At 60.7% G+C, this 56,305-nt stretch carries 53 protein-coding genes (2 of these 53 running past the window's edge); 30 read left to right on the top strand and 23 right to left on the bottom strand.

The features are described from left to right. From JBO08_RS14090 to JBO08_RS14030, 13 genes are all read left to right on the top strand, one after another. On the top strand, positions 1-292 hold the 3' portion of the coding sequence (locus JBO08_RS14090; protein ID WP_003177069.1) for a F0F1 ATP synthase subunit I. The gene continues 116 nt to the left of window position 1, outside the view; only the last 292 of its 408 coding nucleotides appear in the window; its start codon lies off the left edge, out of view; its stop codon occupies positions 290-292. 16 nt (positions 293-308) lie between these two features. Next, positions 309-1,178 carry a F0F1 ATP synthase subunit A gene (gene atpB / locus JBO08_RS14085; RefSeq protein ID WP_049710820.1) on the top strand — a complete coding sequence of 290 codons (870 nt, stop codon included), beginning with the start codon at positions 309-311 and terminating at the stop codon, positions 1,176-1,178. A 133-nt stretch (positions 1,179-1,311) separates the two neighbouring features. Further along, positions 1,312-1,569, top strand: a complete 258-nt coding sequence (atpE, locus tag JBO08_RS14080) for a F0F1 ATP synthase subunit C (RefSeq protein ID WP_002555987.1) — start codon at positions 1,312-1,314, stop codon at positions 1,567-1,569. Positions 1,570-1,624: 55 nt separating this feature from the next. Beyond that, entirely contained in the window at positions 1,625-2,095 is a 471-nt protein-coding gene (locus tag JBO08_RS14075) for a F0F1 ATP synthase subunit B (RefSeq protein ID WP_008439543.1), read from the top strand. A 12-nt stretch (positions 2,096-2,107) separates the two neighbouring features. Next, positions 2,108-2,644 (top strand): F0F1 ATP synthase subunit delta, encoded by a 537-nt coding sequence (locus JBO08_RS14070; protein ID WP_049710821.1) that lies wholly within the window; start codon positions 2,108-2,110, stop codon positions 2,642-2,644. A gap of 21 nt (positions 2,645-2,665) precedes the next feature. Continuing rightward, a complete protein-coding gene (gene atpA / locus JBO08_RS14065; RefSeq protein ID WP_053127456.1) occupies positions 2,666-4,210 on the top strand; it encodes a F0F1 ATP synthase subunit alpha in 1,545 nt (514 codons plus the stop codon). A gap of 50 nt (positions 4,211-4,260) precedes the next feature. Next, on the top strand, positions 4,261-5,121 hold the full coding sequence (atpG, locus tag JBO08_RS14060; protein ID WP_028618578.1) for a F0F1 ATP synthase subunit gamma: 861 nt from the start codon (positions 4,261-4,263) through the stop codon (positions 5,119-5,121). Positions 5,122-5,148: 27 nt separating this feature from the next. Further along, entirely contained in the window at positions 5,149-6,525 is a 1,377-nt protein-coding gene (atpD, locus tag JBO08_RS14055) for a F0F1 ATP synthase subunit beta (protein ID WP_003177062.1), read from the top strand. 44 nt (positions 6,526-6,569) lie between these two features. Then, on the top strand, positions 6,570-6,986 hold the full coding sequence (locus JBO08_RS14050) for a F0F1 ATP synthase subunit epsilon (RefSeq protein ID WP_003195825.1): 417 nt from the start codon (positions 6,570-6,572) through the stop codon (positions 6,984-6,986). Between the two features lie 123 nt (positions 6,987-7,109). Beyond that, a complete protein-coding gene (glmU, locus tag JBO08_RS14045; protein ID WP_220074647.1) occupies positions 7,110-8,477 on the top strand; it encodes a bifunctional UDP-N-acetylglucosamine diphosphorylase/glucosamine-1-phosphate N-acetyltransferase GlmU in 1,368 nt (455 codons plus the stop codon). 233 nt (positions 8,478-8,710) lie between these two features. Further along, positions 8,711-9,478 (top strand): DeoR/GlpR family DNA-binding transcription regulator, encoded by a 768-nt coding sequence (locus JBO08_RS14040; protein WP_065891283.1) that lies wholly within the window; start codon positions 8,711-8,713, stop codon positions 9,476-9,478. Positions 9,479-9,488: 10 nt separating this feature from the next. Further along, the gene (gene glmS, locus JBO08_RS14035) at positions 9,489-11,321 is read left to right on the top strand and encodes a glutamine--fructose-6-phosphate transaminase (isomerizing) (protein ID WP_065891284.1); all 1,833 of its coding nucleotides are present in this window, start codon (positions 9,489-9,491) and stop codon (positions 11,319-11,321) included. Positions 11,322-11,381: 60 nt separating this feature from the next. Further along, complete coding sequence (locus tag JBO08_RS14030; RefSeq protein ID WP_065875569.1) at positions 11,382-11,759, top strand: hypothetical protein; 378 nt, start codon at positions 11,382-11,384, stop codon at positions 11,757-11,759. Here the strand turns inward: JBO08_RS14030 and pbpC are convergent. The 3 genes from pbpC to JBO08_RS14015 all read right to left on the bottom strand — a co-directional run bounded on the left by pbpC (position 11,756) and on the right by JBO08_RS14015 (position 20,545). Continuing rightward, entirely contained in the window at positions 11,756-14,053 is a 2,298-nt protein-coding gene (pbpC, locus tag JBO08_RS14025) for a penicillin-binding protein 1C (protein WP_065875568.1), read from the bottom strand. The two genes, JBO08_RS14030 and pbpC, sit on opposite strands and share 4 nt — an antisense overlap. Next, the gene (locus JBO08_RS14020; protein ID WP_220074648.1) at positions 14,034-19,838 is read right to left on the bottom strand and encodes an MG2 domain-containing protein; all 5,805 of its coding nucleotides are present in this window, start codon (positions 19,836-19,838) and stop codon (positions 14,034-14,036) included. The genes pbpC and JBO08_RS14020 overlap by 20 nt, the downstream gene beginning before the upstream one ends. Positions 19,839-19,915: 77 nt before the next feature. After that, positions 19,916-20,545 (bottom strand): LysE family translocator, encoded by a 630-nt coding sequence (locus tag JBO08_RS14015; RefSeq protein WP_065875567.1) that lies wholly within the window; start codon positions 20,543-20,545, stop codon positions 19,916-19,918. A gap of 136 nt (positions 20,546-20,681) precedes the next feature. Between JBO08_RS14015 and JBO08_RS14010 the strand changes: the two genes are divergently transcribed. Next, positions 20,682-21,155: an Lrp/AsnC family transcriptional regulator gene (locus JBO08_RS14010; RefSeq protein ID WP_065875668.1), complete on the top strand. Its 474-nt coding sequence runs from the start codon at positions 20,682-20,684 to the stop codon at positions 21,153-21,155. A gap of 149 nt (positions 21,156-21,304) precedes the next feature. Here JBO08_RS14010 and JBO08_RS14005 read toward each other — a convergent pair whose 3' ends face one another. From JBO08_RS14005 to JBO08_RS13980, 6 genes are read right to left on the bottom strand one after another with little or no spacing between them, the layout of a single operon-like run. Then, on the bottom strand, positions 21,305-22,237 hold the full coding sequence (locus JBO08_RS14005; RefSeq protein ID WP_049710831.1) for a phosphatidate cytidylyltransferase: 933 nt from the start codon (positions 22,235-22,237) through the stop codon (positions 21,305-21,307). A gap of 1 nt (position 22,238) precedes the next feature. Next, the gene (locus JBO08_RS14000; RefSeq protein ID WP_065875565.1) at positions 22,239-22,859 is read right to left on the bottom strand and encodes a 1-acyl-sn-glycerol-3-phosphate acyltransferase; all 621 of its coding nucleotides are present in this window, start codon (positions 22,857-22,859) and stop codon (positions 22,239-22,241) included. A 9-nt stretch (positions 22,860-22,868) separates the two neighbouring features. Beyond that, positions 22,869-23,312, bottom strand: coding sequence for a hypothetical protein (locus tag JBO08_RS13995; protein WP_220074649.1), 444 nt, complete (start codon positions 23,310-23,312; stop codon positions 22,869-22,871). Continuing rightward, positions 23,302-24,600, bottom strand: a complete 1,299-nt coding sequence (locus JBO08_RS13990) for a phosphatase PAP2/dual specificity phosphatase family protein (protein WP_220074650.1) — start codon at positions 24,598-24,600, stop codon at positions 23,302-23,304. The genes JBO08_RS13995 and JBO08_RS13990 overlap by 11 nt, the downstream gene beginning before the upstream one ends. 2 nt (positions 24,601-24,602) lie before the next feature. Further along, positions 24,603-26,357 (bottom strand): bifunctional alpha/beta hydrolase/class I SAM-dependent methyltransferase, encoded by a 1,755-nt coding sequence (locus tag JBO08_RS13985; protein WP_220074651.1) that lies wholly within the window; start codon positions 26,355-26,357, stop codon positions 24,603-24,605. A 10-nt stretch (positions 26,358-26,367) separates the two neighbouring features. Next, on the bottom strand, positions 26,368-26,985 hold the full coding sequence (locus JBO08_RS13980) for a CDP-alcohol phosphatidyltransferase family protein (RefSeq protein ID WP_065875561.1): 618 nt from the start codon (positions 26,983-26,985) through the stop codon (positions 26,368-26,370). Between the two features lie 246 nt (positions 26,986-27,231). Here JBO08_RS13980 and hflK (JBO08_RS13975) point away from each other — a divergent pair, with 246 nt between their 5' ends. The 8 genes from hflK (JBO08_RS13975) to cfaB all read left to right on the top strand — a co-directional run bounded on the left by hflK (JBO08_RS13975) (position 27,232) and on the right by cfaB (position 36,369). Beyond that, entirely contained in the window at positions 27,232-29,136 is a 1,905-nt protein-coding gene (gene hflK / locus JBO08_RS13975) for a protease modulator HflK (protein WP_220074652.1), read from the top strand. A gap of 12 nt (positions 29,137-29,148) precedes the next feature. Then, a complete protein-coding gene (gene hflC / locus JBO08_RS13970; protein WP_220074653.1) occupies positions 29,149-30,129 on the top strand; it encodes a protease modulator HflC in 981 nt (326 codons plus the stop codon). After that, complete coding sequence (hflK, locus tag JBO08_RS13965) at positions 30,126-31,160, top strand: protease modulator HflK (protein WP_065880324.1); 1,035 nt, start codon at positions 30,126-30,128, stop codon at positions 31,158-31,160. The genes hflC and hflK (JBO08_RS13965) overlap by 4 nt, the downstream gene beginning before the upstream one ends. Next, positions 31,157-33,043, top strand: coding sequence for a cation-translocating P-type ATPase (locus tag JBO08_RS13960; protein WP_220074654.1), 1,887 nt, complete (start codon positions 31,157-31,159; stop codon positions 33,041-33,043). Before hflK (JBO08_RS13965) ends, JBO08_RS13960 begins: the two co-directional genes overlap by 4 nt. 117 nt (positions 33,044-33,160) lie before the next feature. Further along, a complete protein-coding gene (locus tag JBO08_RS13955; protein WP_065875556.1) occupies positions 33,161-33,412 on the top strand; it encodes a hypothetical protein in 252 nt (83 codons plus the stop codon). A gap of 63 nt (positions 33,413-33,475) precedes the next feature. After that, positions 33,476-34,321, top strand: coding sequence for a DUF692 domain-containing protein (locus JBO08_RS13950; RefSeq protein WP_065875555.1), 846 nt, complete (start codon positions 33,476-33,478; stop codon positions 34,319-34,321). After that, the gene (locus JBO08_RS13945) at positions 34,312-35,100 is read left to right on the top strand and encodes a DNA-binding domain-containing protein (RefSeq protein WP_065891294.1); all 789 of its coding nucleotides are present in this window, start codon (positions 34,312-34,314) and stop codon (positions 35,098-35,100) included. The genes JBO08_RS13950 and JBO08_RS13945 overlap by 10 nt, the downstream gene beginning before the upstream one ends. 87 nt (positions 35,101-35,187) lie before the next feature. Next, on the top strand, positions 35,188-36,369 hold the full coding sequence (gene cfaB / locus JBO08_RS13940; RefSeq protein ID WP_065891295.1) for a C17 cyclopropane fatty acid synthase CfaB: 1,182 nt from the start codon (positions 35,188-35,190) through the stop codon (positions 36,367-36,369). On the opposite strand, the gene JBO08_RS13935 is transcribed toward cfaB, so the two are convergent. Next, the gene (locus JBO08_RS13935) at positions 36,360-36,827 is read right to left on the bottom strand and encodes a hypothetical protein (protein ID WP_225930662.1); all 468 of its coding nucleotides are present in this window, start codon (positions 36,825-36,827) and stop codon (positions 36,360-36,362) included. The two genes, cfaB and JBO08_RS13935, sit on opposite strands and share 10 nt — an antisense overlap. Before the next feature lie 111 nt (positions 36,828-36,938). Continuing rightward, positions 36,939-38,378 (bottom strand): cardiolipin synthase, encoded by a 1,440-nt coding sequence (cls, locus tag JBO08_RS13930; protein WP_065891296.1) that lies wholly within the window; start codon positions 38,376-38,378, stop codon positions 36,939-36,941. Positions 38,379-38,508: 130 nt separating this feature from the next. Between cls and JBO08_RS13925 the strand changes: the two genes are divergently transcribed. Next, positions 38,509-39,030, top strand: coding sequence for a DUF3617 domain-containing protein (locus JBO08_RS13925; RefSeq protein WP_065875551.1), 522 nt, complete (start codon positions 38,509-38,511; stop codon positions 39,028-39,030). On the opposite strand, the gene JBO08_RS13920 is transcribed toward JBO08_RS13925, so the two are convergent. From JBO08_RS13920 to folE2, 6 genes are read right to left on the bottom strand one after another with little or no spacing between them, the layout of a single operon-like run. Continuing rightward, entirely contained in the window at positions 39,027-40,364 is a 1,338-nt protein-coding gene (locus tag JBO08_RS13920; protein ID WP_065875550.1) for a dihydroorotase, read from the bottom strand. The genes JBO08_RS13925 and JBO08_RS13920 overlap by 4 nt on opposite strands. 3 nt (positions 40,365-40,367) lie before the next feature. Next, complete coding sequence (locus tag JBO08_RS13915) at positions 40,368-40,928, bottom strand: DapH/DapD/GlmU-related protein (protein ID WP_049710848.1); 561 nt, start codon at positions 40,926-40,928, stop codon at positions 40,368-40,370. After that, the gene (locus JBO08_RS13910; protein WP_065875549.1) at positions 40,925-41,803 is read right to left on the bottom strand and encodes a metal ABC transporter substrate-binding protein; all 879 of its coding nucleotides are present in this window, start codon (positions 41,801-41,803) and stop codon (positions 40,925-40,927) included. The genes JBO08_RS13915 and JBO08_RS13910 overlap by 4 nt, the downstream gene beginning before the upstream one ends. Positions 41,804-41,814: 11 nt before the next feature. Beyond that, the gene (locus JBO08_RS13905) at positions 41,815-42,681 is read right to left on the bottom strand and encodes a metal ABC transporter permease (RefSeq protein ID WP_065875548.1); all 867 of its coding nucleotides are present in this window, start codon (positions 42,679-42,681) and stop codon (positions 41,815-41,817) included. Further along, positions 42,681-43,349, bottom strand: a complete 669-nt coding sequence (locus tag JBO08_RS13900) for a metal ABC transporter ATP-binding protein (protein WP_065875547.1) — start codon at positions 43,347-43,349, stop codon at positions 42,681-42,683. The genes JBO08_RS13905 and JBO08_RS13900 overlap by 1 nt, the downstream gene beginning before the upstream one ends. Then, positions 43,346-44,236, bottom strand: coding sequence for a GTP cyclohydrolase FolE2 (gene folE2 / locus JBO08_RS13895; protein ID WP_065910140.1), 891 nt, complete (start codon positions 44,234-44,236; stop codon positions 43,346-43,348). Before folE2 ends, JBO08_RS13900 begins: the two co-directional genes overlap by 4 nt. Before the next feature lie 127 nt (positions 44,237-44,363). On the opposite strand from folE2, the gene JBO08_RS13890 reads away from it, so the two are divergent. Then, the gene (locus JBO08_RS13890; RefSeq protein WP_065910138.1) at positions 44,364-45,566 is read left to right on the top strand and encodes an N-acetylmuramoyl-L-alanine amidase; all 1,203 of its coding nucleotides are present in this window, start codon (positions 44,364-44,366) and stop codon (positions 45,564-45,566) included. On the opposite strand, the gene JBO08_RS13885 is transcribed toward JBO08_RS13890, so the two are convergent. Next, on the bottom strand, positions 45,563-45,931 hold the full coding sequence (locus JBO08_RS13885; RefSeq protein WP_065880320.1) for a glutamine synthetase: 369 nt from the start codon (positions 45,929-45,931) through the stop codon (positions 45,563-45,565). The genes JBO08_RS13890 and JBO08_RS13885 overlap by 4 nt on opposite strands. Positions 45,932-46,073: 142 nt before the next feature. On the opposite strand from JBO08_RS13885, the gene zigA reads away from it, so the two are divergent. Genes zigA through JBO08_RS13870 form a run of 3 tightly spaced genes read left to right on the top strand, consistent with a single transcriptional unit; the run spans position 46,074 to position 48,932 of the window. Further along, positions 46,074-47,282 (top strand): zinc metallochaperone GTPase ZigA, encoded by a 1,209-nt coding sequence (zigA, locus tag JBO08_RS13880; RefSeq protein ID WP_065875543.1) that lies wholly within the window; start codon positions 46,074-46,076, stop codon positions 47,280-47,282. Further along, complete coding sequence (locus JBO08_RS13875) at positions 47,282-47,926, top strand: DUF1826 domain-containing protein (protein ID WP_220074655.1); 645 nt, start codon at positions 47,282-47,284, stop codon at positions 47,924-47,926. Before zigA ends, JBO08_RS13875 begins: the two co-directional genes overlap by 1 nt. 43 nt (positions 47,927-47,969) lie before the next feature. Continuing rightward, positions 47,970-48,932: a GTP-binding protein gene (locus tag JBO08_RS13870; RefSeq protein ID WP_065910134.1), complete on the top strand. Its 963-nt coding sequence runs from the start codon at positions 47,970-47,972 to the stop codon at positions 48,930-48,932. Here JBO08_RS13870 and JBO08_RS13865 read toward each other — a convergent pair. After that, positions 48,926-49,321: a DUF3301 domain-containing protein gene (locus JBO08_RS13865; RefSeq protein ID WP_015886608.1), complete on the bottom strand. Its 396-nt coding sequence runs from the start codon at positions 49,319-49,321 to the stop codon at positions 48,926-48,928. The two genes, JBO08_RS13870 and JBO08_RS13865, sit on opposite strands and share 7 nt — an antisense overlap. Positions 49,322-49,437: 116 nt before the next feature. Between JBO08_RS13865 and pdxY the strand changes: the two genes are divergently transcribed. Together pdxY and JBO08_RS13855 are read left to right on the top strand one after the other, a co-directional pair. Next, positions 49,438-50,310, top strand: coding sequence for a pyridoxal kinase PdxY (pdxY, locus tag JBO08_RS13860; RefSeq protein ID WP_049710858.1), 873 nt, complete (start codon positions 49,438-49,440; stop codon positions 50,308-50,310). Positions 50,311-50,392: 82 nt separating this feature from the next. Then, positions 50,393-51,424, top strand: coding sequence for a hypothetical protein (locus JBO08_RS13855; RefSeq protein WP_065880318.1), 1,032 nt, complete (start codon positions 50,393-50,395; stop codon positions 51,422-51,424). Positions 51,425-51,427: 3 nt separating this feature from the next. Here the strand turns inward: JBO08_RS13855 and JBO08_RS13850 are convergent, their stop codons facing one another. Then, a complete protein-coding gene (locus tag JBO08_RS13850; protein ID WP_003177014.1) occupies positions 51,428-51,913 on the bottom strand; it encodes an acyl-CoA thioesterase in 486 nt (161 codons plus the stop codon). 289 nt (positions 51,914-52,202) lie between these two features. Here JBO08_RS13850 and JBO08_RS13845 point away from each other — a divergent pair, with 289 nt between their 5' ends. Continuing rightward, entirely contained in the window at positions 52,203-53,966 is a 1,764-nt protein-coding gene (locus JBO08_RS13845; protein WP_065875539.1) for a cation:proton antiporter, read from the top strand. Between the two features lie 18 nt (positions 53,967-53,984). Here the strand turns inward: JBO08_RS13845 and JBO08_RS13840 are convergent, their stop codons facing one another. The 3 genes from JBO08_RS13840 to uvrD form a co-directional block, all read right to left on the bottom strand. After that, on the bottom strand, positions 53,985-54,392 hold the full coding sequence (locus JBO08_RS13840) for an SMI1/KNR4 family protein (protein WP_017739032.1): 408 nt from the start codon (positions 54,390-54,392) through the stop codon (positions 53,985-53,987). Between the two features lie 136 nt (positions 54,393-54,528). Then, complete coding sequence (locus JBO08_RS13835) at positions 54,529-55,398, bottom strand: Tim44 domain-containing protein (RefSeq protein ID WP_049710861.1); 870 nt, start codon at positions 55,396-55,398, stop codon at positions 54,529-54,531. 189 nt (positions 55,399-55,587) lie between these two features. Beyond that, a protein-coding gene (uvrD, locus tag JBO08_RS13830) for a DNA helicase II (protein ID WP_220074656.1) crosses the window boundary here: on the bottom strand, positions 55,588-56,305 show its end. Its footprint extends 1,466 nt past the window's final position; 718 of the gene's 2,184 nt are visible here — the last part of the coding sequence; its start codon lies beyond the right edge, outside the window; the stop codon is at positions 55,588-55,590.

The raw sequence follows: 56,305 nt of genomic DNA, 5'->3' as shown, positions 1-56,305 counted from the left end.
AGTCGTAGCCGGATATTCAGGACTCTGCGGAGGCCTGATAGCCTTGCTGCCCAATATGTATTTTGCTCACAGGGCCTTTCGGTTTTCCGGCGCCCGAGCAGCCCAGGCTATCGTCCGGTCTTTTTATGCCGGCGAGGCGGGGAAACTGATTTTGACGGCAGTGCTGTTTGCACTGACCTTTGCAGGTGTGAAGCCATTGGCGCCGCTGGCTGTATTCGGCGTCTTCGTGTTGACCCAACTGGTCAGCTGGTTCGCTCCCCTGCTAATGAAAACAAGACTTTCGAAACCTTAGGGCGTTTGAGGCAACCATGGCAGAAACAACCGCTTCGGGCTATATCCAGCACCACTTGCAGAACCTGACCTTCGGTCAGCTTCCTAATGGCGGCTGGGGCTTTGCCCACTCCGCAGCAGAAGCCAAAGAAATGGGTTTCTGGGCTTTCCACCTGGATACTCTGGGCTGGTCGGTCGCATTGGGTCTGATCTTCGTTCTGATTTTCCGCATGGCGGCCAAGAAGGCAACTTCCGGTCAGCCAGGTGCTTTGCAGAACTTCGTTGAAGTATTGGTCGAATTCGTCGATGGCAGCGTGAAAGACAGCTTCCATGGCCGTAGCCCGGTGATTGCACCGCTGGCACTGACCATCTTCGTCTGGGTGTTCCTGATGAACGCCGTCGACCTGATCCCGGTTGACTGGATTCCTCAGCTGGCCATCCTGATCTCCGGCGACCCGCACATTCCATTCCGCGCGGTATCGACCACTGACCCGAACGCTACCCTGGGCATGGCCTTGTCGGTGTTCGCGCTGATCATTTTCTACAGCATCAAGATCAAGGGCATCGGCGGCTTCATCGGCGAACTGACCCTGCACCCGTTCGGCAGCAAGAACATCTTTGTTCAAGCCCTGCTGATCCCGGTGAACTTCCTGCTGGAATTCGTAACCCTGATCGCCAAGCCGATTTCCCTGGCTCTGCGACTGTTCGGCAACATGTATGCCGGCGAGTTGGTGTTCATTCTGATCGCTGTGATGTTCGGCAGCGGCCTGCTCTGGCTTAGCGGCCTGGGCATCGTTCTGCAGTGGGCGTGGGCTGTGTTCCACATCCTGATCATCACCCTGCAGGCCTTCATCTTCATGATGCTGACCATCGTCTACCTGTCGATGGCGCACGAAGAGAACCATTAAGGCCAGTCTCGACTAGTCTGATGTCCTTCCCGGTGAAACGGGAAGGTGGCCCACCAGGGCTATGAAACGATTTGTTTTACCGCTTTAAAATCTAAAAAACCTAAACCATACGACGTAAAAGTCGGGAGGAAAGATGGAAACTGTAGTTGGTCTAACCGCTATCGCTGTTGCACTGTTGATCGGCCTGGGCGCCCTGGGTACTGCCATTGGTTTCGGCCTGCTGGGCGGCAAATTCCTGGAAGGCGCCGCGCGTCAGCCAGAAATGGTTCCAATGCTGCAAGTTAAAATGTTCATCGTCGCCGGCCTGCTCGACGCCGTGACCATGATCGGTGTTGGTATCGCTCTGTTCTTCACCTTCGCGAACCCTTTCGTTGGTCAACTCGCCGGTTAATCACTCGTTTTTCGAGTGATTGGTGTGTTGTGCAACGAATGAGCGAGGTATTGGCGTGAACATTAATGCAACCATTATTGGTCAGTCCTTAGCGTTCTTGATTTTTGTCGTTTTCTGCATGAAGTTCGTATGGCCTCCGGTCATCGCAGCTCTGCACGAGCGTCAGAAGAAGATCGCGGATGGACTGGACGCTGCAGCCCGAGCAGCTCGCGACCTGGAGTTGGCCCAAGATAAAGCGGGTCAGCAACTGCGCGAAGCGAAAGCCCAAGCAGCCGAGATCATTGAGCAAGCCAAGAAACGCGGTAACCAGATTGTTGAAGAGGCTGTTGAAAAAGCCCGTATCGACGCTGACCGTGTGAAGGTTCAGGCTCAGGCCGAGATCGAGCAGGAACTGAACGGTGTCAAAGATGCCCTGCGTGCCCAACTGGGTGCTCTGGCCGTCGGCGGTGCTGAGAAGATCCTGGGCGCCACAATCGATCAAAACGCGCACGCGGAGCTGGTTAACAAACTGGCTGCTGAAATTTAAGCGAGGGCGATCATGGCAGAATTGACCACGTTGGCCCGACCTTACGCTAAGGCAGCCTTCGAGCACGCCCAGGCCCACCAGCAGCTGGCCTCTTGGTCAGCCATGCTCGGCCTGGCTGCAGCAGTGTCGCAAGACGACACCATGCAGCGCGTGCTCAAGGCCCCGCGACTGACGAGCGCAGACAAGGCCGCCACGTTTATTGACGTGTGCGGCGACAAGTTTGATGTGAAAGTGCAGAACTTCTTGCACGTCGTTGCCGAAAACGACCGTCTCCTGCTTTTGCCGGAGATTGCCGCTCTGTTTGACCTGTACAAGGCCGAGCAAGAGAAGTCGGTAGACGTTGAAGTCACCAGTGCTTTCGCATTGAACCAAGAACAGCAAGACAAACTCGCCAAGGTTCTCAGTGCACGACTCGACCGGGAAGTGCGCCTGCAAGTTGCGGAGGATGCCACCCTGATTGGTGGTGTCATCATTCGCGCCGGCGACCTGGTTATCGATGGTTCGATTCGCGGCAAACTCGCGAATCTTGCCGAAGCATTGAAATCTTGAGTTTGAAGGGGCAGCAGAGCAATGCAGCAACTCAATCCTTCCGAAATAAGTGAAATTATCAAGGGCCGCATCGACAAGCTCGATGTGACCTCCCAAGCCCGTAACGAAGGCACTGTCGTCAGCGTATCTGACGGTATCGTGCGGATTCACGGTCTGGCCGACGTAATGTACGGCGAGATGATCGAGTTTCCGGGCGGCGTCTTCGGTATGGCCCTCAACCTGGAGCAAGACTCCGTAGGTGCCGTTGTATTGGGCGCTTACACCAGTCTGGCTGAAGGCATGAGCGCCAAGTGCACTGGCCGCATCCTGGAGGTTCCGGTTGGTAAGGAACTGCTGGGTCGCGTAGTCGACGCACTGGGTAACCCTGTTGACGGTAAAGGTCCACTGGGCAACACCGAGACCGACGCGGTCGAGAAAGTTGCTCCAGGCGTGATCTGGCGTAAGTCGGTAGACCAGCCTGTACAGACTGGCTACAAGGCTGTCGATGCCATGATCCCAGTCGGCCGTGGCCAGCGTGAGCTGATCATCGGTGACCGTCAGATCGGTAAAACCGCTCTGGCCATCGACGCGATCATCAACCAGAAGAACAGCGGCATTTTCTGCGTCTACGTAGCGATCGGTCAGAAGCAATCGACCATCGCCAACGTGGTTCGCAAGCTGGAAGAAAACGGCGCCCTGGCCAATACGATCATCGTGGCTGCCAGTGCTTCGGAATCTCCTGCGCTGCAATTCCTGGCACCGTACTCCGGTTGCACCATGGGTGAATTCTTCCGCGACCGCGGTGAAGACGCGCTGATCGTTTATGACGATCTGTCCAAGCAAGCAGTGGCTTACCGCCAGATTTCCCTGCTGCTGCGCCGTCCACCAGGCCGTGAAGCTTACCCAGGCGACGTGTTCTATCTCCACTCCCGTCTGCTGGAGCGCGCATCCCGCGTTTCGGAAGAATACGTAGAGAAGTTCACCAACGGCGCAGTGACCGGCAAAACCGGTTCCCTGACCGCACTGCCGATCATCGAAACCCAGGCTGGCGACGTTTCTGCGTTCGTTCCGACCAACGTGATTTCCATCACTGACGGTCAGATCTTCCTGGAATCGGCCATGTTCAACTCGGGCATCCGCCCAGCAGTGAACGCCGGTGTTTCGGTATCCCGTGTGGGTGGTGCCGCTCAGACCAAGATCATCAAGAAGCTCTCCGGTGGTATCCGTACCGCTCTGGCTCAGTACCGTGAACTGGCGGCATTCGCCCAGTTTGCTTCTGACCTGGACGAAGCGACCCGTAAGCAACTTGAGCATGGTCAGCGCGTTACCGAGCTGATGAAGCAGAAGCAATACGCCCCAATGTCGATCGCTGACATGGCGTTGTCGCTGTATGCCGCTGAGCGTGGGTTCCTGACCGACGTTGAAATCGCCAAGGTTGGCAGCTTTGAACAAGCGCTGATTGCTTACTTCAACCGCGATCACGCCGAATTGATGGCGAAGATCAACGTGAAGGGTGACTTCAATGACGATATCGACGCTGGCATGAAAGCCGGTATCGAGAAGTTCAAGGCCACCCAAACCTGGTAAGCCGCAGCGGGAGCCGCAAGGCTCCCGCTTGCTAACCTGATAGGTGTTACATGGCAGGCGCAAAAGAGATTCGCAGTAAGATTGCGAGCATCAAAAGCACGCAAAAGATTACCAGCGCCATGGAAAAAGTGGCGGTCAGCAAAATGCGCAAGGCACAAATGCGCATGGCTGCTAGCCGTCCTTATGCGGAGCGTATCCGCCAGGTAATTGGGCATTTGGCCAACGCCAACCCGGAATACCGCCACCCATTCATGATCGAGCGTGAAGTCAAGCGCGTCGGTTATGTGGTTGTGAGCAGTGACCGTGGTTTGTGCGGTGGTCTGAATACCAACCTGTTCAAGGCCCTGGTCAAGGACATGGCGGTAAACCGCGAAAACGGCGTCGAGATCGATCTGTGTGTTGTTGGTAGCAAGGGTGCGGCCTTTTTCCGCAACTTCGGCGGTAACGTCGTTGCAGCTATCAGCCACCTGGGTGAAGAGCCGTCGATCAATGATTTGATCGGCAGTGTGAAGGTGATGCTGGATGCATACCTGGAAGGCCGGATTGACCGCCTCTCCGTGGTATCCAACAAGTTCATCAACACCATGACCCAGCAGCCAACCGTGGAGCAATTGATTCCACTGGTGGCGACTCCGGATCAGGAACTCAAGCACCACTGGGACTACCTCTACGAACCAGACGCCAAAGAGCTGCTTGACGGCTTGATGGTGCGCTACGTGGAGTCGCAGGTGTACCAGGCGGTGGTCGAGAACAACGCAGCTGAACAAGCAGCGCGGATGATCGCGATGAAAAACGCTACCGATAACGCCGGTGATCTGATCAGCGATTTGCAGCTGATCTACAACAAGGCGCGTCAGGCTGCGATCACCCAAGAGATCTCGGAAATCGTCGGCGGCGCTGCCGCGGTTTAACGGTTCAAATATTCAGAGGATCCAGCTATGAGTAGCGGACGTATCGTTCAAATCATCGGCGCCGTTATCGACGTGGAATTTCCACGCGACAGCGTACCGAGCATCTACAACGCGCTGAAAGTACAAGGCGCGGAAACTACTCTGGAAGTTCAGCAGCAGCTGGGCGACGGCGTAGTTCGTACCATTGCGATGGGTTCTACCGAAGGCTTGAAGCGCGGTCTGGACGTAATCGACTCTGGCGCAGCCATCTCCGTACCGGTCGGTAAAGCGACCCTGGGCCGGATCATGGACGTACTGGGTAACCCAATCGACGAAGCTGGCCCGATCGACACCGAAGAGCGTTGGGGCATTCACCGTCCAGCACCTTCGTTCGCCGAACAAGCTGGCGGCAACGACCTGCTGGAAACCGGCATCAAGGTTATCGACCTGGTTTGCCCGTTCGCCAAAGGCGGTAAAGTCGGTCTGTTCGGTGGTGCCGGTGTAGGCAAGACCGTAAACATGATGGAACTGATCCGTAACATCGCCATCGAGCACAGCGGTTATTCCGTGTTCGCCGGTGTGGGTGAGCGTACCCGTGAGGGTAACGACTTCTACCACGAGATGAAGGACTCCAACGTTCTGGACAAAGTGGCACTGGTTTACGGTCAGATGAACGAGCCGCCGGGTAACCGTCTGCGCGTAGCACTGACCGGCCTGACCATGGCCGAGAAGTTCCGTGACGAAGGTAACGACGTTCTGCTGTTCGTCGACAACATCTACCGTTACACCTTGGCCGGTACTGAAGTATCCGCACTGCTGGGCCGTATGCCTTCCGCAGTAGGCTACCAGCCGACCCTGGCTGAAGAGATGGGCGTTCTGCAAGAACGTATCACTTCGACCAAGGAAGGTTCGATCACTTCGATCCAAGCGGTATACGTACCTGCGGATGACTTGACCGACCCGTCGCCTGCGACCACCTTCGCCCACTTGGACGCCACCGTCGTTCTGTCCCGTGACATCGCTTCCCTGGGTATCTACCCAGCGGTCGATCCACTCGACTCGACTTCGCGCCAGCTGGACCCGAACGTGATCGGCCAGGAGCACTACGACACCGCTCGCGGCGTTCAGTACGTGCTGCAGCGTTACAAAGAACTGAAGGACATCATTGCGATCCTGGGTATGGACGAGCTGTCGGAAGCCGACAAGCAGTTGGTAAACCGTGCTCGTAAGATCCAGCGCTTCTTGTCGCAGCCGTTCTTCGTGGCTGAAGTCTTCACCGGTGCTTCGGGTAAATACGTTTCCCTGAAAGACACCATTGCTGGCTTCAAAGGCATCCTCAACGGTGACTACGACCACCTGCCAGAACAAGCGTTCTACATGGTCGGCGGCATCGAAGAAGCGATCGAGAAAGCCAAGAAACTGTAATCCAGGCGCCCGGAAACGGGCGCTCATCAGGTTGAGGCAATCAGATGGCTATGACAGTCCATTGCGATATCGTCAGCGCGGAAGGGGAAATTTTCTCCGGTCTGGTCGAGTTTGTTACAGCGCACGGCGACCTGGGTGATCTTGGTATCGCCATGGGTCATGCCCCGCTGATCACAAGCTTGAAGCCAGGTCCGATCACGCTGACCAAGCAAGGCGGGGAACGTGAGGTGTTTTACATCTCCGGTGGTTTCCTCGAGGTTCAGCCGAACATGGTCAAGGTACTTGCCGACACCGTGCAACGTGCTGGCGACCTGGATGAAGCCTCCGCTCAGGAAGCCGTCAAGGCTGCTGAGAAGGCCCTGAATGAAAAGGGTGCGGACTTCGACTACAGCGCTGCTGCTGTACGTCTGGCCGAGGCTGCAGCTCAGCTGCGCACGCTCCAGCAGATCCGCAAGAAGTAAGCGGCCATGCCGTCATGCTTCATGCGCGATTGATTAAAAAGGGTAGCCTCGGCTACCCTTTTTCTTTTTTTGCAAAACACTTCTCTGGTCTGAAGTCGGACCGCCCAGGATTGGTAGCCACTCATGTCTCTTGAAATCGTCATTCTCGCCGCAGGCCAGGGCACCCGTATGCGTTCGGCCCTACCCAAGGTGCTGCACCCGGTGGCCGGCAACTCCATGCTTGGTCATGTTATCCACAGCGCCCGGCAACTCGACCCGCAGCGCATCCACGTGGTGATTGGCCACGGTGCCGATGTGGTCCGTGAGCGCCTGGCCGCGGATGACGTGAATTTCGTTTTGCAGGACAAACAACTCGGCACCGGCCATGCCACCGCACAAGCCGTGCCCTTCATCACTGCCGACACCGTGCTGATCCTGTACGGCGACGTACCGCTGATTGAAGTGGAAACCCTGCAACGCCTGCTCAAGCATGTCGTGTCTGGCCAGATGGGCCTGCTGACCGTTGAACTGGATGACCCTACCGGTTACGGGCGCATTGTGCGCAATGCCGACGGCAAGGTCGCGGCCATCGTTGAGCACAAGGATGCCAGCGAAACTCAGCGCGCCATTACCGAAGGCAACACCGGGATTCTGGCGGTCCCTGCCAATAAGCTCGCCGACTGGATGAGCCGTCTGTCTAACAACAACGCCCAGGGCGAGTACTACCTCACCGACGTCATCGAGATGGCCGTGAGCGATGGCCTGCTGGTCGCGACCGAACAGCCACACGACCCGATGGAAGTGCAGGGCGCCAACGACCGCAAGCAGCTTGCAGAGCTTGAACGTCACTACCAGCTGCGCGAAGGCCGCCGCTTGATGGCCCAGGGCGTGACCCTGCGCGACCCGGCGCGCTTCGATGTGCGTGGCGAAGTCACTGTCGGCCGCGACGTGCTGATCGACATCAACGTGATCCTCGAAGGCCGCGTGATCATCGAAGACGACGTGGTGATTGGCCCGAACTGCGTGATCAAGGACAGCACCCTGCGCAAAGGCGCGGTGGTCAAGGCCAACAGCCATATCGACGGCGCCGTGATGGGCGAGGGCAGCGATGCTGGGCCGTTTGCGCGGTTACGTCCAGGAAGCGTATTGGGCGCTAAAGCCCATGTGGGTAACTTTGTTGAATTGAAAAACGCCACATTGGACGACGAAGCCAAAGTCGGACACCTGACCTACTTGGGTGATGCCACTGTAGGTGCGCGAACTAACATCGGGGCGGGCACCATCACCTGCAACTACGATGGCGCCAATAAGCACCAGACCACCATTGGTGCGGATGTATTTATCGGTTCCAATAATTCGTTGGTCGCCCCGGTTACCCTCGACGATGGCGCCAGCACAGCCGCGGGCTCAACCATCAACCAGGATGTGGATAAGTCCCAACTGGCAGTCGCCCGTGCCCGCCAACGCAACATTGATGGCTGGAAACGCCCGGTCAAAATCAAAAAGACCTGAGTTATCCACAATCTGTCTGGCTGAACGCTGCCTCCTGTGGGAGCTGGCTTGCCTGCGATAGCGGTCTGGCATTCAACATTTATGTTGCCTGACACTCCGCTATCGCAGGCAAGCCAGCTCCCACATTTATTTTGGGGTGTGCACCTAAAAATTTCGCACGCCCCACTTGACGATGTTTCGCCAATAGGTTTTGATTGCCTTCGTTATCTTTCGAAACGAAACTTACCATCACCATGTCGAAACGAAATACCCCCCAACGACGCCACAACATCCTGACCTTGCTCAATGAACAGGGCGAAGTCAGCGTGGACGAATTGGCCAAGCGTTTCGAAACGTCGGAAGTGACCATCCGCAAGGACTTGGCTGCCCTCGAAAGCAACGGCCTGCTGTTACGCCGTTACGGTGGCGCAATTACCATGCCCCAGGAACTGGTCGGCGACGCCGCCCAACCCATCTCGATCTACAAGCGCGCCATCGCCCGTGCCGCCGTGACGCGCCTGCGCGAACACGCGCGCATCATCATCGACAGCGGCAGCACCACCGCCGCGATGATCCCCGAACTGGGCCACCAGCCCGGCCTGGTGGTGATGACCAACTCCCTGCACGTGGCCCGCGCCTTGAGCGAGCTGGAGCACGAGCCGGTGCTGTTGATGACCGGCGGCACCTGGGACCCGCATTCGGACTCGTTCCAGGGCCAGGTCGCCGAGCAAGTGCTGCGTTCCTATGACTTTGATCAACTGTTTATCGGCGCCGACGGCATCGATCTGCAGCGCGGTACCACCACCTTCAACGAACTGCTGGGCCTGAGCCGCGTCATGGCAGAGGTCGCCCGTGAAGTGGTGGTGATGGTCGAATCCGACAAGATCGGCCGCAAGATTCCCAACCTGGAACTGCCCTGGAGCAGCGTCCATACCCTTATCACCGATGATCGCCTGCCGCTTGAGGCCCGCGACCAGATTCAAGCCCGCGGCATTACGCTGATATGTGCGGCAATCATCTAGGAGAAACACCATGTGTGGCATCGTAGGCGCAGTCGCTGAACGCAACATCACTCCCATCCTGCTCGAAGGCCTCAAGCGCCTGGAATACCGTGGCTACGACAGCGCCGGTGTGGCCGTCTTCTCCAACGCCGGCAAGCTTGAGCGCATGCGTCGCCCGGGCAAAGTCAGTGAACTGGAGCAAGCCCTGGCCGGTGAGCCGTTGGTTGGCCGTCTGGGCATCGCCCACACCCGTTGGGCTACCCACGGTGCGCCGTGCGAACGCAACGCCCACCCACACTTTTCCGGCGACCTGGCGGTGGTGCACAACGGCATCATCGAAAACCACGAAGTGCTGCGTGAGCAACTCAAGGGGCTGGGCTACGTATTCACTTCGGACACCGACACCGAAGTCATCGCCCACCTGCTGAATCACAAGCTCAAAGACCTGGGCGACCTGACTGTCGCCCTCAAAGCCACCGTAAAAGAACTGCACGGCGCCTACGGCCTGGCCGTGGTCAGCGCCAGCCAGCCTGACCGCGTGGTTGCTGCCCGCAGTGGCAGCCCGTTGGTGATCGGCCTGGGCCTGGGTGAGAACTTCCTGGCTTCCGACCAACTGGCCCTGCGCCAGGTCACTGACCGCTTCATGTACCTGGAAGAAGGCGATATCGCTGACATCCGCCGTGAAAGCGTGCAGATCTGGGACGTTAACGGTCAGTCTGTCGAGCGTGAAGCTGTGCAATACCGCGACGGCGCCGAAGCCGCCGACAAAGGCGAATACCGCCACTTCATGCTCAAGGAAATCCACGAGCAACCGGCCGTGGTGCAACGCACGCTGGAGGGTCGCCTGGGCGACAAGCAAGTGCTGGTCAACGCCTTTGGCCCACAAGCCGCCGAGTTGTTCGCCAAAGTGCGCAATGTGCAGATCGTGGCTTGCGGCACCAGCTACCACGCCGGCATGGTTGCCCGTTATTGGCTGGAAGAACTGGCCGGCATCCCATGCCAGGTCGAAGTGGCCAGCGAGTTCCGCTACCGCAAAGTGGTGGTCCAGCCTGACACCCTGTTCGTGACCATCTCGCAGTCCGGCGAAACCGCCGACACCTTGGCCGCCTTGCGTAACGCCAAGGAGCTGGGCTTCCTCGCCAGCCTGGCGATCTGCAACGTCAGCATCAGCTCCCTGGTGCGCGAATCCGACCTGACCCTGCTGACCCAGGCCGGTCGCGAAATCGGCGTGGCCTCCACCAAAGCCTTCACCACCCAGCTGGTCGGCCTGTTGCTGCTCACCCTGTCCCTGGGCCAAGTACGTGGCACCCTCGCCGCAGGTGTTGAAGCCACCCTGGTCGAAGAACTGCGCCGCCTGCCAACCCGCCTGGGTGAGGCCCTGGCCATGGACAGCATCGTGGAAAAAGTCGCCGAGCTGTTCGCCGACAAAAACCACACTCTGTTCCTCGGCCGTGGCGCGCAATACCCGGTGGCAATGGAAGGCTCGCTCAAACTCAAGGAAATCTCGTACATCCACGCCGAAGCCTACCCGGCCGGCGAGCTCAAGCACGGTCCATTGGCCCTGGTGGATGACGACATGCCAGTCGTCACGGTCGCGCCAAACAACGAACTGCTGGAAAAGCTCAAGTCCAACCTGCAGGAAGTCCGCGCCCGTGGCGGCCAACTGGTGGTGTTCGCCGACGAGAAAGCCGGCATGACCAATGGTGAAGGCACCCACGTCATCAACATGCCGCACATCAACGACACCCTGTCGCCGATTCTCTACACCATCCCGCTGCAACTGCTGTCTTACTACGTCGCCGTGCTCAAGGGCACTGACGTTGACCAGCCGCGCAACCTGGCGAAGTCGGTGACGGTGGAGTAATACGGCACGCGCCTGGAGGCCCTTGGGGTCTCCAGGTTCCAGCGAAAGGATGCGACCTCGATGCAACCCTCTTCCCAGATTCACGCACGTTTGAACAATCGCCGGTTTGCGGTCGCAAACAATACCCAAGGTCTCTCAGGTACGGGCACGGTGTTTCATTACCTTGTCGATGGCGATGCCATCTCGAGCACTTACCAAGGCGCAAGGATTCGTCTGGGCCAGCAGGTCGGGCGTGTAACCGGCCCTGATACCATCGAATTGCTTTATCAGTGCGTGACGACAGAAGGCGCACTACTGGCCGGTTGGTCTCGTGGCACGGTCGACGTCGACCAGGCCGGGCGTACCACGCTGAGCTTCGTCTGGGGGTGGTTATCGGGTGCGACGGGAGGCGGGGAGTCAAGCTACGTTGAACTTGCTGAGTGCGACAACCACTCCTAAGGCACAAACTCCACCCGCAACCCCCGGCTCGCACTGCGCCCCTGATCATCACTGACTCGCAACCGATACTCCCCCGACTTGCCCGGCCGCCAATTCAGCGTGGTTTGCGGCGGCCCTTGGCCGATCAAGGTTTGATCAGCGAACCAGTACAACGTCGCCGCATCGCTGGCCGCATTGGCATTCAGCGGGATGCTTTCCTGTGGCTGGGACAGGCGCAGCTGATAGCTCACCTGGGTCAGCGGCGAACGGATCTGCGGCGCTTCGCTCTGGTCGCTGATGCGGTTGGGTTGGCAGTTTTTCATCACGTTGGGCGGCGTGCGCCGCGGCAGGCCGGCGGCGCGGTACAGGCGTTGCACGTCGCTGGGCCAGAACTCGAAGACTTCTTCGCGGGTGTATTGCGCCTCGAACGGCGGGCAGGCGGCTTTACCGGTGCGGGTGTCGATCAGCACCGGGCGGTGCAGGTTGGACACGCGAATCGGCGAGACGCCGGGGATATACCAAGTCTTGCGGGTTTGCGGGCACCAGCGGTTGGGCAACTCGCCGGAGGCGGCGCAGATGTCGATGCGCACCAGTCCGGCGGGTGGCTTGTCGGGTTTGATCACCACATTCGGCAGGGCCAGGGGCAGGGCGTCGGCGATGCGGAAAAACAGCGGCGCAGCCGTCTTGGCGCCGATAAACGCCGGGTTTGGCCGGCCATCAAAGTTGCCCACCCACACCACCAGCACGTACGGCCCGACCAGGCCTGCGCTCCATGCATCATGGAACCCCCAAGAGGTGCCGGTTTTCCAGGCGGTGCGCCAGTGGCGGCCAGGCAAGCCATCCGGGCGTGGGTTGCGACGCAGCATGTCGCGCACCATGAAGGCGGCTTGGGGCGTTAGCAGTTGGGCGCCGGTGGTCTGGGGCTGTTCCTGCAAATAGCGCAAGGGCCGCAAGTGCCCGTCACCGGCCACCATCACATACAGCCGCGCCAGTTCTTCCGGGGTCATCTCACCGCCGCCGAGGGCCAACGCCAGACCGTAGTGGCTTTCGTCGCGCAGGCCTTTGATACCGGCGCGCTGCAGCAATCCATATAAGGACGGCGACTTAACCTGGCTGGCCAGCCACACCGCCGGGATATTTCGACTACGGATCAACGCATCCCGGGCTGTCAGCGGCCCGACAAAACTGCCGTCGAAATTTTCCGGCTGGAAGTAGCCGAAATTACTTGGCAGATCCTTGAGGATACTCATTGGGTGGATCACCCCCTGGTCCAGCGCCAGGCCGTACAAAAACGGCTTAAGCGTCGACCCCGGCGAGCGTCGCGACAGCACTCCATTCACTTGACCGTGGAGGCTTGTGGATAAGTAATCCGCCGACCCTACCAGCGCCTTGACGCTCTGGTCGCGGCTGTCGATCAGGATGGCCGTAGCGTTTTCCACACCGGTGCTGCGCCGCTCGGCGATAAACCCGGTGATCAGGCGTTCGAGTAACTGTTGCAAGGGCAAGTTGAGGGTGCTGTTCAACTCGTTGCCGGGCTGGGATGCCAGCAATTGCTCGCTCAGGTGCGGCGCCAGGAAAGGAATCTGCTGGCGGTTGCGCGCCTCCAGAGGCAGGTCCAACAAACTGTCGTTACGCGGGTCCTGTGGATAAGTCTCGCGCCAGTCAGCCATCAGGCGCAGCCGCGCGTTTTGCAATGACGGCCCGAAGCGCGCACGTCGCCCCGGTTGCTGCGGGATCACCGCCAACGCCAGCGCTTCGGACAACGACAACTGCGCTGCCGACTTACCAAAGTAGATACGGCTGGCCGCTTCGGCGCCCTCGATATTGCCGCCCATGGGCGCCAGGTTCAGGTAGGCCTCAAGAATATCGTGCTTGCTGTAGCGTGCTTCCAGCCATAGCGCCAACGCCATCTGCTGCAACTTGCCTGGCACTTGGCGGGTGTTCAGATCCCACAAACGCCGCGCCAGTTGCATGCTCAAGGTCGACCCGCCCTGGCGCTGGCCACCGCTGTAGGTGGCCAGGGCTGCGCGCAGCAACGCCGGGGGATTGATCCCCGGGTGCCAGTAGAAATTACGGTCTTCCTTGAGCAGCAAGGCCTCGACCAATGACGGCGACATGCGCTCCAGCGGCAGCCACAGACGGTATTGCCCGTCATCCGCCAACGTCATGCGCAGCAGCGAGCCGTCGTCGGCCAATACCACCCGTGACGAGGTCACGGCCTGTTCCAGCGGGGCATGGGGCCACAGCCGCAACCCCGCCAGTAGAACCGCCGCTGCCAGCAGCGGCGTCAGGCGCTTAAGGCTTGGTAATTTCAAGCTGGCCTACTTTGCCTCGCCCTTGCAGGGTGGTTTCGTACATGCCTTCGGCGTAGGCCGGTGGCGTATTGAAGGTGCCGGCGTTGGTGGCGCGCACACGGTAGACGAAAGTGCCTACATCGCGCAGCGCAGTGCCGTACAACACCACTCGATCATCACGCACGTCCACATAGTCCGGCTGCCAGGTGCTCAGCTCGGTTTCGCCGATGGGCGCTTGCCATGCGTCCGCTTCCTGGCTGTCTTCTTCCACGTATTCGGACGCTTCGCCTTCACCTTCCTCACTGCTGGCGGCTTCCGGCTCCGGCGGCAAGTTATACACAGGCTCTACGCCACCCGGCAGCAAGTCGACCACGGCCACTTGCTGCACCTGATCACGGTCTGTAGCACGCAGACGCAGGCGCACCAGGAACTCATCACCTACCGCCACCTTGCTCACCGGCTCGCCCTTGAGGTCGAGGTATTCGTGGATGATTTCCAGGCCATTGTTGATCGGCTTGAGCTTGGCGCCCTTGTCGAAACCGGCTTCGCTGAGCATGTAGAACGCGGCCGGGCCATCGGATTTTTCCATCACCAGCTTTTGCGTGGTGCCTGGCACGGCGGCGCGCGGTGGCTGACCGGCCATCTCCAGCAATTGCTGCTGCTTGTCACCCAGCCAGGCGGTGGCCTTGAGGGTCATGTCGCTTTGCGCGCGCTGGCCATAGTTGTCCAGGGCGCGCAGCAACAGCGCCGCCGACAGCGAGTTGTAACGCTGCTCATTGAGGCGCTTGCCGAGTTTATCCAGCAAGGCCGTGGGCACATCGTCCATCAGCTCGGGGAAGTGGCGCGCCAGCAGGTGCAGGTGTTCGGCATCATGCACCAGCGGGTCGTAATACAAACCGTCGCTGTCCCACTTATCCACAAGCGAACGCCATGGGATTTTGCGGAACAGTGCATCGGCCTGGCGATCCTGCTTGAGCAATTTGTAGCTGGCAGCCAGGTAAGCGGCGCCCAGGTCGTTCTGCCAGGTGTCCTTGAAGTAGCTCTCGTAGCGCTCGCGGATATCGCTCAATGCACCACTTACCAGAATCCCCTGACGGCTCAGCAGGTAACTGGCGTAGGCGCGGTTGCGCAATTCCGACAGGCCTTCGCTAGGACCGTTGGCCAGGTCTGTCAGATACGCGTTCGAGCGCACCAGCAGATCTTCCGGTACCGGCAACCCGCGCTCCTTGGCTTCGATCAGGAAGTCGGTGGCGTACAGGCTGGCGTACGGCGCCACGTCCGGGTTGGCTGCCCACAAACCGAAGCCACCGGCCTGGTTCTGGCGTTGGCGCAGCATGCGCACGGCACTGCTGAAGGCTTGTTCGGCTTCCGGTGCGTTACCGCCCCAGATCAACGCCGGCATGGCCTTGGACACCCATTGCTCGGTGCAGGCATAGCCGTAGTCATCCAGGTAATGCTTGAGGCCATTGGCCCATACCAGCGGCGAGGCAGCCACGCCCAGTTGCACGTCACGCAGCTGGCTGAACAGTTCGCGAGTAGGTTTGAGTTCTTTGCTGGCGCTGTCGAAACGGCCCAGGCTCAGTGCCACGCGATGTTCGCTCAGCGGGCGGATCGAGGTAGTTTCCGCCACCTGGATACGCTTGCCGTTGGGCAATACGGCGACAAAGCGCAGGTCAGCCGAACCGAGGATTTCACCCACCTTGATCTTGAACTCGGCCGTGCCTTCCTTGCGCGGTTGCAGTGACAACGTGCTGCCCTTGTCGCCCTGTACCTTCAGGCCATCGCTGGTCTGAAGTTCAAACTTCACGTCCGCCGCTGCATCGAGGTTGCTGAACACCCCGGCGCTGACGTTGAACACATCCCCCGGCGCCACAAAGGCCGGTACGTTTGGCGTGATCACGATCGGCCCGCGCACCTCGGTATTGGCTTCGCTGACACCGACGCTGTCGCTGTCCACTGCCACCGCAAACAGGTGCAGCTTGCCGTTGAAGCTGTCCGGCACCTGGTAATGCAGCAGGGTTTCGCCGGCTGGCAGGTCTACCAACCCAGACCACCACGCCACGGGCGGCTGATGTTTACGCTTGAATGGGTTGAGGTGATTGGCCAGGGCGCCTTCCGTATCGCCACCGGGCGCCGCCCCACTCAGCAGGCGGCTGAATTCCGGCAGGATCAGGTCAAGGATCTGACTGGTGCCTACCTCCAGCGCACGCTTCTGGAAGAAGAAGCCCAGCGGGTCCGGCGTCTGGTAGCGCGCCACTTGCAGGATGCCTTCATCTACCGCGTACACCACTGCGCGGCCCGGGCGGTCGGCGGTGACCTTGATATCCAGCATCTGCCCCGGCTCGATTTTCGCCGGGCCTTCAACCTTCAGCGCCATGCGTCGCGCATCCAGGTTGATGCTGAACGGCACCACACCATAGGACAGCGGGCTCATGTACACCTCGGCCGAACCCATATCGCGCACAAACTGCACGTTGACGTAGGCATTGCCCTCAAGCCCTGACGGAACGCGGATATGTTGCACGCTGTTGGTGCTGTCGGCCTTGAACCACTGCTGGGTGTAGACCTTGTCGCGTTCGATGGTGATCAAGCCGGCGCCGGTGTAGGGCGCACGGATGCTGATGGCGATCTCATCACCGGTGGCGTAGCTGCGTTTATCCAGGCGCAGTTGCAGCTCGGCGTTGCGTTCCAGTGAGCGCGAAGTGTTGCCACGCCCGGCCACGCTGTAGTCGATCTGGTTGAGCAGGTTGCCGTTGGCGTCTTTGAGTTGCAGAGTGAAATCGCCCGGGGTTGCGGTGTTCAGGGTCTGCTTAGCGCCTTGCGCGGTCATCACCAGTGGCTGCGCCGGCTGGCTGATGTTCTTGATGCGCGACTCGTACTTGTAGGTGCCGTTGGACTGTTTCACCAGCACCGACACATAACGGTGTTCGACCACTTCGCTGGTCAGGCCGTCCACCGCCAGCGGCGTAAGGTCTGGCGCGACAGCCAGCCATTGCACCTGGCGCGGCGCGTCTTTGGCGACGTACGACAGCGAATCCTGACTTTTCACACCGACCAGGTAGGGCGCGGATGACACCAGCAAGGCACTCTGCGCCGCCACATTGCGTCCGCCTTCGGCTTCGAACACCTGGGTCATCACCTGCAGGCGATAGGTGCTGTTGGCGAAGCGTTGCAGGTTGAGGTCGAGCACGGCCTGGCCGTTGTCGTCGACGGTGGTTTCGGCCAGGTCTTCGGTGCTGGCGTCTTCCAGGGAGTCGTTGAGGCGGAAACGGTAATCGGGGTAACGATCAAACGCCGCGAGCGTCGGGCTCAGGGACATTTTCGCGGTCACGCGACGGCCGGACGCCGGTGCGCCGAACAAGTGCATGGCGGTGACCTTGGCTACCACTTGGTCCGGTGGAATCCAGCCCTGCACAGGCGTGTCATGCAAACTCAGGCTGACCTTCATGCGGTCCGGCTCGAAGTCGCGGACCTTGAAGCTCACGCTGCCCAAGTCGGTGCGGGTCTGCTTCTGGCCAATCAACTGCAAGGTCGCGGTGTACTCTCCGGCCGGCGCCACTTCGCTGCTGGGGAAATCAAAGGTTTCAAAGCCGCTGGCAGACAGCTTCAACGGCTGGCGGATGACTTCCAGGCCACGCGGGTCGGTGATTTGCAGCTCCACCGGCAGGCCTTGCAGCGCGCCTTTCCAGTTGCCGCTGCGCACGATCATGCCCAGGTGCGCAGTTTCACCTGGCCGGTACAAGCCACGGTCGGTAAACAGGTAGGCGCTGAGGCGATCAATCGCACCATCTTCTTCCAAACCGCCTACGTCGAAGCGCGACAAATCCAGTTGCTGGGACTGGCGGGCAATGGGCAGGAACGACTGGTCATTACCGCGCGTGACCACATACATCAGTGGCGTTTTCTCACGACGCAGTTCATCCAGCTTGGCGAAATGCGCGTGGCCTTCGCCGTCGGTATGGCCGCTGGCGACCGGCAACCCGTTGCGACCGATGATATCGACTTGGGCGTCGGACACCGGCGAGCCGTTGCCGATGGACTGCACATACACATCGTGGCTGCCATCGCTGGAGCGCTTGGCGATGATGCCGAGGTCGGTCACTACGATAAAACGCAGGTCGCTGGTGCTGTTGTGCTCGTACTCGAACGTACGCTCGGCGGGGTCATCCTGCGGGCTGAGCTTGAGGACAAAAATACCGCGACGTCCGCCATTGGCGGTGAGGTAGTGGCTGAGGTCCACATTGTCGTAGACGGTTTTTGCCGGGTCATTGGATGACAGAGGAATATCCAAAGACTGACGCTCGACCATGCGATCGAAGTACTCATTGCCAAAGTTCGGCCGCGCAAAGCTGCCGCTGCTCTGGTCCACCAGGTGTTGCAGTTGGTTGGGCAATAGGCGGGCGATTTCCACATGGGCGCCGGGCACGCCACGGGCCATGAAACCCAGGCGTTTTTCGCCATTGAGGCTGAGCAAGGCGCCGTCAGACAAGAACTGCAAGGTACGTGGGTACGCCGGCATGCTGATCAGCGACGCCGTAGGATTTTTTGCCAGGTAGCCACCGATGGCTTCCAGGTTGGCGGGCACTCGTACATACATCGCGCGACCAGCCGGGGCCTTGAATTTGAAGGCGTGCAGGGTGTTCAACGGCTCGACGCTGGGCACGTGGGTCAGGTTGACCTTGGTGCTGCGGGCGAGCAGGGCGTCGTCAATCTCGTTGCTGTTGTAGGGGCGCGTGTCGTCCTGGGCTTTTTCCGGCAACAGCCAGGCCTGAACCTTACCGGCGATGGTGTCGTCGGCGACGGCGCTGGAGCTGCTGAACATCAGCACGGGTTCCGGTTCGCCACGTTCGTTGTCGACAAAACTCACTTCGGCCCCGGTAAAGGTCAGGCGATAACGACCGGGTACGGTGACTTCCGCCACCAGCGGTGCGCTGCTGGCGTTGCCGCCGTCGCGGGCCTTGATGCCTTCGTCGAGCTTAGCGCTGACCGGTGTGCTTTCCAGCGGCGTAGCCAGGGCGGCGGAGCGTACGTAGGCGTTGAGCTTTTTCTCGTCGAAGGTGATTTCCGGGCGGTTGGGCAACTGGGCGTCGCGGTAGGCCAGGCCTTTGCCGAGGGTCACCGTTACGCGTTTGCGTAGGTTGTCTTCATCCACAGGGTGGGAAAAATGGAAGGTGGCCACCAGCTGTTTCAGCGTCGGGTTGGACGGGTCTTGGTACAGCTCGTTTTGCGCCAGGGTCGCGCGGAACGGTTGGGTGGAAAACTGCGTGCTGTACTGGTCCAGTAACACGCCGTCGGCCAGCAGGTTTTTCTTGGCCAGGTCCAGGGTGTAATGGGCGTCGATGGGCCAGTCTTTCTCAGGCACGAACTGCAGCGTGCGGTCGTCGGACCAACGCCAGGTGCCCGCAACCGCAGGGTTGAGGGTAATGCCGTCGGTGACCGGTTTGCCGATGGCCGTCAACGGGGCCACGGATTCGCCGAAACGCACCTGCAAGTTATCCACAACCGGCGGCTGCTGGGTGTAGTCGGTGAGGTTCGGTTTGTGCAGCGAATAGCTCGCGGTGTGCGGCTGCGGCAGGTTGGAATACCAATGCCAGCCGTAGAACCCGGCGGCGGCCAGCAGGACCAGGCCTAACACGCCGGCACCGGTCTGGCGCGGATAAGCACGGGCTTTGCTGCCCAGGTTTGCCAACCCACGGCCGGTAGCGCGCAGCCAAAGCGGCGGATGCCATTGGCCAAAGACGGCCCCCACCACAGTCAATAACGCACCGACAACACGGCGGCTGATCGCTTTGAACGAATCGAACATGGTGAGCATCCCTGGCTAAGTGCGGCGTATCTTACACGCGTCTTTGATACAAAAGATGACGCGATACGCCGACGTGCTCAGGCGTGTTGCACAAAGGTGAGACGCACCGCAAAACCGATCAAAAGACTGCCGAATAACCATTGCTGCATCCGCTGCGCCGAGCGGCTGCGTGCCAGCCATTGGCCGAGGCGCGCACCGGCCAGGGCGTAGCAGCAGTCGAAGGCGAAACCGACTGCCACCAGAATGACCCCCAGCCACGCAAATTGCCCAGCCACCGGGCCGGCATGCGGATTGATGAACTGCGGCAGCAGTACCGAGCAGAACAGCAGGGCCTTTGGGTTCAACAGATTGGTCAGCAAACCGCGCTGAAACGCTGCGCGCCAGGCATGCACCGTTGACGGAGTATTAGCAGTGTCGAGGGCCGGCAGCATGTTCGCCCGCAGGCACTGCACACCCAGCCACAACAGATAGGCCGCGCCACCCAGGCGCACCACGTCGAAGGTCCACGGCGCGACCTTGAACAACGTCGCCAGCCCCATGCCCGCCAACGCCACATGGCACGCGCGGGCCAGCCCCAGGCCAATCGCCGTGGTCAGCGCCAAGGCCTTGCCCTGGCGCGCGCCGGTTTGCAGCAACAGGATCATGTCCGGCCCGGGCAACAGATACGCCACCGACAGGGCTACCAGAAATAACCAGAGTTCCGCCATGTTCCACTCCCCTTATGTGCCGGCCAATTCTAGGGCCGAAGGGTGACGCAGGTGCTTGCGTAGTCAGCCGGAAAAGCGTCTAGTCTTGGCACTATCTGCCACTGATAACAATGCCGGCCATTCACTTATGCCAAATCTGAAATTCGATGCGTTCGACCGCAAGATTCTAGAGGCCCTGCAACGCGATGGCCGCTTGAGCAATGTGCAACTGGCCGACGAGATCGGCCTGTCCGCCTCACCTTGCCTGCGACGCGTGCGGTTGCTGGAAGAAGCCGGGGTGATTCGCGGCTATCAGGCCACCCTCGACCGCGATGAGGTGGGGTTGGGGATGATGGTGTTCGTGGGCGTGAAAGTTGAGCGGCATAACGACACCGAAGCCAATGCCTTCCGCGAGGCGGTGATGGCATTGCCGGAAGTGATCTCAGCGTTTCTGGTCTCGGGGGAATCGGACTTTTTGCTGCAGGTGGTGGTGCCGGATTTGCGCGGGTATGAGCGGTTTGTCACTGGCAGCCTGCTGAAGCTGCCGGGCGTGAGAGATATCCGCAGCAACTTCGCGATCCAGACCGTGAAAACCCCAGGGGCTTTGCCGCTGGGGCATTTGCCGGGTTAATAAGTTCTGAAACCAACACAAAACACATGTGGGAGCGGGCTTGCTCGCGAATGCGGTGGATCAGTCAACCTATCCAGAGACTGACACACCGTATTCGCGAGCAAGCCCGCTCCCACATTTTGATCTTCATAGGGCTTGAGGTCGGTGGGTCAGGTCCACCAGTAGCGCACAAGATGAAAGAAAATCGGCGCCGCAAAACACACCGAATCCAGCCGATCCAGCATCCCGCCGTGCCCTTCGATCATATGCCCCCAGTCCTTCACGCCCCGGTCGCGCTTGATCGCCGACATGACAATGCCGCCGGCAAACCCCAGCAAGTTGATCAACAGTGCAATCAGGAACGACTGCCACGGGTTGAATGGTGTGGTCCACCACAGTGCCGCGCCAATCAGGGATGACAAGAGGATGCCGCCGACAAACCCCTCAACCGTTTTGGACGGTGACAAGTTAGGCGCGATCTTGTGTTTACCGAACAGCTTGCCGCACACGTACTGCAGCACGTCGGACAGTTGCACCACGATCACCAGGTAGGCGATCAACAACAGGTTGCGGCCTTCGTAGCCGGGGATATCGAGGGTGAGCAAGGCGGGCACGAAGGACACGCAGAACACCGCGATCATCAGGCCCCATTGCACCTTCGACGCGCGCTCAAGGAAGTGCGTGCTGTCGCCGCCCAGCGAGGCGAGGATCGGCAGCAGCAGGAACACGTACACCGGGATGAAGATCGAGAACAGCCCGTACCAGTCCGAGTAGATCAGCAGGTATTGCAGGGGCAACGCCAGGTAGAACGCGGCGACCAGGGCCGGGTAGTCGCTGCGGCGGGTGGGCGTGAGCGTGAGGAATTCGCGCAGGGCGTAGAACGACACGGCGTAGAACAGCAGGATCACCGCGCCGGTGCCGAGCCAGAAGGCGACACCGATGACCACCACCATCACCCACCAGGCGTTGATGCGCGCGTTGAGGTTGTCGATGACCGCATTCGGGCTGCCACGGGTACGCAGTTTGAGGATCAGGCCGATCAGCGAGGCGAGCACCAGGATCGCGCCGATGCCGCCGAACAACATCAGGGTTTGGCTATCCATCTCAGGAATGCTCCGGGGCAAGGGCGAGCAGAGCATCGCGAGTACGGGCGAGGAAGGCGACTTTGTCTTCGCCTTCTTCCAGTTGCAGCGGCGCGCCGAAGCTGGTGGTGCACAACAATGGCAGCGGCAATACGCGACCTTTGGGCATGACTCGGTTCAGGTTGGCGATCCACACAGGAACCAGTTCGGCCTGTGGGTAACTTTTCGCCAGGTGGTACAGGCCGCTTTTGAACGGCAACAGGCCGTCTTCGAGATTGCGCGTGCCTTCGGGGAAAATGATCAGCGAATCGCCGCCTTCCAGGGCATTGAGCATGGGCTGTAATGGGTTATCCACAGGGTCCTTGCGTTCGCGGTCGATCAGCACGCCGTTGAACACGCGGTTGATGATGTAGCGGCGCAGTGCGCTTTTATTCCAGTAATCGCTGCCGGCTACCGGGCGCGTGAATTTGCGCAGGTTCTGAGGCAACGAGGCCCACAGCAACACAAAGTCGCCGTGGCTGCTGTGGTTGGCGAAGTAGATGCGCTGCACCGGCACCGGTGCGCAACCGAGCCACAGGCTGCGGGCGCCAGTGACGGTGCGGGCCATGGAGGTAATCAGCGTGGCGACCACGGGTTCGAACATGGGGATTCCTTATCCGGCGAAAGGCAGCCAAGGGCTGGCGAGGATCACGCCCAGGGTCAGCAGCGCTTGCGCGCCGAGTAGCCAGGCTTGTTTACGCAGCAGTTTGAGCGCGCCGCGACGGCGCTCGGTCCAGGGCCGGCCAGCGCGTTTGGGCGATTGCAGGCCGAGGGTTTGCAGGGCCTGGTCGAGGTCTGCGGTTCGTTCGATGTCGCGCGCCAGCAGCGCGAAGAGGTCAGCGTCAAACGCCACGCGCAGCGCCCAGTACTTTTGCAGCAGCCCGAGGATAATCATCCACAGGCTGAGCAGCAGGCAAATTGGCGAAACGCTGGCCATCAACAGTTGAGCCAAGCCGAATAACACGCCGACCAGCGTCAGGCCTGTGGATAACTGATCCAGCGAACGGCCGCGACGCAGCAGGCTGGCGACGACCTGGAGTTCCATATCAGCGGGCATGGGAAAAACCCTCCAACGCTTCTCGGTGAGCAGGGTGCAGGACCACTTCGGCCCGCGCTGTACGAATGATAGTCAGCGCATCCTCTACCGTCGCGGCACGTCGGGTATGCAACAGCCAGGCGGCGACGGCGGTGGCGCTGCGCGAATAGCCAAGGGCGCAGCACACCAGCAATGGGCCGCTGGCGCGCAAGCGTTCGATGGCGTGTGCGGCTTGTCGGCATTCGTCGGGTGTCGGTGCGATAAGGTCCAGCACGGGAATGGACTGATAGGCGCGCCCCTGTGGATTAATCGGCAATTCTGCGCAGAGATCGACGATGGCCTTGAAGGGCGCCTGCTCACTTGTCGTAGGAATACGACCAAGCCAAACGTTATCCACAATCAGGTCGGGTTGTAGATGTTTGCGTGTCCACAGGCGTGAGTTGATCCAGGCAGCTGCCAGGTAGGGCGCGTATAGCCAGCGCGCGGCGGGGGTTAATTGGCCATCTGCGCGTTTCTGAAAGCCGGAAGCACCGAGTACTAAATAATTGGTTTTGATCAACGCGAGAGAAACCGCTGGCCAGAGTATCCACAGCCAGCCACCGCCGAGTACAAAGGCAAGCACTGCCAATAGCAGAGCGCCCACGCCGTAACGCACGCCCAACCGCCAGCGTTTGGGGTCGCGCGTCAGTTGGGCACTCAACAATGGGCTCGGGTGTTCAACCGGCCACAACCACACGCAAATCCACCCCGCGAGGGCGCCTGTGGGTAAGTCAATAAAGTGATGTTGATAAGTGGTCAGTACCGAAATACCGATCAACGCGAACCAACCATGCACCACCCACCGCCAGAACCCTTGGGTGTGGCGCTGGAACATGACCCACAGGATTACCAGCAGCGCGATATGCAGCGAAGGTGCCTGGTTGAACGGTTTGTCGAACCCGGCCAGCACCGCAAATAGCCAGCCGAATACGCCATCCAGTTCCGGCCGCTCGAAGGTAAAGCGCAGCGGCCAGATCAGAAAGCAGCTCACGGCAATCACCTGCGCACTCAGCAGCCGCAACGCATGTTGTTTCAACTCGTGGCGGGTATTGGGCAGCAGGAGTGAGAACCCATACAGCAGGTCAATGGACCAGTAGGGCACGATGGTCCAAGCCCAAAACGGCATATGGGTTTCCCAGCCGAACACCAGCGTGCCGACGTCGCTGCGCTGGCTAGTGACCCAGGTGGCAAAGCCATAGGTGCTGAAAAACAGCGGCGCCAACAGCAGCAGCCACAACACCGCGGGTTTCAATAAACCGGGTTCGCGCATGCTTAGATCTTCTGTGCCAGGGACACGGTAAAGATGCCCCACTCATCCACACGCTGGGTGATCTTGCGAAAGCCCGCAGCCTCGACCAACTGATCCATTTCCGCCTGGCTGCGGCGGCGCATCACCCAGGCCTGGCCCTGGCGGTGGCTGGTCAGCGCACGCGCGATCAGTTCCAGCTGCGGGTGCCACGGTTGGCCGGTGTACACCAGGTAACCGCCGGGCTCCACCGCTTCTGCCAGGCCGGCCAGCGAACCGCCGACCATGCCGTTATCGGCAAACAACTCATACAGCCCAGACACCACTGCCAGCGTCGGCTTGGGGTCCAGCGCGGCCAGGTCGAGGCGATCAAATGCATCGCCTTTGACGAACTGCGCGATATCCCCCAGGCCCTTCTCGCGAATCAAGGCGCCACCGTCGCGCACGTTGATGTCGCTGTAGTCGCGCAGCAGGATCGATTCCGGCAGCGGCGAAACGCCCTGCAGGGCTTCCAGGATGTAGCGACCATGACCGGCGGCGATATCCACGATGCGCACTTCGCGATCATCCGCGCGTAACTTGGCCATGGCCAGGCGCAGCAGTTCCTCGACGTTCAGCTTGCGCTGGCGAATGCCACGCCAGCCGATGGAGTTGAGGTAGTTGGTATCGATCATGCGCCCCAGCCCGCCCTTGCCGGTGGGCGTGTTGCGGTACACGTAGTCCAGGGTGCTGCCGGAGTCGAAGCCCGTGTCGAAACCCAGTTTCACCCCATCCGACAGGTTTTTGCCCAGGCCCATGCTGGCGCGGGTCATGCTCCAGTACAAATCGCGCAAGGAGTTGCGCGGCAGAGGCGCTGCAAGGGATTCAGATTCGGCGCAGGTGGCGCCGATTTTGTCGGCGTCGAGTAACGAGGCGCGGTCCAGCGGGTGTTCGAAGTTCTGCAGGATAAAGCGCTTGGCGCTGCTCACGGCGGTAGCGCGGTCGCGTTCGCCGAGCGTGTCGTGGAAAAAACCGGGAAGGATATGCAGCTCTTTTTTCAGGCTGCCGAGACGATCGAAAAATTGCTGCTGGGGTTTGCGGTGCACCACAAAGTCGGAGCCCGAGATCAGCAATTGGGTCGGCACCTGGATCGCCTGGGCATCGGCTACAACACGGTCGGCCGCTTCGTACAGGCCGAGCAGCACATTCACCGAAATGGCCTTGGTGATCAGCGGGTCACTGTCGTAGGACGCCACGCGTTCCGGGTCATGGCTGAGGAACTTGGCCTTGACGTAACTGTTGACGAAAAAGTTGCCACGAAACTTGCGCATCAGCGCCAGGCCCGGCCGGGCGAATGGCACGTAGAGCTTGACCTTGAACGCCGGGGACGCAAGTACCAGGGCGCGGATCTTCGGTGCGTAATCGTGCACCCAGGTCGCGGCAATCACCGCGCCGACGCTTTGGGCGATGACGGCGAAGTTTTCTTCTTCGATGCCATAGGTGGCGCCGATGTGATCGCAGAACGTCTGCACATCGCGGGCGCTGGTGGCGAAGCTCGGGCTGTCACCGCGCTCGCCGGGCGATTGGCCGTGGCCACGGGCATCCCAGGCGAAAAAGTCGAATTGCGGCAGGTCCAGTTCATCCACCAGATGGGCGATGCGCCCCGAATGCTCGTGGCCGCGATGGAACAGCACGATCGCCTTGCGCGGCTCCTCGCCAAACGCAGCGGTAGCGGGCCAGTGCCGGTAGAAAAGTTCGACGCCATCGTGGGTACTGAAGGTGTGCTCTTGCTGTTCGCGCATCGCAAAATCCTTATGCAGAAGGGGATGTCGTTTCTTTAAGACCTTGGCGCACGCGGTTGACCAGGGTGTAGGCGAGCAGGGCAGCGACCAGCCACATCACTGCATCGACCCAACCCGCGCCCAGCCAGCCCAGCGCCACGCCGGTGGCCAGTACGCCCAATACAAACGCTCGATCACTCTTGCCCATCGGCCCGTCATAGCGGCGCGATGCGCCCACCATCGGCCCAAGCACTCCGGCGTATTCGCTGAACACTGCGAGCAAAGCCACCAGCAACACCGGCGCCAGGCTTACGCCGGGGATCAACGCAAACGGCAGGATCAACGCGCTGTCGGCGATTACGTCGCACAGTTCATTGAGGTAGGCGCCCAGGCGCGACTGCTGGCCGAATTCGCGGGCGAGCATGCCGTCGATGGCATTGAGGGCCATGCGCAGGATCATCCACAGCGGGATCAGCGCAAACAGCCACAGGTGTTGGGCAAAGCTGGCGATCAACAGGCCGACCAGCAGCGAAATCACGCCGGCCAGGACGGTGATCTGGTTGGCGGTGGTGCCGTTGTCGTAGAGGCGCTGCACCAGCGGGCGCAGCAGGTTTTGAAAGCGCGGCTTGAGCTGATAGATCGAAATCATAAGGGGTGACGCTTCCTTGTCCGTTGACCCGCGAAAAACTGTTCTGGAGTGTGCCGATTAATCGTGGCGTGCACCAGTGATGGCGCGTGTTTATGGGGGTTTAGTCACGATCTTGAACACAACAATGTTCCACACAAGCCCGCATCCACAGGAATTTAGGGTGTACTGAAACTGCCGGTTTTCGAACAAAAATTTCACGCGTTGTGTTATATCGTAACGAATTGTGTACATGCGGACGCTAAGTGGATGCAAGTGGATCTGGAAGCTGACGGCGCTTCGGTGGAAGGCCTTCCGCGGTTTCAACAGGGGCTGTTCCATGCCCGTCGATTGCGCCAAGCCGGTATCAGCCTGACGGTGCTGGCCGTTGCCGGCTGGGTGCTGGCGCTGTTTGTCGCGCTGTTTGCGCCGCTGTCGATTTGGCCGGTGGTGTTGATCAACAGCGCGTCGGCGTTGCTGCTGCTGGTGGCCGGTTTGCAATCGGCATGGTGGGTGGCGGATTGGCGCGCCCAGGCGTTGGAAGCGCCGGCGGTTGAAGAACCGGTTGAAGACACCGGCCGGTACGCGCGCCTTGCAGAGCGTTTTGGCAAGCAGATCGGCGCGCCGGTGCTGTGGCTTGGCGGTTGGTCGCTGCTGGCACTGGTCAGCGTTATCGAGTTCTGGAACCTGGCCTTGCCCGCCGCGCCGGTCGGTCAATCGGCAAGCATCGGTGCGGCGCTGGCGCTGGCCTTGGCATTTGGCCTGCTGGTGTTCGAACGTCGTCTGGCCCAGGAAACCGCTGCGCAGTGGCCGGAAGCCGCGCAACTGGCTCAGCTAAGCCGAGTGGCGATTATTTGCCTGGTGATCAGTGCGATTTGCCTGCTGTTCGCAGGGGCGAATTCCGTCTGGCCCCTTAGGTTGGCCGTGTTGATCGGCCTGCTGCCGGCGCTGGTCTCGCTGGAGTTTCTTTTAAGAGCAGTGCTGTCACTGTTTAGCCCGCGTCAGCCACGCCTCGAACCCCGCCTGATGGCGCAAAGTTTTATCGCGGGGCTGCTGCGCTGGCCGCCACAACCCTTGCTTGCGTTGCAGCACGAGTTGCACAACCGCTTCGGTATCGATTTGCGCCAGATCTGGGCGTTTACCTACATGCGTCGCGCGTTTCTGCCGGTGCTGTTGGTGGTGCTGGCGGTAGGCTGGGGGCTGACCGGCGTGCACGAAGTGCCGCTGCAAGGGCGTGGGATTTATGAGCGCTTCGGCAAACCGGTGCAGGTCTTCGGCCCTGGCCTGCATGCGGGTTTGCCATGGCCGTTGGGCCGCGTAATAAGCGTGGAAAATGGTGTGGTGCATGAGCTGGCCACCAGCGTCAGTGAAGCCGCCGCCCCGGAACTCGCCCCCGCCGAAGGCCCACCGCCGCTGATCGCCAACCGCTTGTGGGATGCCAGCCATGTGAATGACAAATCCCAAGTGATCGCCAGCAGCAGCGGCGACAAACAGAGCTTCCAGATCGTCAATATGGATGTGCGTTTTGTCTACCGCATTGGCCTCACCGACCAGGCCGCGCTTGCCGCCACCTATAACAGTGCGGATGTGCCGACCCTGATCCGCAGCACCGCCAGCCGCATCCTGGTGCACGACTTTGCCTCGCGCACCCTCGATGAACTGCTCGGTGAACAACGCACCAGCCTGGCCGACGAGATCGGCCGCGCGGTGCAGGCGGACCTGCAAAAGCTCGACAGCGGCGTGGAAATCCTCGCCACCGTGGTCGAGGCGATCCACCCACCGGCCGGTGCCGCCAACGCCTATCACGGCGTGCAAGCCGCACAAATTGGCGCCCAAGCGTTGATCTCTCGCGAACGCGGCGCGGCCAGCGAACAAACCAACCAGGCCTTGCTCCAGGCCAGCACCGCGCGCGACCAGGCCCAGGCCACTGCACGCGAAGTGAATGCGGGCGCCCAAGCGGCCGACCTGCGTTTTATCGCCGAACAAAAGGCCTACGCCACGGCCGGCCAGGCGTTCGTGCTGGAACAGTATTTGGGCCAACTCAGCCAGGGCCTGGCTCACGCCAAGCTGTTAATTCTGGATCATCGCTTGGGCGCCGATGGCGCGCCGACGATCGATCTGCGTTCTTTTACCTTGCCGGCCGATCCCTCGGTGCCGCGTAAAGCCGTTCAATAAGGAGTTTGTCTGTTGAGCGCTCATTCTCACGATCATCATCACGGCCATCACCACCATCATCACGGTAACGAGCAAGCCGCCGGCCCATTCCCATGGCGGCGCATGGCCTGGGCGCTGTTGCTGGTGCTGTTTGCGGTCGCGGCCGCCAGCCTGGTGCAGGTGCGCTCCGGCGAGGCCACGGTGATTACCCGTTTCGGCAACCCATCGCGGGTGCTGCTGGAACCGGGCCTTGGCTGGCGCTGGCCGGCGCCGTTCGAAGCAGCGATCCCGGTGGACTTGCGCCTGCGCACCACCTCCAGCGGGTTGCAGGATGTGGGCACCCGTGATGGTCTGCGCATCATCGTGCAGGCCTATGTGGCGTGGCAGGTGCAGGGTGACGCCGAGAATGTGCAGCGCTTTATGCGCGCCGTGCAGAACCAGCCGGATGAAGCGGCGCGACAGATCCGTACCTTTGTGGGGTCGGCGCTGGAAACCACGGCGGCCAGTTTCGACTTGTCCAGCCTGATCAACACCGATGCCAGCCAGGTGCGCATTGCCGATTTCGAAGCGCAGTTGCGCCAGCAGATTGATCAACAATTACTCACCACTTACGGCGTGCGCGTGGCCCAAGTGGGGATCGAGCGGCTGACCCTGCCGTCGGTGACCCTCACCGCCACTGTCGACCGCATGCGCGCCGAGCGTGAAACCATCGCCACCGAACGCACCGCTGTGGGCAAGCGCGAAGCGGCGCAGATCCGTTCTGCCGCCGAGCGCGATGCGCGCATCGTACAGGCCGATGCCACGGTAAAAGCCGCCGATATCGAAGCGCAGTCGCGGGTCGAAGCCGCGCAGATTTATGGCCGCGCCTACGCCGGTAATCCCCAGCTGTATAACCTGCTGCGCTCGCTGGATACCTTGGGCACCGTGGTCACGCCGGGGACCAAGATCATCCTGCGCACCGATGCCGCCCCGTTCCGCGCCTTGGTGGACGGGCCGAAGGACGTTCAGCCATGACCGAGCGTGCCAGTCCGGACAGCCCATGGATCCAGGCCGGGCGTCTGACCTTCCTGGCGTTGTACGCGGTGACCGTGTTGGCGGCGTTGGCTTGGGCGTTTTCCAATGTGCGCCAGATCGACCCGCAGAACCGCGCCGTGGTGCTGCACTTTGGCGCCCTCGACCGTATCCAGAATGCCGGGTTGCTGTTGGCGTGGCCGCAGCCGTTCGAGCAGGTGGTGCTGTTGCCGGCCGCCGACCGGGTGATCGAACGTCGGGTGGAGAACCTGCTGCGTTCCGACGCGGCGATCCAGGCCGACCGCGTGGCCAGCTTCGCCACGCCGTTGAGTGATGCGCTGGCCGGCTCCGGCTACCTGCTGACCGGCGATGCCGGTGTGGTGCAGCTGGATGTGCGGGTGTTCTACAAAGTCACTGAACCTTACGCCTTTGTGTTGCAGGGCGACCATGTGTTGCCGGCTTTGGATCGGCTGGTGACCCGCAGCGCCGTGGCCCTGACGGCCGCGCGTGACCTGGACACGATTTTGGTGGCGCGCCCCGAACTGATCGGTACCGACAATGGCGCCGCCGAGCGCCGTGAGCGGCTGCGCGGCGATCTGGTGCAAGGCATCAATAAGCGCCTCACGGAGCTGGCTTCCACAGGCTTGGGATTGGGCATCGCAGTGACCCGCGTCGATGTGCAATCGAGCCTGCCGGGCCCGGCGGTGAATGCCTTCAATGCCGTCCTCACTGCCAGTCAACAAGCCGATAAAGCCGTGGCCAACGCTCGCACCGAAGCCGAAAAGCTCACCCAAAATGCAACCCAACAAGCTGATCGCCTGGTGCAAGTTGCCCACGCCCAGGCCAGCGAACGCCTGGCCAATGCCCAGGCGCAAACCGCAACCGTCGCCAGCCTGGCCCAGGTGAAAGACCCGGGCCTGTTGTTGCGCCTGTACCGTGAACGTCTGCCGAAGATTCTCGGCCAGGCCGGTTCCGTGACCACGGTCGATCCAAAAGACGACTCCCGCTTGATCATCCAGGGAGCCGAACAATGAGCGCGCCCATGCTGACCTCCGCCGAACAGCGCAGCGCCGCCCGGCAATTGACCCTGGCCATGTTGGCCTTGGGCTTGCTGATACTGGGCCTGGTATGGCGCTGGCTGGCACCGGACCAGACCGGTGTGAGCCAATTGCTGCTGGGCGTGGCGTCCTTGCTGGTGGCCGTGCCGGTGATGCGTTCGGCCTGGTACAGCCTGCGCTTCCCCAGCCTGCATGGCATCACCGACCAACTGATCGCCCTGGCCATGCTCGGTGCTTGGGCTACGGGGGATCTGCTGACCGCCGCGCTGTTGCCGATCATCATGATTTTCGGCCACGTGCTGGAAGAACGCAGCGTGATCGGCTCACAGGAAGCGATCCATGCCCTGGGCAAACTGACCCGCAGCCATGCGCGGCGGGTGCAGGCTGACGGCAGCATTGTTGAAGTGGATAACGGCACGCTGAACACTGGCGATGTCGTCGAGGTGCGCGCGGGTGATCGGGTGCCCGCCGATGGCGTGGTGCTGTCGGGCCAGGCGAGCCTGGACACGGCGCCGATTACCGGTGAGTCGGTACCGTTGGAAGCCAGCGCAGGGGTGCTGGTGTTTGGCGGCGCGATCAACCTCGACGGCCTGCTGCGCCTTGAGGTGACCCGCACCGGTAACGAATCCACCTTAGGCAAAGTCATCGCGCTGATGCAGAACGCCGAGCGTTCCAAGCCACCGATTACGCGGCTGCTGGAGCGCTATGCCGGCAGCTATATGGTGTTGGTGTTGTTGCTGGCGGCGGTGACCTGGTTTGTGACCAATGACGCCCAGGCGATGCTCGCCGTGCTGGTGGCGGCATGTCCATGTGCGCTGGTGCTGTCGGCGCCGGCCACGGCGATTGCCGGAATTGCGGTGGCGGCGCGGCACGGGATTCTGATTCGCAGCTCGGCGTTTCTGGAGGAGTTGGCGGACCTGACTTCACTGGTGGTCGACAAGACCGGCACCCTGACCTTTGGCACCTTGCGTCTGCAATCCATCGAAACCACGGCGCCGGATCGGCAGGTGGTGTTGAACCTGGCGGCCAGCCTGGGCTCGGCCAGCAGCCACCCGGTCAGCCGGGCGTTGGCGGGGTTGGCGACGCAGGACCAGATGCACGTGTTGACGGACATTCGCGAACGCCAGGGGCTGGGCGTCGTGGCGCAAACCCAGCAGGGCGAAGCGGCCTTGGGCCGGCCGGAGTTATTCGAGCAACTGGGCATTGTCACCACGGCTGTGCCGAACCACGATGGCCCGATCGCCGGGCTGGCGCTGAACGGGCAATTTCTGGCCTGGCTGCTGCTGGCCGACAGTGTCAAACCGGAAGCACGCCAAGCCCTGCAAGAGCTGCGCGAGCTCGGCCTCGGTCGGCAACTGCTGCTCACGGGCGATCGCCAAAGCGTGGCCGACAGCCTCGCGCTGGAGGTGGGCATCAGCGACGTCGAAGCCCAGGCCCTGCCGGAAGACAAGCTCAACCGCGTGCTGGGGGAAATCGGCAGCGGTTTTCGCCCGATGGTGGTGGGCGACGGCATCAATGATTCCCTGGCGCTCAAGGCCGGTGTGGTCGGCGTGGCCATGGGCGCGGGCGGCGCGGATATTGCGCTGGCATCGGCTGACGTGGTGCTGATCGGCAGCGACCTGCGGCGCCTGGGTACTTGTGTGCGCTTAAGTCGCCAGTGCCGGCAGACGTTGCAGGTCAATGTGATCATCGGCTTGGGCTGGACCTTGGCCATCGTCGTGTTTGCGGCGTTCGGTTGGCTGGGTGCGGCGGGCGCGATGATTGCGGCGGTGCTGCATAACCTCAGCACGTTGCTGGTACTTGGAAATGCCGGGCGTTTGTTGCGGTTTCAGGAACCCCTGTTGAAGCTTGAAGAATAATCTTCAGAAATAGTTGAAAGGCGCTGTAACGCCGATGGGGGACCTCGCTCTAGTGGTGTGTCGAGACTGAACAATCCGTTCAGACCGACACCCACACTGATCCCTGAGGACTACAAAATGAACATCAAAAATGCCGTTTCCGGTGCTGCCCTGGCTTTCGCTGCCGCCACTATGTTTGCCGGTGTCGCCACCCAGGCACAGGCCGCCGACGCTACTGTTCATTGCTACGGCGTAACTTCCTGCAAAGGCATGAACGACTGCAAGACCGCTGAAAATGCCTGCAAAGGGCAGGGCTCCTGCAAGGGTCATGGTTTCAAGGCCATGACCAAGGCTGCCTGTGACGCCGCTGGCGGCAAAGTCGGCGAGTAATCGCAGCCGAGTGCTACCGCAGCGGTTTACCGTCCGCTGCGGACACTTTCCCAGGAGTGTCTTATGCCTACCCCCCTTGCGAGCCTCGGTTACGGCCTGGGTTTACGCAGTGAGTACTACCCGCAGATTCTTGAACAGTCGCCGCCCGTGGATTGGTTTGAAGTGATCTCCGAGAATTATCTGGTCCAGGGCGGTAAAGCCTTGTACTACCTGGATGCGATAGCCGAGCGCTATCCCCTGGTGATGCACGGCGTGTCCTTGTCCATCGGCGGGCCCCATGCCCTCGATACCGATTACCTGAAGCAAATCAAACAGCTCGCCGAGCGTATCCAGCCGGCATGGATTTCCGATCACCTGTGCTGGAGCCGCGGCAGCGCCCACCAGTTACATGACTTGCTGCCGCTGCCTTACACCGAAGAAAGCCTCTACCACGTCGCTGCCCGCGTGCGCCAAGTACAGGACGTGTTGCAACGCCCTCTGGTGCTGGAAAATGTCTCCAGTTATGTGCGCTCCAAGGCCGACGAATTCACCGAGTGGGAGTTCCTCAACGCGTTGGCTCACTTGTCGGGGTGCCAGTTGTTGCTGGACGTCAACAATGTGTATGTCAGCTCGCGCAATCATGGCTTCGACGCTTGGACGTTTATTCGTAACCTGCCACCTGAGAGCATCCGCCAGCTGCACCTGGCGGGGCATATGGACTACGGCGACTACGTGGTCGACACCCATGACCATCCTGTGTGTGACCCGGTGTGGGCGCTTTATCAACAGACGCTTGAGCACCTGGGGCCTGTGTCGACGCTACTGGAGCGCGACGACCATTTCCCACCCTTTGAAGAGCTGCTCACCGAATTAAGCAAGGCCCGTGAGTTGGGCGCTAAGGCCCTGGCCGGGAGGCATTTATGCGCCTGACCGATTGGCAGCTGGCCTTCGAACAGCACCTGTTAGCCGAAACACCGACCGCCAGCAGTGGCTTCGCCGCCAGTTTGCTGGGTGGGCCGACGCTGGATGTGGACACGGGCCTGGCGATTTACCACAACGCCTATATCGCGCGGCTGCAGGAAGTTTTGCGGCATGACTTCCGCGCTATCCATTATTGGTTGGGCGATGATGAATTCGCCTCGCTGACCCAGGCCTATGTGCGCCGTTACCCATCGGCCCATTACAGCCTGCGCTGGCTGGGTCAGCGTTTCCCTGGGTTTATCCTTGAGCATTTGGTGGCGGCACAAAGTGCGCCGCTGGCGGAACTGGCGCGGTTGGAGTGGGCGTTTACCCTGGCCTTTGATGCACCGCAGGGCGAAGCGCTGACGCTGAACGATATGGCGTTGTTGCCACCTGAAGAATGGCCAGTGTTGCAGGTCACCCTGGCGCCATCGGTGCAACAAGTGCTGTGTCATTTCAATAGCGTGGCGATCTGGCGCGCCAGCAAGGACGAGTCGGATTTTCCCGACAGCCAGGCGTTGAGCCCGGCACAGATCTGCCTGGTGTGGCGCCATCAGAATGTTTGCCATTACCGTAGCCTGGAACCTGAAGAAGCCTGTGCCCTGGCGGGAATGGCGACCACCGGCTGGACCTTTGCCGAACTGTGCGCAGCGTTGGCAGTCAGTTACGCAGAGGGTGCACCGTTGCAGGCCGTCACGTGGCTTAAACAATGGGTTCAGGACGGCTTGCTCGAGCGCCGGGCCTTATAGGCGAGCGCTATCAAATCGATAGCCTCCTACTTTGTCTTCGGATGGTCTACCCTCAAGCCAGACGTCTGAAACAAGGGGGGACTACTCATGCTCGCGCAACTTCCACCGGCCTTACAGAATCTTCAGCTACCGCTGCGTCTGCGACTCTGGGATGGCCATGAATTCAACTTGGGCCCCGAGCCCAGTGTGACCATCGTGGTGAAGGACCCCGCGGTTGTCAGCCAATTGACCCATCCCACGCTCAACTTACTGGGCGAAGCCTTTATCGAAGGCAAGCTGGAGCTGGAAGGCTCTATTGCCGAAGTGATCCGGGTGTGTGATGAACTGAGTCACGCGCTGGTGCACGACGATGAAACCCGTCCGGTGCGCTCGATTCACGATAAGGCCACTGACGCAGCCGCTATTTCCTACCATTACGACTTGTCCAACGCGTTCTACCAGCTGTGGCTGGACCAGGACATGGCGTACTCCTGCGGGTATTTCGAAACCGGCAGCGAATCCATCGATCAGGCCCAACAAGACAAATTCCGCCACTTGTGCCGCAAATTGCGGTTGCAGGCCGGCGAGTACTTGCTGGACGTCGGTTGTGGCTGGGGCGGCTTGGCGCGTTTTGCCGCGCGGGAGTTCGGGGTCAAGGTGTTTGGCATCACCTTGAGTAAAGAGCAGTTGGCACTGGCCCGCGAGCGGGTGAACGCCGAGGGCCTGGGAGATCAGGTGGACCTGCAACTGCTCGACTACCGCGACCTGCCGCAAGACGGTCGTTTCGACAAGGTGGTCAGCGTGGGCATGTTTGAACACGTCGGCCACGCCAATCTGGCGGAGTATTGCAAGACGTTGTACGGCGCCGTGCGTGAAGGCGGCCTGGTGATGAACCACGGCATTACCGCCAAGCACACCGACGGTCGCCCTGTGGGCCGTGGCGCGGGGGAGTTTATCGAGCGTTATGTGTTCCCCAACGGCGAGCTGCCGCACCTGGCGATGATGACCGCCGAAATCAGTGAAGTCGGGCTGGAAGTGGTCGACGTCGAGAGCCTGCGCCTGCACTACGCCCGCACGCTGGACCATTGGAGCGAGCGCCTGGAAGACAACTTGGAAGCGGCGGCGAGGATGGTGCCGGAGCAAGCGTTGCGCATTTGGCGGTTGTACCTGGCTGGTTGCGCGTATGCGTTTGCGCGGGGCTGGATAAATCTGCATCAAATCCTTGCAACCAAGCCCCATGCAGATGGCAGCCATGAACTGCCGTGGACGCGCGAGGATATTTATCGCTGATCGAGTTTCGGGTGAGGGATGTTATCCCAGGTGAGCGGGCGCGGGTCGATGACGTTGTTTGACGTCACGTGGAACCTGCCGTGCTGCTTGGGAATGTCTGGATCAACTTGCAGATAAGCCTGCTGTCCGAATACTTTGCTGGTTCTGTTGAAGGTGAGGTCATGCCGCGCCACGTTGCCACCCCAGTCTGGATGAGGGATGGAAAGGAAGGTTATCTCCCATCGTTCCCCACTGATTTCTCCCTTGATGACATAGACACCGTAGTGGTTTTCACCGGGGGAAATGATTTTGTAGACGCCGTTGTCGTAGAGATACACGACGGCGTCCTCAAAGGGTTTGGCGTCGTAAAGCACCTCGTACCGCAGGTAGATAATGTAGGTGGGGGCGCCGATATCTACCTCTATCGAGATGGCCGTCTGAGTGGGTCGTTGGGGTTGGTCCATCAATGAGGGTGCCATGATTAGCTCCAATTGTCGGAAGTGACAGATTTGAGCCTAGAGCAGGTGCTGCACGAATGAAGATGTCACTGGTCGGCTATCGACAAATCAGTCGTAAATCGGCCGTGCTGCCTACAATATGGGCGAAATCAGCCGCGCCACCCGCATACCCAGCTGTTGCAGGCGTCGGGTCTCGCGGCTTTCTTCCTGGCTGACCTCATGGGCCAGGGCGAAGTCGTCCAGCAGCATGTGCTCGACTTGTTTAGCGAACGCTTCGTCGACCGTCAGCAGCATCACTTCGAAATTCAACCGGAACGAGCGGTTGTCCATGTTGGCACTGCCGATGGCGCTGATTTCGCTGTCCACCAGCACCACCTTCTGATGCAGAAAACCTGGCGTGTAGCGGAACACGCGCACCCCGGCGCGCACGGCTTCGGCCGCATAAAGGCTGGACGCGGCGTAAACGATGCGGTGATCGGGCCGTGACGGCAGCAACAGGCGCACATCCACACCCCGCAGAACCGCCAGGCGCAGGGCGGCGAATACCGCCTCATCGGGCACAAAGTACGGGCTGGTGATCCACACGCGTTGGGTGGCTGCGTGAATGGCTTCTACGAAAAACAGTGAGCAGGTTTCATAAGGATCGGCGGGGCCGCTGGCGAGTAATTGGCAGAGCACGCCGTCCTCGGGGTAGGCGTCCGGCAGAATCAATGGCGGCAGTTCTCGCGCGGCCCAGAACCAGTCTTCGGCAAATGACTCCTGCAAGCACGCCACCACCGGGCCGGTGACCTGCACATGCGTATCACGCCACGGCGCCAGCGGCGGTTTTTTGCCCAAGTACTCATCGCCGACGTTATGCCCGCCCACAAACCCGGTGATGCCGTCCACCACCACGATCTTGCGATGGTTACGGAAGTTGACCTGGAAGCGATTAAGCCAGCCGCTGCGCGTGGCGAATGCTTTGATATGCACGCCGGCTTCACGCAGTGATTGCACATAGCGATGGGGCAGGGCGTGGCTGCCGATACGGTCGTACAGCACGTAAACGGCTATGCCCTGAGCGGCTTTTTTGTTCAACAAGGTGTGCAATTGGCGGCCCAGTTCGTCGTCATGAATAATGAAAAACTGGAACAGCACGGCGGTTTTCGCGTTTCGGATGGCTTCAAAAATCGCGCTGAAGGTCGCGTCGCCGTTCACCAGCAGACGCACCTCATTATTGGCCAGGCACGGCATGCGGCCCAGCTTGGGCATGGCGCGCAGCGAGGCGTAGGCGCTGGAGTTACGCGCAGCAAGTGCCTCCTCGACCCACGGGCGCCAATTGAGTGCGGTGATTGCCTTGTGCATTTCCTGGTTGGCCTGGCGACGCGCCTGGATGTAAGCATCGAACGTGCTGCGACCAAAGATCAGGTAAGGGATCAGCGTGAGGTAAGGCATGAACATCAGCGACAAGGCCCAGGCGATCGAGCCTTGGGCGGTCCTGACGGTCAGCACCGCATGAATCGCGGCGAGGGTCCCGAGAAAGTGCAGCGTGGCAATGAAGTAGGCAAGCAGATGCGGGCCAAAGAAATCCATGGACGACGGTACTCCAGGCAATCCAATGCCTAACAGACCATGTCTGGTCACGAATGTCGCTATTTTATTTGCCGTGCAACACTGGCGCTTTTGCGGCGTCTAACGCCCACAATTGCCCAGGAGTTACCCGATGAATGCTCGTCTGCTAGGTTTGGCCATGGTTGTTGGTTTGTCGCTGCCCGTGGCAGCGCAGGCGCAGATGCTGGCGCCGGGCTTGTGGGAATTGACCACCAGCAATATGAAAGTCGATAACCAGGACCTGCCGGACTTGTCGCTGATCCTCGGTCAACTCAAGCAACAGATGACCCCCGAACAGCGCGCCATGCTCGAAAAACAAGGCATCACCATGGCCGGTAAAGGTGTGCAGGTGTGCCTTACACCGGCACAGGTGGCCTCCGATTCGATCCCCCTGACCGACCCGCAATCGGGCTGCAAACAGGAAGTGACCGACAAGACCGGCAACCAGTGGAAATTCCGCTTCAGTTGCCCGAAAGCCCAGGGCACGGGCGTGGCGACGTTCCAGAGTCAGAAGGAATTCACCACCACCGTCAACGGCACCTTCAATGCCACTGGCATCCAGCAGAAGGGCAGCCTGGACAGCCATGCCCAGTGGCTGGGTACCGATTGCGGTACGGTCAAGCCCCGCGCTTAACGCAGAAAATGCAGGGGTAAACCCTGACAGCTATCGACCACTTGGCCGTTGTGCCAGGCCAGGTGGCCGGATACCAGGGTGGTGCTGACGCTGTGGCGAAAGCTGCGTTCAGCGAAGGGCGTCCAGCCGCAGCGGGCCAGGATCGGCTGGCTGCTGACGGGCTTTCCCTCGGGCTCTGGTTTGATCAGTACCAGATCGGCCCAATACCCTTCGCGTAGATAACCTCGGTCCGGGATGGCAAACAGGTCGGCGACCCGGTGGCTGGTCTTCGCTACCAAGGTGGTGATGGGCAGCAGCCCGTCCGCAACCAACTCCAGTAATGCCGGCAAGGCGTGCTGCACCAACGGCAGCCCTGACGGCGCTTCGCGATATCCCAGCTGTTTTTGCGCCCAGGTATGCGGTGCGTGGTCGCTGCCGATCACATCCAGACGATCACTCAACAACGCTTGGCGTAAGGCGTCGCGGTCGGCGCGGGTCTTGATCGCCGGGTTGCATTTGATCTGGTGGCCGAGGCGGTGATAGTCGCGGTCATCGAACAGCAGATGATGCAGGCAGACTTCGGCGGTGATGCGTTTTTCGGCCAGTGGCTTGTCTTCGAATAGCGCCAGCTCACGGGCGCTGGTCAGGTGCAATACGTGCAGGCGGGTGCCATGACGCTTGGCCAATTCCACCGCAAAAGATGAGGAGCGATAGCACGCCTCGGCATCGCGGATCAGCGGGTGCGCGACGGCGGGGATGTGCTCGCCGAAGCGTTCGCGCAGGCGCAGCTCGTTGGCCTGGATGCTCGGCGTGTGCTCGCAATGGGCCAACAGAATGGTCGGCACTTCGGCGAACAGACGTTCCAGGATGCGTGGATCGTCCACCAACATGTTGCCGGTCGAGGCGCCCATGAACACTTTGACCCCGGCCACCTCCCGCGGGTCGAGCGCGGCGACGGTGTCGAGGTTGTCGTTGCTCACGCCGAAGTGAAAGCCATAGTTGGCCACCGAGTGCAGGGCGGCGCGGCGTTTTTTATCGGCCAGGGCATCAAGGTTCAGGGTAGCCGGGCTGGTGTTGGGCATGTCCATGAAGCTGGTGATGCCACCGGCCACCGCGGCGCGGGATTCGCTGTAGAAGCTGCCTTTGTCCGGTGCCCCGGGGTCGCGAAAATGCACTTGGTCATCAATCATGCCCGGCAGCAGCCACTGGCCCTGGGCGTCGATGGCCACGGGCGCGTTGCAGCCTTCGATGCTGCTGGCGATCTTCTCGATACGACCATTGGCAACAAAGACATCGGCGTCGAATGCCTGCCCTTCATTCACCAGGCGGGCGTTGCGGATCAGCAGGCGGCTCATGGTTCAGAACTCGTTTTGCAGGGCTTTGTAGCCGCGCACCAGATCGACATTGGTGCGTGCCACGTCTTCGGAGAACTCCGAGGCACTGACACTCACCGGCGGGAATTGCGACAGGTCGGTGGTGGGCCCGATGCGGGTGGTGGAGGGCACGTAGAACGCGGCGGGCAAGTCGCGCCCGTCGACCACCGAGTTATGGCGCACCACGCAGCCGTCGCCCACGGCGCAGTTGAACAGCACGCTGTTGAAACCGATGAACACGCGGTCGCCAACGCTGCACGGGCCGTGGACGATGGAACGGTGGGCGATGGAAGTAAATTCTCCGATGGTCACCGCCGCGCCGGACTTGGAATGGATGACCACGCCGTCCTGGATGTTGGAGTTGGCACCGATGGTGATCGGGTCCATGGCGCCGCTGGCGTCGACTTCGTCGGCACGGATCACGGCGTAGGGGCCGACGAAGACGTTCTCGCCAATGATGACTTTGCCGCAGATGATCGCGGTCTTGTCGACATAGGCGGATTCGGCAATCACGGGCAGATCGCCCGACGGGTTCTTGCGGATCATGGCTTGCCCAACGCGGCGCACAGGGTGTTGAGGTTGTATTCGAACAGTCCTGTGAAGGTGCTGGCCGGGCCTTCCGCGGCGAGGGCGTCGGAGTACAACGTGCCGCCGATCTGCGCGCCGCTTTCATCAGCGATCTGCTTGAGCAGGCGCGAATCCTTGATGTTTTCCATGAACACGGCTTTGACGTTGTCTTTGCGGATCTGCGTGATCAGCGCGGCCACTTCGGCAGCGGACGGCTCACGTTCGGTGGACAGGCCTTGGGGGGCGAGGAACTCGATACCGTAAGCCTGGCCCAGGTAACCGAAGGCGTCGTGTGAGGTGACGATGCGGCGGTTACCGGGTGGCAGCGCGCCGAACTTGGTCTTGGCCTCGGCGAGCAGGCGGTAGATTTCTTTTAGGTAGGTTTGGCTGTTGCGCTGATAGTCGGCCTTGTTGGCGGGGTCGGCAGCGATCAGCGCCTTGGTGATGTTGTTCACGTAGATTTCGGCATTGGCCAGGTTATGCCAGGCGTGTGGGTCGGGAATGGTTTCGCCGTCTTCATCCATGGTGTGAGAGATCACGCCTTTGCTGGCAGTGACTACGGTGGCTTTGGTTTCGGTGCTCGTCACCAGGCGGTCCAGCCAAGGCTCGAAGCCGAGGCCGTTCTTGATGATGACTCTGGCCGTGAGCAGCGCTTTAGCATCGTCCGGCGTTGGCTCATAGGTATGGGCGTCGGCGTCGGGGCCGACCATGTTGCTGATCTGGATGTGATCGCCACCGATCTGGTGAGTGATGTCATCGAGGATGCTGAAGCTGGTAACCACCTGAAGCTTGTCTGCGGCCTGAGCCGTCGATAACGACAAGACGAGACTGAACAGCACGAATAGAGCGCGCATCGGGAAACACCTCATTGGGATGACAGCAAAGGCGGGCGGCGCAGCAAGCCGTGCACCGGACCGAAAACCACGGACAGCAGATACCCGGCACCCGCCACCAGCACGATGGCCGGGCCGCTGGGCAACGAGTAGTAGAACGACAGCAACAAACCCAGCCACACCGACACGCATCCCAGCACTGCCGATACTGCGATCAACACCGGCAAGCGCCGGCTCCAGAAACGTGAAGCGATGGCCGGCAACATCATCAGGCCCACCACCATCAAGGCGCCGATGGCCTGGAAGCCGATCACCAGGTTCAGCACCACCAGGGTCAGGAACAGCCCGTGGGCCAGTGGGCCGAGGCGGCTGACGGTTTGCAGGAACAGCGGGTCGAGGGTGTCCAGCAGCAGCGGCTTGTAGATCACAGCCATGACGCTCACGCTGAAACCTGTGACCCAGAGCATGCCAGTGAGGGTGGTTTGGTCCACGGCCAAGGCGGAGCCGAACAGCAGGTGCAGCAGGTCCAGGCGCTTGCCGGCGATGCCGAGGATCAGCACGCCGGCGGCGAGCGAGATGGGGTAGAGGGCGGCGAGGCTGGCGTCTTCGCGCAGGCCGGTGCGGCGGGTGATCCAAGCGGACAGTCCAGCCATGCTAAGGCCCGCGCCGAGGCCACCGATGGTCAAGGCGGGCAGGCTGAGGCCGGCAAACCAGAACCCAAGCGCGGCGCCGGGCAGAATGCCGTGGGCGACGGCGTCACCGATCAGGCTCATGCGCCGCAGGATCAAAAACACGCCCAACGGTGCGGTGCTGCAGGCGAGCACCAGGCCGCCAATCAAGGCGCGACGCATGAACACGAAATCAACGAATGGCATCCACAGGTGGGCGGCGAAATGCATCAGGCCACCTGCATCTGAGGCTTCGGGCGGATCAGCTCTTTGCTCGGACCAAACACGCAGCCGGTGCTTTTGATGTGCACCACTTGCTGGGTGTGCTGGCGCACGGATGCAAGGTCATGGCAGACGACGATCAGCGTGCGGCCTTGCGCGTGCCAGGCGTGGATGTGTTTCCAGCACAGCGCCTGGCCTTCTTCGTCGAGGGCGGCGTGAGGCTCGTCGAGCAGCAACACGGGCGCTTCGGCCAGGCTCATACGGGCGAGCAGGGCGCGCTGCAATTCGCCACCGGACAAGGCCATCAGCGGGCGGTGCTCCAGGCCGCTGAGGCACCAGTCTTGCAATACCGCCTCTAGGCGCTGGCTGCGTTGTTGTGGGGAGAGTTGAGTGCCCCAGAAACCGGCGGCGACCAATTCTTGAAGGCTGATGGGGAACTGGCGGTCGAGCTGTTGCTGCTGGGGCAGGAACGACAGGCCGCCACGGCGTGGAGCGTCCACGCTGACTTTGCCCGCCAGAGGTTTTTGCAGGCCGGCGATAACCTTGAGCAGGCTGCTTTTACCGGTGCCGTTGGCCCCGATGATGCCGGTCAGGCTGCCTTTTTCCAGGGTGAGGTTTATGGCGGGCGTCAGTGGTTGGCCTGGGGCGCCCCAGCGCAAAGCGGTGCAGGTGATCATGCAGGGTTTCTCGTCCAGCGGCTTTCGGCCACGGCATCGTGCGCGTGCAGGCTTTCGGCGTGGATCACTTTCAGGTGGAAGGCTTTGACGGCATCCGAGCGTTTCAAGGCGAGGTTCAGGCGGCGGGCGGCGTCTTCGCAGAACATCAGGTTCTGCCCATTGGCCAGGGCGAAGGCTTGTTCGTCCGCACGTTTTACAGCGGTTTGTACGGCGGTGCCGAGGGCGGCTTCGACCTTATCGATCAACTCTGTAATAGGTAATTGCTCGCCTTGCAGCTGAACATGCAATTGCGCATTGCTGCGCTGGCTGTGGGGCGTGGCGACGATGCCGTTGGCGCTGCCGAGCCAGGTCAACACGTCGTCGTGCCGCAACGGAGTGTTGGCGAAATCTTCGAGAAACTGCTGCTGAATCAACTGCCTGGCGAGGGCAGCGGAGCACGGGCACGTCGAGGAATAAGTAACGTCAATTTTTAGTTCCACGTGGAACATCTGGTTTTCGAGACGCGCTTCGATGCTGATCGGGTAGCGCTTCCACCCAGCCAAGGGGCTGACTAGGGCGGCGCGTTTCAGCAGCAAATCGGTGTGGATACGCAGGTAGGCGTTCTTAGATAAACCTTCATGACTGTCGAGAAAACGCTGCAGTACATTACGCAGATGTGCAGGCGTAAGAGACTGCTGGTCGAGCATCTCCAGCGCCAGGTACAGGCGTGACATATGAATGCCACGGGCGTTGCCATCGTCCAGGCTCACGCCAGCGTCGGCGGTGGCCGTCAGGTTCTGGCCGTTGATCAGGATCGGCAACGCGATGCCGCACATGCCCACCCAATCGAGTGGCAAGGCTTGGCGTGAAGCCTGCGCGGCGATATCCGGCAGAGTCAGCGCATTCATGAGCAGGTCCATCGTTGGAAATAAAAAGACATGTTATATTATAACTATTGAGTCGACGATGATTTTTCTGCTCCAACCTTTTTTCAGTCATGTCGAGTAGGGACGCTCCTTCATTTGCGGTATCCGTATGCACAGACGTCAGCTCCTGAACCTGCTCTTGGCCAGCCCTCTTTTCACGCTGCCGTTTGCGGCCCACGCCACGCAGATACGCAACGCCCGCTTGTGGCGCTCGGACGACAAGCTGCGGCTGGTGTTCGACCTCAGCGGCCCGGTGCAATACAAGACGTTTACCCTGAGCGCACCGGAGCGTTTGATCATCGACCTGAGCGGCGCCGGGCTCAGTGGTGATTTCACTCAGTTGGCGTTGAAGAACAGCGGGATCACCTCAATCCGCTCCGGGCATTTCGGCAAAGGCGATACGCGCATCGTGCTGGACCTGGCGGCGCCGATGCAGCTCAACAGCTTTCTATTGCCGCCCCAGGACGGCCAGGGTCATCGCCTGGTACTGGACCTGACCAGCGCCACCCAGGCGCCTCGACAAATCGCCGCCGAACCTGCGCCGTTAGTGGATAAGGCGCACCCCAAGCGCGACATCATCGTGGTGGTCGACCCCGGCCACGGTGGCAAGGACCCAGGCGCCGTCGGCTCCAAAGGCCAGCGCGAGAAAGACGTGGTGCTGTCCATTGCCCAGTTGTTGGCCAAACGCTTGAAGCGCGAAAAGGGCTTTGACGTGAAGCTGGTGCGCAACGACGACTTCTTCGTACCGCTGCGCAAGCGCGTGGAAATCGCCCACAAGCACAATGCCGATATGTTCATCTCAGTGCATGCGGATGCCGCGCCACGCATCACCGCATCGGGCGCTTCGGTGTATGCCTTGTCCGAGGGCGGCGCCACTTCAGCCACGGCGCGATTCATGGCGCAACGGGAGAACGGCGCCGATTTGCTCGGGGCTACCAGTCTGCTCAATCTGAAGGACAAGGACCCGATGCTGGCCGGGGTGATTCTGGACATGTCGATGAACGCCACCATCGCCTCCAGCTTGCAGCTGGGCAGTTCGATTTTGGGCAGATTGGAAGGCATCACCAGCCTGCATCAGAAGCGCGTGGAACAAGCTGGGTTTGCGGTGCTCAAGTCACCGGACGTGCCGTCGATCCTGGTAGAGACCGGGTTTATTTCCAATGCAAGGGACAGCGCGCGCCTGGTTACCGCGCGCCATCAACAGGCGGTTGCGGATGGTCTGTTTGAAGGCCTGAAAAAGTATTTCCAGAAGAACCCACCGATGAACAGCTACATGGCGTGGGTGCAGGAGCAGAAGAACGGTCAGGTCTAACAGCCGGTCATGCGGCTGCAGGTGAATTTGGCGCTGGCGCCGCCCGAACTGGAAAACCGGTTGAGGGTGGTCCAGCCCACGCGCCGCGTGTAGCCGACCCATGCCTCACCGTCCGATGCCAACCCGGTAAAGAACGTCAGTTGCCCGTATCGGCTGTTGGTCTGTGCCCAATAGCGTTTGCCGATTACCTCGTACCCGCGCAAGTACGTGGTGCTGCCGACTGTCGCTACGCTGTAGGCGTTACCCAATGGGTCGACGCAGGCCAGCAGGTTGGCGCTGCGCGTGCAGTTGGCCAGCAGGCTCGGCGCTTGGGCGCAGGCAGTTCCTGCCGCCACCAATAACAGGGCGCACACCAAGTATTTCATCGGGTTTCTCACGGGTGGGAAAGTGTTCAAGCATTGCGCCCTTCGTCGTGGCAAGCAAGACAGGATTGGCTTATTTGTATTGTTATACTATAACATAAAAATACAGCCTGGCTTGACCGGGCGGCCTGATGAGAATGTCCTGATGCCCAATCGTCTCCCCGTTACTGTGTTGTCCGGCTTTCTCGGCGCCGGTAAAAGCACGCTGCTCAACTACGTCCTTCGCAACCGTGAGAACCTGCGGGTGGCGGTGATCGTCAACGACATGAGCGAAATCAACATCGACGGCAGCGAAGTCCAGCGCGACGTCACGCTCAACCGCGCCGAAGAAAAGCTGGTGGAAATGAGCAACGGCTGCATCTGCTGCACCTTGCGGGAAGATTTGCTGGAAGAAGTCGGAAAACTCGCCAAGGAAGGTCGGTTCGATTACCTGCTAATCGAATCCACCGGCATCTCCGAACCGTTGCCCGTGGCCGAAACCTTCACTTTTCGTGATGAAAACGAACAAAGCCTGACCGACATCGCGCGCCTGGACACCATGGTTACCGTGGTCGACGGGATGAACTTCCTGCTCGACTACCAGGCTGCCGAAAGCCTGGCCTCACGCGGCGAAACCCTCGGTGAAGAAGACGAACGCTCCATCACCGACCTGCTGATCGAGCAGATCGAATTCGCCGACGTGATCCTCATCAGCAAGATCGACCTGATCAGCAGCCGCGAACGCGAAGAGTTGATAGCGATCCTCGAGCGTCTTAATGCCCAGGCGGAAATCATCCCGATGGTCATGGGCGAAGTGCCTTTGCACAAGATCCTCAACACTGGGCGTTTCGACTTTGAACGCGCCGCCCAAGCCCCCGGCTGGTTGCAGGAACTGCGCGGTGAACATGTGCCGGAAACCGAAGAGTACGGCATCGCGTCCACCGCCTACCGTGCCCGCCGCCCCTTTCATCCGCAGCGTTTTTTCGACTTTATCGACCGACCCTGGGTTAACGGCAAACTGCTGCGCTCCAAGGGCTTTTTCTGGCTGGCCAGCAAGCACCAGGATGCAGGCAGTTGGTCCCAGGCCGGCGGCTTGATGCGCCATGGTTTTGCCGGCCGCTGGTGGCGCTTTGTGCCGAAAAGCCAGTGGCCGCAGGACGAAGAAAGCGTCGCGGCGATCATGGGTAACTGGCAACTGAGCACCGGCGATTGTCGCCAGGAACTGGTGTTTATCGGGCAGAACATTGATTTCGCCTTGATGCGCGTCGAGTTGGACGCCTGCCTGCTCAACGATGAAGAAATGGCCCTGGGCGTCGAAGGTTGGCGCCTGCTGGCCGATCCCTTTGGCCCTTGGTATGAAGAGGCAGCCGCCTGATGCTGGCCCCGGTGACTCCCCTGCGGCCCGTGATTCGCCAGGTCTTTGGTGAAGCGCCGCTGGCGCTCTCTGACATTCTCGAAGACGGCGTGAACCTAGCGTTGTGGCAGCGCCAATTGCCGCTGCACATCGCTGAGTTCGGCGCCTTGCTGGTGGCGCTCAATGAGCCGCTGGCCGATTCCATGGTCATCGAGCTCAACAACGAAGACGCCCTGCCCAACTTGCAGGGCTTGGCGTCCAGTTGCCGCGATCTTGAAGGCTATGAAGGCTTTGTCGCCGATGTATCGTGGCTGGTCAGCGCGTTTGCCTGCTTACTGGGTGCCAAGCGCATTGGTGTGCGGCTGCGACTGTTGGACAAGGCCATGTGCCCGCGTTTTCACGTCGATCATGTGCCGGTGCGGCTGATCACCACCTATGCCGGCATCGGCAGCCAGTGGTTGCGCGAAGGCGTGATGGAGCGTCGCCAGCTGAGCCAACCGGACGCGGAACCCAGCGAGCGTATCGAACAGATCCACTGCGGCGAAGTCGCCCTGCTCAAGGGCACCAAATGGCATGGCAACGAAGGCCACGGTTTGATTCACCGCTCGCCAGCCCTCAAAGCCGATGAACGCCGCTTGATCCTGACACTGGATTGGCTCGCATAACCGCGTAGGATCAACGCTCTACACGGTCCGAACGATGCCCCTCATGCTGCAGAACATTCCTACCCACGTGATTGCCGGGCCCCTGGGCGCCGGCAAGACCAGCCTCATCAAGCACCTGCTCGCCCAGCGTCCGGCACACGAGCGTTGGGCCGTGCTGATCAATGAGTTCGGGCAGATCGGCCTGGACGCCGCCTTGCTCACTCAGGATGACGACGGCATTGCCCTGGGCGAAGTCGCCGGAGGCTGTCTGTGCTGTGTGAATGGAGCCCCGTTTCAGGTAGGACTTGGTCGCTTGTTGCGCAAGGCCAAGCCTGATCGGCTGTTTATCGAACCGTCGGGCCTGGGCCATCCGGCGCAATTGCTCAAGCAACTGCGCGCAGCGCCGTGGCAGGAGGTGCTGGCCGTTCAGCCTTGCGTGATGGTGTTGGATGCGCAGGCCCTGGCGGCAGGCAAACCCTTACCGACAGCGCAACAGGAAGCGCTGGCCCATGCAGGACTGCTGGTATTGAACAAGGATGAAGCGCTGGACGCCGCACAGCGCCAGGCGATTGAGCAATTGTTACCGGAATGTCCGCTTTACTGGACGCGCCAGGCCCAGCTGCCTCTTGAGCAGTTGCCAGGCCTGCACGAACACGCGAGCCGCGCTGTGGATAACTTCGCAGTGCAAAAAGGCCTCGCGCAAATCCCGGCCATCTGGAGCGATCCCACGTTACCGATCTGCCTCAGCCAAGCCCAAGAGGGCGGCTGGAGTGTTGGCTGGCGCTGGCACCCGAGCCAGCAATTCGATGCGCAGCGGCTGTATCAATGGCTCACACACCTTGAATGGCGTCGCGCCAAGCTGGTTATCCACAGCACAGAAGGTTGGGTTTCCGCCAACGCTGTGGATAACAGCCCGCTCGCCTGGCAACCCAGTGAGTGGCGTCGTGATTCGCGGATCGAGTTGATTTTCAGCGAGCCACAAGACTTGGCCGCGTTGCAGGCTGCATTGGCGGCCTGCCGTCACTGACGGTTCTTAGTGCCGTGGTCTTGGCGCCACTGGCTCAATTCGATCACCTCGGCACTGGGCAGCGGCGTCTTGATCTCGAACGGGTAGGGTGCCAGTTCGATCTGTGCACTGTGGGCACCAAATTGGGTAATCGTCCCAGGATGGCGGGTTTCCCCGGTTACGGTGAATTCGAAATTGTAGATACGTGCCAGGCGCCGTCGACCGTTGGCATCCTTCACAAAACCGATGCGCTTGAGCGCCACCGCGCCGTCCAATAGTTCGATGTCGAGCTTGGCGCAATGCTGCTTGACCCGCTCCAGCGCCCGTTCGCGCAAGCCGTGGTTGTGCCACACCCAGGCGGCGCCGGTCGCCAGCAGCATCAACACGAAGATGTTTCCCAGGGTCAGCATGCGATGAACTCCAACAAAGTGAGAGCAGCTTAACTGTGTCGCCGGTCTGTCGTATAGGCCGTGTTTAGTCGCATACTGCGCGCCCAGAATTTCAACGGCTTGACGGAATCCCCTGCATGAAACGCACACCTCATCTGCTTGCGATCCAGTCTCATGTGGTCTTTGGCCACGCCGGAAACAGCGCCGCCGTGTTCCCCATGCAGCGGGTTGGGGTGAACGTCTGGCCATTGAACACAGTGCAGTTCTCTAACCATACGCAGTATGGCCAGTGGGCGGGCGAAGTGTTGGCGCCGCAGCAGATTCCGGCGCTGGTGGAAGGCATTGCCGCGATCGGCGAGCTGGGCAACTGCGACGCCGTGCTGTCCGGCTACCTCGGCAGCGCGGACCAGGGCCGGGCGATCCTCACCGGCGTGGCGCGCATCAAGGCCCTCAACCCCAAAGCCCTGTATTTGTGCGACCCGGTGATGGGCCATCCGGAGAAAGGCTGCATCGTGCCCCAGGAAGTCAGCGATTTCCTGCTGGACGAAGCCGCGGCCATGGCTGACTTCCTGTGCCCCAACCAGTTGGAGCTGGACAGCTTTGCCGGGCGCAAGCCGCAATCGTTGTTCGATTGCCTGGCCATGGCCAAAGCGTTGCTGGCGCGCGGGCCGAAGGCAGTATTGGTCAAGCATTTGGATTACCCCGGTAAGCTGCCGGATGGTTTCGAGATGCTGCTGGTGACCGCCGAAGGCAGCTGGCACCTGCGCCGACCGCTGCTGGCGTTTCCGCGTCAGCCAGTGGGCGTTGGCGATTTGACCTCGGGGCTGTTCCTGGCGCGCGTGTTGTTGGGCGATAGCCTGCTGGCCGCCTTTGAGTTCACCGCCGCAGCGGTGCATGAAGTGCTGCTGGAGACCCAGGCTTGCGCCAGTTACGAGCTGGAGCTGGTGCGCGCCCAGGATCGCATCGCCCATCCTCGGGTGCGTTTTGAAGCCACGGCCATCGGCCTGTAGGAACATTCCTGATTGAGCCAGGCAAAGGGCGTCCGGTACTATCAGGCGCCTCTTTGTCCCCTGTGCTTTTCAAGGAAGAACCATGTCGCATTTCCTACGGGCTTTTTCCGCGCTAAGCCTGGTTTCGCTGCTCAGCGCTTGCAGCATCAACGGTAGCTACCCGGACGCCACCGAACCCGATGCCGCCAAGTTGCGATTCGTCTCCAATACCCAAAATTCCACGCTCGACTTCTTCGACGCGCAGCACTGCGCAGGCCGCACCACCGGCATGCTCAACAACTCCCTGATGACCGACACCAAGCGTCGGGTTGGCATGATCGTGCCGCCGCCGGAAAAAGCCCGTGGCCTGCTGGAAGTGAAGCTGGCGCCTGGCAAGCCGCTATTCATGCGCATCAACACCAATGGCGGCGGCTATGTGTGTGCCAAGGCGATCAGCTTCACACCGGAAGCGGGCAAGGAATATGAAGTGACGTTCGACGTGGCGGGGGGCAGTTGCATCACGACCTTCCAACGCCTGCAACGCTTCAACGGTAAAGACGAGCGCATTCCGCAGCCGATGATCGAAACCCCGCTGCAAGCGTGCGCCGGCAGCACGCCGATGTTCCCCAAGCAGATTCCGGAAACGCCCAAGCGCGCTGCGCTGATCAACACCATCGTCGACACCAACGTGCAGTTGTTCAAGATGATGAACCCGGACACACCCGTCGAGCCGCCGTCGACACCCACGTCGCTTGAAGCGCAGATTGCCAAGCGTAAGGCGGCAATGGGCTCGTTCACGTTGCCAGAAGCCTACTGGACTCAATATCGGCAGAATTTCACACTGCTGAATGAAGAGGCGGCGGCGCAAGAGGCGCGGACGATGGGCCTCTATGTAGAGGTTTTTCGCTATCGACTAAGCGTCACCGAGGACGCCGTGTTGGAGCAATGGCTGAACCCGACGGACAACGCTACGCGCGATCTTGTGGCGGCGAACGACAAGGTGATGACGGCCTATTACACCAACACTCGCAAGTCAGTGATGATTGAAGTGCTCAACCATCACCTGGCGCGCATGGGGCAGTTGGATCAGCGCTTTGATGTGTGCGCGCACTTCGACAAGTGCTGGCACTACTGATGCCTACAGCGCGTCTGCCTTGATTTCCTGGTAGCGCTTTTCCAGCTCCTGGCGGATCTGGCGGCGCTGCTGGGCTTGCACGAACCGGCGCTTGTCTTCGCTGTTATGCGGTTGCAGCGGCGGTACGGCGGCCGGTTTGCGCTGGTCGTCCACGGCGACCATGGTGAAGAAGCAGCTGTTGGTATGGCGCACCGAGCGCTCGCGGATGTTCTCGGTTACCACCTTGATGCCCACCTCCATCGAGGTGTTGCCGGTGTAGTTGACCGACGCGAGGAACGTCACCAGTTCACCGACATGGATCGGCTCGCGGAAAATCACCTGGTCTACCGACAACGTGACGACATAGCGGCCGGCGTAACGGCTGGCGCAGGCGTAGGCGACTTCGTCGAGGTATTTGAGCAGGGTACCGCCGTGGACATTGCCTGAGAAGTTGGCCATGTCAGGGGTCATCAATACCGTCATCGACAGCTGGGCGTTTCCGGGTTCCATAGCACACTCACGGGTTGTAGGCATTGGTTGGGGGGCACCTCTGCGGGTGCTGGAATCTTTGCAGCGCCATCCCTAACGGGACGCCGGTGGGCGGCTTGCCGTCACGCTTCTACCGATCTGTTTCCATATATTGCACCGGCTTTCTGCCGGAAGTCGCGGTGTTAACCTTCAAAAGCCCATCTCAGGGCATTTCTTACGATTAAGGCCGACTTTTCCTTCCGCTCTTTGCGACCGTTCAACGGCGTGCGGAAGTGGGAAAAGCGCCAGTACCCTCAAGGAGCCCCTCGCCATGCACGCCATCAGCTTTATCCAGGATTTGGCCGTGATCATGCTGGTGGCAGGGGTTGTCACCATCCTGTTTCACCGCCTTAAACAGCCGGTAGTGCTGGGCTACATTGTCGCCGGCTTCATTATCGGCCCCCACACTCCGCCATTCGGCCTGATCCACGACGAAGACACCATCAAGACCCTCGCTGAGCTGGGGGTGATCTTCCTGATGTTCTGCCTGGGCCTGGAGTTCAGCCTGCGCAAGCTGTTCAAGGTGGGCGCCACGGCGTTTATCGCGGCCTTCCTGGAGATCATCCTGATGATCTGGATCGGCTACGAAATCGGCCAGTGGTTCGACTGGAACACCATGGATTCGTTATTCCTGGGAGCCATCCTGGCGATTTCCTCCACCACCATCATCGTCAAGGCGCTCAATGACCTGAAGATGAAAAACCAGCGCTTCGCCCAGCTGATTTTTGGCGTGCTGATCGTGGAAGACATCCTCGGTATCGGCATCATTGCCTTGCTGTCGAGCATCGCCGTCAGCGGAACGGTCAGCTCCGGCGAGGTGTTTTCGACGGTCGGCAAGCTTTCGCTGTTCATGATCGTTGCGTTGGTCATCGGCATTTTGCTGGTCCCGCGTTTACTGGCCTACGTGGCCAAGTTCGACAGCAATGAAATGCTGCTGATCACCGTACTGGGCCTGTGTTTCGGGTTCTGCTTGCTGGTGGTCAAGCTGGAATACAGCATGGTGCTGGGCGCCTTCCTGATCGGCGCGATCATGGCCGAATCCCGGCAGTTGATTAAGATCGAGCGCTTGATCGAGCCGGTTCGCGACATGTTCAGCGCCATCTTCTTTGTGGCGATCGGCTTGATGATCGACCCGCAGATCCTGCTGCAATACGCCTGGCCGATTGCGGTGATCACCGTCGCCGTGGTGCTGGGCAAGATGTTGTCTTGCGGCCTGGGGGCGTTTATCGCCGGCAATGACGGCCGTACCTCACTGCGCGTAGGGATGGGGCTGTCACAGATTGGCGAGTTTTCCTTCATCATCGCGGCGCTGGGGATGACGTTGCAGGTGACCAGCGACTTCCTCTATCCCGTGGCGGTGGCAGTTTCGGCGATTACCACGTTGCTCACGCCGTACCTGATTCGCGGTGCCGACCCGTTGTCATTGAAGATCGCGGCGGTCATGCCCAAGCGCATGAGCCGGGTGTTCGGCATGTATGGCGAATGGCTGCGCAGCATTCAGCCACAGGGCGAGGGCGCGATGCTGGCGTCGATGATCCGCAAGATCATCCTGCAGGTGGGGGTGAACCTCGCGCTGGTGGTGGCGATCTTCTTTACCGGCAGTTTTTTTGCGGCGCGTATCGGCGGGTATCTGGAGGGTTGGATCAGTGATCCAAGCTGGCAGAAGGCGTTGATCTGGGGCGGGGCATTGTTGCTGTCGCTGCCCTTCCTGATTGCGGCGTACCGCAAGCTCAAGGCGCTGTCGATGCTGCTGGCGGAGATGAGCGTGAAGCCGGAAATGGCCGGGCGGCATACTCAGCGCGTGCGGCGGGTGATTGCGGAGCTGATCCCAATCCTCTCGCTGCTGGTGATTTTCCTGCTATTGGCAGCCTTGTCGGCCAGTATTCTGCCGACCAACAAGTTGCTGGTGCTGATCGCCGTGGTCACGGCAGCGGTGGCGGCCGTGCTCTGGCGGTGGTTCATCCGCGTGCATACGCGGATGCAGGTCGCTTTGCTGGAGACGCTGGATAATCACAAAGATACGCCAGAGCACTGACCCGGCCTGGGTGTGGACTCAGCTTTCCAGCCAGACGTCCCGCGCCCAGTGCCACACCGATTCCCAGGTTTCTTCGGTGACAAGCTCTTCTTCGCCGGACCACAGCACCACGGTGCCGTCTTCCTCGACGCAGTAATAGTCGTCACCGTCCTGGCAGATCGGGATCATGCTGCGATCAACGCCGGCATCCCAGGCGTTTGCCGCCACGTCCGGCAGGTAGGTGTGGGATTGTGGGTCGGTGACAGTCACCGGCTCCAGGCTGCCGTACACCACGTCGCTGACGGTCAGCAGGAATTCACGGAAGACAAACGGGATGTCGATGAACAGTTGTTCCTCGATTTCCACCAATTGGTCTTCATCAGGCAGTTCCAGGGGAACCGGGACCGGTTCGTTGGCTTCACGCAATTGTTCGATGATTTCTTCCACGGCCGGGATCCTCTTGCTAGATGGCGCGGTTTATAGGGGCGTTTTATACAGTAGCTCGCTATAAGTGCAACCGTGAAATAGAAAACCCCGGACAGGTCCGGGGTTTTTTGTGACTGCGTGCTCAAGCGTGCAGGGATCAGCCGTTCTGACGGATACCGGCGACCAGCCATGGCTGGTTGTCGCCTTGTGGGCGTTCCATGTTCCAGCTTTCGCTGAACACTTCACCCTGGTCGAAGCGCGAGGTCTTCGACACACCACTGAAGGTCAGCGTGGCGATGGTCTTGTCGGCGCGATCATCCACACCGTCCAGCTGTACGCGCAGGTCTTCGATGTAGGTCGACTGGAAAGCGTCACCCAGGTCGGCACGTTCGCGCTTGAGGAACTCCAGCAGTTGCGGGGTTACGAACTCGGCGATCTTGTCCATTTCGTTTGCGTCCCAGTGCTGCTGCAGGGACTGGAAGTGGCTGCGGGCCGCTTCGACGAAACGTTCTTCGTTGAACCAGGCCGGTGCGTTGATCACCGGGCGGGCTGCAGCAGGTGCTGCCGAACCACCGAAGATCGAACCCATGGCTGGTTTTTGCTCGAACACTTCACGCTGCATCGGCGCGCCGGCTGGAGCCAGGTGCTCCTGCTGCTTGCGGCGACGGGCGGCAATAAAGCGGAAGATCACAAAGGCGATGACGGCCAGGATCAGCATGTCGAAGATCTGCATGCCCTCGAAGCCGCCGCCCATGAACATGGAAGCGAGCAGGCCACCGGCGGCGATACCGGCCAGAGGGCCTAACCAGCGCGAAGCACCGCCAGCCTTGGCAGCAGCGCCCGCAGCACCGGCTGCGCCTGCGGTAGCCGCAGCACCGCCGGCACCGGCGGATGGAGCCATTTGGCTGGTCTGGTGAGTCGGTGCTGCACCCGAACTTTTGCCGCCACCGAAGCGCTTGGCGTTGGCGTCGATGCTCATCGTCAGGCCGATGCACAACGCCATGGCGATGCTAAGAAAACGTTTCATAAAGGGAATTCCCATTTGTGGATTGCACGCGCGCCATGTTGCACAGGTGTAGTGACAGTGGCTAGCGACATAATGTTTCGGGCTTTTGCGTAGGACTGATTCAGAATAGTCTGTAGGACTTATTACAGATATTGGCCCGCGCTTGTTAAAAACAAGGGCGGGCCACTCACCTTCATGTAGGCAAATGTTTCAAATGGCTTCGAGCTTCGCGTAACCCATCATCAGCCACTTGCTGCCTTCGGCGAAGTTCACCTGCACCCGCGCCTGGGCACCCGCGCCTTCGAAGTTGAGGATCACGCCTTCGCCGAACACCGAATGCCTGACCTGCTGGCCAAGGCTGAACTGGGTTTCCGGAATTTCGGAGCCGGCGAACAGGCTGCTGGCGCTTTGCTGCTGGCCTCCGCCGAACGGGCGGCTGACGCTGTTGGAGAGGCGCACTTCCTGAATCAGACCCTTCGGCACCTCACGTACGAAGCGTGACACCTTGTTGTAGGTCTCGCTGCCATACAGGCGTCGGGTTTCAGCGTAGGTCATCACCAGGTTCTGCATGGCGCGGGTGATGCCGACGTAGGCCAGGCGACGCTCTTCCTCAAGACGGCCGGGCTCTTCCAGGCTCATCTTGTGGGGGAACAGGCCTTCTTCCATGCCGACCAGGAACACATACGGGAATTCCAGGCCCTTGGCGCTGTGCAAGGTCATCAGTTGGATGCTGTCTTCATGCTCATCGGCCTGGGTGTCGCCGGCTTCCAGCGACGCATGCCCGAGGAATGCGGCGAGCGGGGTCAGCTCCTCGTCTTCCTCGGTGTTTTCGAACGCACGCGCGGCGCTCACCAGTTCCTCAAGGTTTTCTACCCGGGCCTGGCCTTTCTCGCCTTTTTCCGCTTCGTGGTAGGCGATCAGGCCGGAC

This window comes from Pseudomonas sp. LAP_36, assembly GCF_019456785.1.
Lineage (GTDB): Bacteria > Pseudomonadota > Gammaproteobacteria > Pseudomonadales > Pseudomonadaceae > Aquipseudomonas > Aquipseudomonas tritici.
The sequence above is the reverse complement of the archived record's forward strand: the minus strand, read 5'-3'. Positions and strand labels throughout refer to the sequence as shown.

What these genes read in the sequence shown, in the direction of transcription:
- atpB (WP_049710820.1), top strand. Translation starts at nt 309, where the DNA reads ATGGCAGAAACAACCGCTTCGGGCTATATCCAGCACCACTTGCAGAAC.
- atpE (WP_002555987.1), top strand. Translation starts at nt 1,312, where the DNA reads ATGGAAACTGTAGTTGGTCTAACCGCTATCGCTGTTGCACTGTTGATC.
- JBO08_RS14070 (WP_049710821.1), top strand. Translation starts at nt 2,108, where the DNA reads ATGGCAGAATTGACCACGTTGGCCCGACCTTACGCTAAGGCAGCCTTC.
- atpA (WP_053127456.1), top strand. Translation starts at nt 2,666, where the DNA reads ATGCAGCAACTCAATCCTTCCGAAATAAGTGAAATTATCAAGGGCCGC.
- atpG (WP_028618578.1), top strand. Translation starts at nt 4,261, where the DNA reads ATGGCAGGCGCAAAAGAGATTCGCAGTAAGATTGCGAGCATCAAAAGC.
- atpD (WP_003177062.1), top strand. Translation starts at nt 5,149, where the DNA reads ATGAGTAGCGGACGTATCGTTCAAATCATCGGCGCCGTTATCGACGTG.
- JBO08_RS14050 (WP_003195825.1), top strand. Translation starts at nt 6,570, where the DNA reads ATGGCTATGACAGTCCATTGCGATATCGTCAGCGCGGAAGGGGAAATT.
- glmU (WP_220074647.1), top strand. Translation starts at nt 7,110, where the DNA reads ATGTCTCTTGAAATCGTCATTCTCGCCGCAGGCCAGGGCACCCGTATG.
- JBO08_RS14040 (WP_065891283.1), top strand. Translation starts at nt 8,711, where the DNA reads ATGTCGAAACGAAATACCCCCCAACGACGCCACAACATCCTGACCTTG.
- glmS (WP_065891284.1), top strand. Translation starts at nt 9,489, where the DNA reads ATGTGTGGCATCGTAGGCGCAGTCGCTGAACGCAACATCACTCCCATC.
- JBO08_RS14030 (WP_065875569.1), top strand. Translation starts at nt 11,382, where the DNA reads ATGCAACCCTCTTCCCAGATTCACGCACGTTTGAACAATCGCCGGTTT.
- JBO08_RS14020 (WP_220074648.1), bottom strand. Translation starts at nt 19,838, where the DNA reads ATGTTCGATTCGTTCAAAGCGATCAGCCGCCGTGTTGTCGGTGCGTTA.
- JBO08_RS14015 (WP_065875567.1), bottom strand. Translation starts at nt 20,545, where the DNA reads ATGGCGGAACTCTGGTTATTTCTGGTAGCCCTGTCGGTGGCGTATCTG.
- JBO08_RS14005 (WP_049710831.1), bottom strand. Translation starts at nt 22,237, where the DNA reads ATGGATAGCCAAACCCTGATGTTGTTCGGCGGCATCGGCGCGATCCTG.
- JBO08_RS14000 (WP_065875565.1), bottom strand. Translation starts at nt 22,859, where the DNA reads ATGTTCGAACCCGTGGTCGCCACGCTGATTACCTCCATGGCCCGCACC.
- JBO08_RS13995 (WP_220074649.1), bottom strand. Translation starts at nt 23,312, where the DNA reads ATGCCCGCTGATATGGAACTCCAGGTCGTCGCCAGCCTGCTGCGTCGC.
- JBO08_RS13990 (WP_220074650.1), bottom strand. Translation starts at nt 24,600, where the DNA reads ATGCGCGAACCCGGTTTATTGAAACCCGCGGTGTTGTGGCTGCTGCTG.
- JBO08_RS13985 (WP_220074651.1), bottom strand. Translation starts at nt 26,357, where the DNA reads ATGCGCGAACAGCAAGAGCACACCTTCAGTACCCACGATGGCGTCGAA.
- JBO08_RS13980 (WP_065875561.1), bottom strand. Translation starts at nt 26,985, where the DNA reads ATGATTTCGATCTATCAGCTCAAGCCGCGCTTTCAAAACCTGCTGCGC.
- hflK (WP_220074652.1), top strand. Translation starts at nt 27,232, where the DNA reads ATGCAAGTGGATCTGGAAGCTGACGGCGCTTCGGTGGAAGGCCTTCCG.
- hflK (WP_065880324.1), top strand. Translation starts at nt 30,126, where the DNA reads ATGACCGAGCGTGCCAGTCCGGACAGCCCATGGATCCAGGCCGGGCGT.
- JBO08_RS13960 (WP_220074654.1), top strand. Translation starts at nt 31,157, where the DNA reads ATGAGCGCGCCCATGCTGACCTCCGCCGAACAGCGCAGCGCCGCCCGG.
- JBO08_RS13955 (WP_065875556.1), top strand. Translation starts at nt 33,161, where the DNA reads ATGAACATCAAAAATGCCGTTTCCGGTGCTGCCCTGGCTTTCGCTGCC.
- JBO08_RS13950 (WP_065875555.1), top strand. Translation starts at nt 33,476, where the DNA reads ATGCCTACCCCCCTTGCGAGCCTCGGTTACGGCCTGGGTTTACGCAGT.
- JBO08_RS13945 (WP_065891294.1), top strand. Translation starts at nt 34,312, where the DNA reads ATGCGCCTGACCGATTGGCAGCTGGCCTTCGAACAGCACCTGTTAGCC.
- cfaB (WP_065891295.1), top strand. Translation starts at nt 35,188, where the DNA reads ATGCTCGCGCAACTTCCACCGGCCTTACAGAATCTTCAGCTACCGCTG.
- JBO08_RS13935 (WP_225930662.1), bottom strand. Translation starts at nt 36,827, where the DNA reads ATGGCACCCTCATTGATGGACCAACCCCAACGACCCACTCAGACGGCC.
- cls (WP_065891296.1), bottom strand. Translation starts at nt 38,378, where the DNA reads ATGGATTTCTTTGGCCCGCATCTGCTTGCCTACTTCATTGCCACGCTG.
- JBO08_RS13925 (WP_065875551.1), top strand. Translation starts at nt 38,509, where the DNA reads ATGAATGCTCGTCTGCTAGGTTTGGCCATGGTTGTTGGTTTGTCGCTG.
- JBO08_RS13920 (WP_065875550.1), bottom strand. Translation starts at nt 40,364, where the DNA reads ATGAGCCGCCTGCTGATCCGCAACGCCCGCCTGGTGAATGAAGGGCAG.
- JBO08_RS13915 (WP_049710848.1), bottom strand. Translation starts at nt 40,928, where the DNA reads ATGATCCGCAAGAACCCGTCGGGCGATCTGCCCGTGATTGCCGAATCC.
- JBO08_RS13910 (WP_065875549.1), bottom strand. Translation starts at nt 41,803, where the DNA reads ATGCGCGCTCTATTCGTGCTGTTCAGTCTCGTCTTGTCGTTATCGACG.
- JBO08_RS13905 (WP_065875548.1), bottom strand. Translation starts at nt 42,681, where the DNA reads ATGCATTTCGCCGCCCACCTGTGGATGCCATTCGTTGATTTCGTGTTC.
- JBO08_RS13900 (WP_065875547.1), bottom strand. Translation starts at nt 43,349, where the DNA reads ATGATCACCTGCACCGCTTTGCGCTGGGGCGCCCCAGGCCAACCACTG.
- folE2 (WP_065910140.1), bottom strand. Translation starts at nt 44,236, where the DNA reads ATGAATGCGCTGACTCTGCCGGATATCGCCGCGCAGGCTTCACGCCAA.
- JBO08_RS13890 (WP_065910138.1), top strand. Translation starts at nt 44,364, where the DNA reads ATGCACAGACGTCAGCTCCTGAACCTGCTCTTGGCCAGCCCTCTTTTC.
- JBO08_RS13885 (WP_065880320.1), bottom strand. Translation starts at nt 45,931, where the DNA reads ATGAAATACTTGGTGTGCGCCCTGTTATTGGTGGCGGCAGGAACTGCC.
- zigA (WP_065875543.1), top strand. Translation starts at nt 46,074, where the DNA reads ATGCCCAATCGTCTCCCCGTTACTGTGTTGTCCGGCTTTCTCGGCGCC.
- JBO08_RS13875 (WP_220074655.1), top strand. Translation starts at nt 47,282, where the DNA reads ATGCTGGCCCCGGTGACTCCCCTGCGGCCCGTGATTCGCCAGGTCTTT.
- JBO08_RS13870 (WP_065910134.1), top strand. Translation starts at nt 47,970, where the DNA reads ATGCTGCAGAACATTCCTACCCACGTGATTGCCGGGCCCCTGGGCGCC.
- JBO08_RS13865 (WP_015886608.1), bottom strand. Translation starts at nt 49,321, where the DNA reads ATGCTGACCCTGGGAAACATCTTCGTGTTGATGCTGCTGGCGACCGGC.
- pdxY (WP_049710858.1), top strand. Translation starts at nt 49,438, where the DNA reads ATGAAACGCACACCTCATCTGCTTGCGATCCAGTCTCATGTGGTCTTT.
- JBO08_RS13855 (WP_065880318.1), top strand. Translation starts at nt 50,393, where the DNA reads ATGTCGCATTTCCTACGGGCTTTTTCCGCGCTAAGCCTGGTTTCGCTG.
- JBO08_RS13850 (WP_003177014.1), bottom strand. Translation starts at nt 51,913, where the DNA reads ATGGAACCCGGAAACGCCCAGCTGTCGATGACGGTATTGATGACCCCT.
- JBO08_RS13845 (WP_065875539.1), top strand. Translation starts at nt 52,203, where the DNA reads ATGCACGCCATCAGCTTTATCCAGGATTTGGCCGTGATCATGCTGGTG.
- JBO08_RS13835 (WP_049710861.1), bottom strand. Translation starts at nt 55,398, where the DNA reads ATGAAACGTTTTCTTAGCATCGCCATGGCGTTGTGCATCGGCCTGACG.